Annotated in this window: 48 protein-coding genes and 1 pseudogene (1 of these 49 running past the window's edge); 25 read left to right on the forward strand and 24 right to left on the reverse strand. The window is 68.8% G+C overall.

Annotation, left to right across the window (positions count from 1 at the left end):
* Window positions 1-241: 241 nt before the first annotated feature.
* The 4 genes from AB0M47_RS15460 to AB0M47_RS15475 all read left to right on the forward strand — a co-directional run bounded on the left by AB0M47_RS15460 (window position 242) and on the right by AB0M47_RS15475 (window position 3,223).
* Complete coding sequence (locus AB0M47_RS15460; protein WP_363413201.1) at window positions 242-694, forward strand: hypothetical protein; 453 nt, start codon at window positions 242-244, stop codon at window positions 692-694.
* Window positions 695-987: 293 nt separating this feature from the next.
* Window positions 988-1,362, forward strand: a complete 375-nt coding sequence (locus AB0M47_RS15465) for a BlaI/MecI/CopY family transcriptional regulator (RefSeq protein ID WP_363413204.1) — start codon at window positions 988-990, stop codon at window positions 1,360-1,362.
* A 98-nt stretch (window positions 1,363-1,460) separates the two neighbouring features.
* Window positions 1,461-2,207 carry a M56 family metallopeptidase gene (locus AB0M47_RS15470; RefSeq protein WP_363413207.1) on the forward strand — a complete coding sequence of 249 codons (747 nt, stop codon included), beginning with the start codon at window positions 1,461-1,463 and terminating at the stop codon, window positions 2,205-2,207.
* A gap of 104 nt (window positions 2,208-2,311) precedes the next feature.
* Window positions 2,312-3,223, forward strand: coding sequence for an alpha/beta hydrolase (locus AB0M47_RS15475; protein WP_363413209.1), 912 nt, complete (start codon window positions 2,312-2,314; stop codon window positions 3,221-3,223).
* Between the two features lie 108 nt (window positions 3,224-3,331).
* Here the strand turns inward: AB0M47_RS15475 and AB0M47_RS15480 are convergent, their stop codons facing one another.
* The 5 genes from AB0M47_RS15480 to AB0M47_RS15500 form a co-directional block, all read right to left on the reverse strand.
* Window positions 3,332-3,541, reverse strand: coding sequence for a hypothetical protein (locus tag AB0M47_RS15480; RefSeq protein ID WP_363413211.1), 210 nt, complete (start codon window positions 3,539-3,541; stop codon window positions 3,332-3,334).
* 155 nt (window positions 3,542-3,696) lie between these two features.
* Window positions 3,697-4,215 carry an FtsX-like permease family protein gene (locus AB0M47_RS15485; RefSeq protein WP_363413214.1) on the reverse strand — a complete coding sequence of 173 codons (519 nt, stop codon included), beginning with the start codon at window positions 4,213-4,215 and terminating at the stop codon, window positions 3,697-3,699.
* On the reverse strand, window positions 4,190-4,612 hold the full coding sequence (locus AB0M47_RS15490) for a VOC family protein (RefSeq protein WP_363413217.1): 423 nt from the start codon (window positions 4,610-4,612) through the stop codon (window positions 4,190-4,192). The genes AB0M47_RS15485 and AB0M47_RS15490 overlap by 26 nt, the downstream gene beginning before the upstream one ends.
* Window positions 4,613-4,670: 58 nt before the next feature.
* On the reverse strand, window positions 4,671-5,426 hold the full coding sequence (locus tag AB0M47_RS15495) for a helix-turn-helix domain-containing protein (RefSeq protein WP_363413220.1): 756 nt from the start codon (window positions 5,424-5,426) through the stop codon (window positions 4,671-4,673).
* 207 nt (window positions 5,427-5,633) lie between these two features.
* The gene (locus tag AB0M47_RS15500; RefSeq protein ID WP_363413223.1) at window positions 5,634-6,500 is read right to left on the reverse strand and encodes a LysR family transcriptional regulator; all 867 of its coding nucleotides are present in this window, start codon (window positions 6,498-6,500) and stop codon (window positions 5,634-5,636) included.
* A gap of 79 nt (window positions 6,501-6,579) precedes the next feature.
* Between AB0M47_RS15500 and AB0M47_RS15505 the strand changes: the two genes are divergently transcribed.
* Both AB0M47_RS15505 and AB0M47_RS15510 read left to right on the forward strand, forming a co-directional pair.
* Window positions 6,580-7,779 carry an MFS transporter gene (locus AB0M47_RS15505; RefSeq protein WP_363413226.1) on the forward strand — a complete coding sequence of 400 codons (1,200 nt, stop codon included), beginning with the start codon at window positions 6,580-6,582 and terminating at the stop codon, window positions 7,777-7,779.
* 160 nt (window positions 7,780-7,939) lie between these two features.
* Window positions 7,940-8,932 (forward strand): aldo/keto reductase, encoded by a 993-nt coding sequence (locus AB0M47_RS15510; protein WP_363413229.1) that lies wholly within the window; start codon window positions 7,940-7,942, stop codon window positions 8,930-8,932.
* A 198-nt stretch (window positions 8,933-9,130) separates the two neighbouring features.
* Here the strand turns inward: AB0M47_RS15510 and AB0M47_RS15515 are convergent, their stop codons facing one another.
* A complete protein-coding gene (locus AB0M47_RS15515; RefSeq protein WP_363413232.1) occupies window positions 9,131-9,598 on the reverse strand; it encodes a hypothetical protein in 468 nt (155 codons plus the stop codon).
* Between the two features lie 176 nt (window positions 9,599-9,774).
* Here AB0M47_RS15515 and AB0M47_RS15520 point away from each other — a divergent pair, with 176 nt between their 5' ends.
* Entirely contained in the window at window positions 9,775-10,140 is a 366-nt protein-coding gene (locus AB0M47_RS15520) for a hypothetical protein (protein ID WP_363413235.1), read from the forward strand.
* Window positions 10,141-10,226: 86 nt separating this feature from the next.
* On the opposite strand, the pseudogene AB0M47_RS15525 reads toward AB0M47_RS15520, so the two are convergent.
* Window positions 10,227-10,377 (reverse strand): annotated as a pseudogene (locus AB0M47_RS15525) (IS5/IS1182 family transposase); the annotation flags it as partial.
* A gap of 323 nt (window positions 10,378-10,700) precedes the next feature.
* Here AB0M47_RS15525 and AB0M47_RS15530 point away from each other — a divergent pair.
* On the forward strand, window positions 10,701-11,462 hold the full coding sequence (locus tag AB0M47_RS15530) for an SDR family oxidoreductase (protein ID WP_363413237.1): 762 nt from the start codon (window positions 10,701-10,703) through the stop codon (window positions 11,460-11,462).
* A gap of 183 nt (window positions 11,463-11,645) precedes the next feature.
* On the opposite strand, the gene AB0M47_RS15535 is transcribed toward AB0M47_RS15530, so the two are convergent.
* Window positions 11,646-12,737: a winged helix DNA-binding domain-containing protein gene (locus AB0M47_RS15535; protein WP_363413240.1), complete on the reverse strand. Its 1,092-nt coding sequence runs from the start codon at window positions 12,735-12,737 to the stop codon at window positions 11,646-11,648.
* 283 nt (window positions 12,738-13,020) lie between these two features.
* Window positions 13,021-14,943, reverse strand: coding sequence for a WD40 repeat domain-containing protein (locus tag AB0M47_RS15540; RefSeq protein ID WP_363413243.1), 1,923 nt, complete (start codon window positions 14,941-14,943; stop codon window positions 13,021-13,023).
* 174 nt (window positions 14,944-15,117) lie between these two features.
* Between AB0M47_RS15540 and AB0M47_RS15545 the strand changes: the two genes are divergently transcribed.
* Window positions 15,118-15,840, forward strand: coding sequence for a hypothetical protein (locus AB0M47_RS15545; RefSeq protein WP_363413246.1), 723 nt, complete (start codon window positions 15,118-15,120; stop codon window positions 15,838-15,840).
* Between the two features lie 8 nt (window positions 15,841-15,848).
* On the opposite strand, the gene AB0M47_RS15550 is transcribed toward AB0M47_RS15545, so the two are convergent.
* Entirely contained in the window at window positions 15,849-16,115 is a 267-nt protein-coding gene (locus AB0M47_RS15550) for a hypothetical protein (protein WP_363413249.1), read from the reverse strand.
* A 92-nt stretch (window positions 16,116-16,207) separates the two neighbouring features.
* Entirely contained in the window at window positions 16,208-16,690 is a 483-nt protein-coding gene (locus AB0M47_RS15555) for a hypothetical protein (protein ID WP_363413252.1), read from the reverse strand.
* A gap of 555 nt (window positions 16,691-17,245) precedes the next feature.
* Between AB0M47_RS15555 and AB0M47_RS15560 the strand changes: the two genes are divergently transcribed.
* The 4 genes from AB0M47_RS15560 (at window position 17,246) to AB0M47_RS15575 (ending at window position 22,390) form a co-directional block, all read left to right on the forward strand.
* Window positions 17,246-18,061, forward strand: a complete 816-nt coding sequence (locus AB0M47_RS15560; RefSeq protein ID WP_363413254.1) for a hypothetical protein — start codon at window positions 17,246-17,248, stop codon at window positions 18,059-18,061.
* 317 nt (window positions 18,062-18,378) lie between these two features.
* A complete protein-coding gene (locus tag AB0M47_RS15565) occupies window positions 18,379-18,825 on the forward strand; it encodes a hypothetical protein (RefSeq protein WP_363413257.1) in 447 nt (148 codons plus the stop codon).
* 716 nt (window positions 18,826-19,541) lie between these two features.
* Entirely contained in the window at window positions 19,542-21,140 is a 1,599-nt protein-coding gene (locus AB0M47_RS15570; RefSeq protein WP_363413260.1) for a beta-N-acetylhexosaminidase, read from the forward strand.
* The gene (locus tag AB0M47_RS15575; protein WP_363413262.1) at window positions 21,137-22,390 is read left to right on the forward strand and encodes an SGNH/GDSL hydrolase family protein; all 1,254 of its coding nucleotides are present in this window, start codon (window positions 21,137-21,139) and stop codon (window positions 22,388-22,390) included. Before AB0M47_RS15570 ends, AB0M47_RS15575 begins: the two co-directional genes overlap by 4 nt.
* Before the next feature lie 218 nt (window positions 22,391-22,608).
* Here the strand turns inward: AB0M47_RS15575 and AB0M47_RS15580 are convergent, their stop codons facing one another.
* Complete coding sequence (locus AB0M47_RS15580) at window positions 22,609-23,592, reverse strand: helix-turn-helix domain-containing protein (protein ID WP_363413265.1); 984 nt, start codon at window positions 23,590-23,592, stop codon at window positions 22,609-22,611.
* 145 nt (window positions 23,593-23,737) lie between these two features.
* Between AB0M47_RS15580 and AB0M47_RS15585 the strand changes: the two genes are divergently transcribed.
* On the forward strand, window positions 23,738-27,382 hold the full coding sequence (locus AB0M47_RS15585; protein ID WP_363413268.1) for a S8 family serine peptidase: 3,645 nt from the start codon (window positions 23,738-23,740) through the stop codon (window positions 27,380-27,382).
* A 159-nt stretch (window positions 27,383-27,541) separates the two neighbouring features.
* On the opposite strand, the gene AB0M47_RS15590 is transcribed toward AB0M47_RS15585, so the two are convergent.
* Window positions 27,542-28,993 carry an FG-GAP-like repeat-containing protein gene (locus tag AB0M47_RS15590; protein WP_363413271.1) on the reverse strand — a complete coding sequence of 484 codons (1,452 nt, stop codon included), beginning with the start codon at window positions 28,991-28,993 and terminating at the stop codon, window positions 27,542-27,544.
* Between the two features lie 566 nt (window positions 28,994-29,559).
* Window positions 29,560-32,445: a tetratricopeptide repeat protein gene (locus AB0M47_RS15595; RefSeq protein ID WP_363413274.1), complete on the reverse strand. Its 2,886-nt coding sequence runs from the start codon at window positions 32,443-32,445 to the stop codon at window positions 29,560-29,562.
* Window positions 32,446-32,525: 80 nt separating this feature from the next.
* Here AB0M47_RS15595 and AB0M47_RS15600 point away from each other — a divergent pair, with 80 nt between their 5' ends.
* The 3 genes from AB0M47_RS15600 to AB0M47_RS15610 all read left to right on the forward strand — a co-directional run bounded on the left by AB0M47_RS15600 (window position 32,526) and on the right by AB0M47_RS15610 (window position 34,545).
* A complete protein-coding gene (locus AB0M47_RS15600; protein WP_363413277.1) occupies window positions 32,526-33,071 on the forward strand; it encodes a carboxymuconolactone decarboxylase family protein in 546 nt (181 codons plus the stop codon).
* 63 nt (window positions 33,072-33,134) lie between these two features.
* Complete coding sequence (locus AB0M47_RS15605) at window positions 33,135-34,112, forward strand: GNAT family N-acetyltransferase (RefSeq protein ID WP_363413280.1); 978 nt, start codon at window positions 33,135-33,137, stop codon at window positions 34,110-34,112.
* A gap of 22 nt (window positions 34,113-34,134) precedes the next feature.
* The gene (locus AB0M47_RS15610) at window positions 34,135-34,545 is read left to right on the forward strand and encodes a hypothetical protein (RefSeq protein WP_363413283.1); all 411 of its coding nucleotides are present in this window, start codon (window positions 34,135-34,137) and stop codon (window positions 34,543-34,545) included.
* A 176-nt stretch (window positions 34,546-34,721) separates the two neighbouring features.
* Here the strand turns inward: AB0M47_RS15610 and AB0M47_RS15615 are convergent, their stop codons facing one another.
* Window positions 34,722-35,624, reverse strand: coding sequence for a LysR family transcriptional regulator (locus tag AB0M47_RS15615; RefSeq protein WP_363413286.1), 903 nt, complete (start codon window positions 35,622-35,624; stop codon window positions 34,722-34,724).
* 164 nt (window positions 35,625-35,788) lie between these two features.
* Between AB0M47_RS15615 and AB0M47_RS15620 the strand changes: the two genes are divergently transcribed.
* Window positions 35,789-36,082, forward strand: coding sequence for a DUF1330 domain-containing protein (locus AB0M47_RS15620; protein ID WP_363413289.1), 294 nt, complete (start codon window positions 35,789-35,791; stop codon window positions 36,080-36,082).
* A 299-nt stretch (window positions 36,083-36,381) separates the two neighbouring features.
* Here AB0M47_RS15620 and AB0M47_RS15625 read toward each other — a convergent pair whose 3' ends face one another.
* On the reverse strand, window positions 36,382-37,692 hold the full coding sequence (locus tag AB0M47_RS15625; RefSeq protein ID WP_363413292.1) for a serine hydrolase domain-containing protein: 1,311 nt from the start codon (window positions 37,690-37,692) through the stop codon (window positions 36,382-36,384).
* 252 nt (window positions 37,693-37,944) lie between these two features.
* Here AB0M47_RS15625 and AB0M47_RS15630 point away from each other — a divergent pair, with 252 nt between their 5' ends.
* Entirely contained in the window at window positions 37,945-39,573 is a 1,629-nt protein-coding gene (locus AB0M47_RS15630; protein WP_363413295.1) for an MFS transporter, read from the forward strand.
* A gap of 86 nt (window positions 39,574-39,659) precedes the next feature.
* Here the strand turns inward: AB0M47_RS15630 and AB0M47_RS15635 are convergent, their stop codons facing one another.
* From AB0M47_RS15635 to AB0M47_RS15650, 4 genes are all read right to left on the reverse strand, one after another.
* On the reverse strand, window positions 39,660-40,190 hold the full coding sequence (locus AB0M47_RS15635; protein ID WP_363413298.1) for a hypothetical protein: 531 nt from the start codon (window positions 40,188-40,190) through the stop codon (window positions 39,660-39,662).
* A 124-nt stretch (window positions 40,191-40,314) separates the two neighbouring features.
* The gene (locus AB0M47_RS15640; RefSeq protein ID WP_363413301.1) at window positions 40,315-40,938 is read right to left on the reverse strand and encodes a DUF5317 family protein; all 624 of its coding nucleotides are present in this window, start codon (window positions 40,936-40,938) and stop codon (window positions 40,315-40,317) included.
* A gap of 12 nt (window positions 40,939-40,950) precedes the next feature.
* Window positions 40,951-41,073 (reverse strand): hypothetical protein, encoded by a 123-nt coding sequence (locus tag AB0M47_RS15645; protein WP_363413303.1) that lies wholly within the window; start codon window positions 41,071-41,073, stop codon window positions 40,951-40,953.
* 80 nt (window positions 41,074-41,153) lie between these two features.
* Window positions 41,154-44,357: a carbohydrate-binding protein gene (locus AB0M47_RS15650; RefSeq protein WP_363413306.1), complete on the reverse strand. Its 3,204-nt coding sequence runs from the start codon at window positions 44,355-44,357 to the stop codon at window positions 41,154-41,156.
* A 307-nt stretch (window positions 44,358-44,664) separates the two neighbouring features.
* Here AB0M47_RS15650 and AB0M47_RS15655 point away from each other — a divergent pair, with 307 nt between their 5' ends.
* Window positions 44,665-46,116 carry a hypothetical protein gene (locus AB0M47_RS15655; protein ID WP_363413308.1) on the forward strand — a complete coding sequence of 484 codons (1,452 nt, stop codon included), beginning with the start codon at window positions 44,665-44,667 and terminating at the stop codon, window positions 46,114-46,116.
* A gap of 160 nt (window positions 46,117-46,276) precedes the next feature.
* Here the strand turns inward: AB0M47_RS15655 and AB0M47_RS15660 are convergent, their stop codons facing one another.
* On the reverse strand, window positions 46,277-46,801 hold the full coding sequence (locus AB0M47_RS15660) for a hypothetical protein (protein WP_363413311.1): 525 nt from the start codon (window positions 46,799-46,801) through the stop codon (window positions 46,277-46,279).
* 227 nt (window positions 46,802-47,028) lie between these two features.
* The gene (locus AB0M47_RS15665; protein WP_363413314.1) at window positions 47,029-47,580 is read right to left on the reverse strand and encodes a helix-turn-helix domain-containing protein; all 552 of its coding nucleotides are present in this window, start codon (window positions 47,578-47,580) and stop codon (window positions 47,029-47,031) included.
* A gap of 74 nt (window positions 47,581-47,654) precedes the next feature.
* Between AB0M47_RS15665 and AB0M47_RS15670 the strand changes: the two genes are divergently transcribed.
* The 3 genes from AB0M47_RS15670 (at window position 47,655) to AB0M47_RS15680 (ending at window position 52,538) form a co-directional block, all read left to right on the forward strand.
* Window positions 47,655-48,932, forward strand: a complete 1,278-nt coding sequence (locus tag AB0M47_RS15670; RefSeq protein WP_363413316.1) for an alpha/beta hydrolase — start codon at window positions 47,655-47,657, stop codon at window positions 48,930-48,932.
* A 141-nt stretch (window positions 48,933-49,073) separates the two neighbouring features.
* The gene (locus tag AB0M47_RS15675; RefSeq protein ID WP_363413319.1) at window positions 49,074-49,709 is read left to right on the forward strand and encodes a sigma-70 family RNA polymerase sigma factor; all 636 of its coding nucleotides are present in this window, start codon (window positions 49,074-49,076) and stop codon (window positions 49,707-49,709) included.
* A 165-nt stretch (window positions 49,710-49,874) separates the two neighbouring features.
* Entirely contained in the window at window positions 49,875-52,538 is a 2,664-nt protein-coding gene (locus AB0M47_RS15680) for an AAA family ATPase (protein ID WP_363413322.1), read from the forward strand.
* Window positions 52,539-52,598: 60 nt separating this feature from the next.
* On the opposite strand, the gene AB0M47_RS15685 is transcribed toward AB0M47_RS15680, so the two are convergent.
* Together AB0M47_RS15685 and AB0M47_RS15690 are read right to left on the reverse strand one after the other, a co-directional pair.
* Entirely contained in the window at window positions 52,599-53,321 is a 723-nt protein-coding gene (locus AB0M47_RS15685) for an alpha/beta hydrolase (RefSeq protein ID WP_363413325.1), read from the reverse strand.
* Window positions 53,322-53,372: 51 nt separating this feature from the next.
* Entirely contained in the window at window positions 53,373-54,323 is a 951-nt protein-coding gene (locus AB0M47_RS15690) for an alpha/beta hydrolase (RefSeq protein WP_363413328.1), read from the reverse strand.
* 190 nt (window positions 54,324-54,513) lie between these two features.
* On the opposite strand from AB0M47_RS15690, the gene AB0M47_RS15695 reads away from it, so the two are divergent.
* Both AB0M47_RS15695 and AB0M47_RS15700 read left to right on the forward strand, forming a co-directional pair.
* Window positions 54,514-57,318, forward strand: a complete 2,805-nt coding sequence (locus AB0M47_RS15695; protein WP_363413331.1) for an AAA family ATPase — start codon at window positions 54,514-54,516, stop codon at window positions 57,316-57,318.
* A gap of 88 nt (window positions 57,319-57,406) precedes the next feature.
* Window positions 57,407-57,671: the 5' portion of an SDR family NAD(P)-dependent oxidoreductase gene (locus AB0M47_RS15700; RefSeq protein WP_363413334.1), read on the forward strand. 458 nt of this gene lie beyond the right edge of the window; only the first 265 of its 723 coding nucleotides appear in the window; the start codon lies at window positions 57,407-57,409; its stop codon lies beyond the right edge, outside the window.

Here is a 57,671-nt window from a genome sequence, read left to right on the forward strand (position 1 = left end):
TGATGCCCAGATCCGGGACCCCTAAGTGCGAGGCCCGGTTATCAATGCCTTGCCGAGGGACGGCTCTGACCGGCGGACATCAGCCCGCCGGTGAAGCCCGTCCCGTTGACGCAGGAACCCCAACGCCGACCAACCCAGCAGGGTGCGGCCGGCGGTAAGGACGCCCGAGAAGGGCGCTGTTGTACCACCCAACCGGGTTATACAACAGGCTGTAAGGCGCCTTTACCTAGCCTGCGCGACCATGACGACAACTCTGACGGCCGGTCGAACGCCTGCGTCCACGCGGGCGATGCTGAACAAGGTCCCCGAGATCACCATCTGGTTCTGGATCATCAAGATCCTGTGCACCACCGTGGGGGAGAGCTTCGCGGACTGGATCAACATGACACTCGGCGTGGGGCTGGAGAACACCTCCCTCCCCGTTGCGGACCTTACGGTCCTGCGCGAGATCACCCACGACTCGCTGGACAAGCTAACCGCGGGAGATCAAGCTGGTGCCACCGCGAGGATCACCGACCTCGAGACCACCTGGGACGACGATCACCCCAAACTCGAGCCACTTGACGGCAAGGCGTGGACCTTCCTCGACGGGCAGATCGACACGGTGCTCAGCGCGATGCGGGCCTCCCACAAAGACAAGGCCGCAGAGCAGACGGCGCTCACCGCGCTGCTCACCTCGCTGGGCAGTTCCTGACGAGGTTCCCACCTGACACGCATACCGTCCGGGCGGCGAACGTGATGCCCGGACGGCTGCGACGAATTCGCTGAGCTCCGACACGGACGTGTCCTGCGGATAGCCGTGCGCAAGTATCTCGTCCGTCGGGGCAGATGTCGCCCGCATCGTCCAGCGTGACAGGGGCTGATCGACGCCGCAGCAGCTGGTCATCGGCCTGGCCAATCACCTGAGATCCGGCGGGCACGCGCAGTCGCCGCTGCGGCGGATCGCGTTAAGGTGGCGACACGGATCATGCGGAACGGACGAATCTTGTGAGCGACGATCGGCCGCGGCGCGGTGCCGGGCAGCGGGAGGCAGAGATCCTCGCGGCTTTATGGGCAGCCGGGACAGCCTTGACCCCCGCACGGCTGGTGGCAGCCCTCGACGGCGAGCTCGCGTACAGCACCGTGCACGCGATCCTTTCTCGACTACACGACAAGGGTCAGATCGTCAAAGTCGGTGGCATTGGCCGGACTCGCTACGCGCCCGCAGTCGACGCCGCCACAGGGGCCGCCGACCGGATGCGGGCAGTGCTCGATTCCGTGCCTGACAGTCGGGAAGCGGTGCTGGCCAGGTTCGTGACCCGTTTGTCGCCGGCAGACGAAGCAGCCCTTCGGGCGGCACTTGAACAGGACCCGCCGTCATGAAGCTCGCCGTGTACGCGCCGCTGTTGGTGACCCTGCTCGTGTCGCTGGCCGGTGCGCAGCTCGCGCGGCGCCTGCGCCCGTAGGTGGGCGCCTGGGCGTTGACCGTGATCGTGGTCATGACCGCGGCGTCCAGCATGTGGGCGTTGGCGCTGCTGGCGGCCGCAGCGGTTGATGACACGCCGCTGCGCGGATGGATGGGCATGCGAGACGTTCCTGTCCCGGGTGTGGTCACCGTTGCCGCCGGCGTGCTGTTGGCCGTGGTCGGCGTGCGGGTGGGCAAGGCGAGTCGCCGATGGCGGGCCGACCGTCGGCAGTTGGTCTGGCTGCGTCGGTCATCCAACGAGCTGGTGGTTGTCACCGATGACGCGCCGATCGCGTTCGCCGCCTATCGGCGCATCGTGATCAGCACAAGAATGATCGATGTGTTGTCCCCGGGGCAGCGGCGGGTCGTGCTGGCGCACGCGCATCTGCGCGCTCGGCACCCGTTTGCCCTTCGGTTGGCCGACCTGGCGGTGGCCGTCAACCCGCTGCTGGCGGGGATCAGAGACGCGATCGGGTTGTTGTGCGAACGAGCCGCCGACGAATCCGCGGCGGCAGAGGTGCAAGACCGAAGGCTCGTGGCGCAGACGATCGGACTGGCAGCCTTGGCCTCACCGTCACGGGCGACCGTCGCGGGACTCGAGGGTTCCCTGGTCGTCGCCAGGATCGCAGCGTTACATGCCGAACCTCCACGCGCCCGGCGCACCGCAGCACCTGCAGCGGCTGTCATCTCGGCCGCGGTGCTCGCTGCATGCATCCAAGCGACCGTCGACTTTGTGATCCAACTGGATGCGCACCTGCCGTAGGTGTCGTAGAGCCAGGCGTCGGCATACAGGTCGACGTGCACGAGTTGGCGCAACCAGGTGAATTCCGTCGCCGGTCGCAGTCGACGGGCGAGAGGATCATGGGTGTGCACGTGGAGACCAGCGCTGGGATCGTTCTGGAGTACGAGGCGTTCGGGGACGCCGAGGACCCCACCGTTCTGTTGGTGATGGGATTCGGGGCACAGCTCCTGGCCTGGGATGAGCGGTTTTGCCGGCAGCTGGCCAGCCGCGGCCGGCACGTGATCCGCTACGACAACCGCGACTGTGGCCTGTCGACCAAGCTCGACGCGCGCCCGCTGGACATGCCGGCCTTCATCAGTGCCGTGACCGCAGGCGACCTGGACCTCGCTCGGTCGATGGCCGCCTATTCGCTGCACGACATGGCGGCGGACGGGATCGGGTTGCTGCACACTCTGGGCATTGATCGCGCTCACGTGGTCGGTTCGTCGATGGGCGGAGCGATCGCCCAGACCATGGCGATCGACTATCCCGAGCACGTGCTGACCTTGACCTCGATGATGTCCTCCACCGGCGAACCCGAATACGGCCAGGCCTCACCCGAGGCGCAACAGGTCCTGTTCGCGCCCCGCCCCGCAGATCGGGAAGGGTATGTCGCCTCAGCGGAGCGCGAGCTGATCTGGGCGTCACGACGCTACGGCGATCCGGCCGCACTGCGCGCCCTGGCCGCAGCAAGCTATGACCGCTGCTACTACCCAGCGGGCACGCCACGTCAACTCGCCGCTCTGGTGCTGAACGGCTCCCGCGCCGAGAAGTTGCGTGACCTTGCCGTGCCCACACTGGTTATCCATGGCCTGGACGACACGCTCATCGACGTCAGCGGCGGCCGGCGTACCGCCGAACTCGTCCCCGGCTCACAGCTGCTGCAAGTCGCGGACATGGGTCACGATCGGCCGCCCGCGCTGTGGCCACTCCTCATCGACGCGATCGCCGAGCACACCAGACCGGTAAGCCCCTCAGGCACACGTACCTCGGCATGAGCACGCGACTTGCCGCGTGAGCGTGCATGCCGGGCGATTCGATGGGCAGTGCTATCGCAGGTGAATACCCTGGCGGCTCGCGTAGCGCGCTCGGGACCGGTTCGGCACTCAGCTCGACGCTGCTGACCTCCCGGCGTTCGAGGACAACGCCGTTCTCGCCCGATCCGAGGTGTTAGATCGCGGGCTTGCCGGCGCCGGCCCGGCCGCGTTCAGCAGGCCGACCACGGTGCGGTCGACGCGGCTGCGGTCGATCGCGGACAACACCGAGCCGATGATCGCCACGCCGAGGGCGCCGCGAGCCGGCAGTCGGGAAGCCATGAAGGCGGGACCGTCCTTGCGCGCTGGATTCCAGTCGCTAGGCACACGGCGGTCCAGCGGACCCGCGACGCCGGGAAGCGCCACAGATGGCCGGGGCGTCAACCCTGGGTACCGAGGAACCCACGTTGACGCCCCGCCGCATCCAAGCCGCAAGATCAGATGTGCTCACTTGCCAGGGCCACACTGACCGGCCGGCGTCCAGCGATGCGCAAAGGCACCGCCGTCAGGACCACAACGGCTATCAGCGTGCCGGCAAGAATAGCCGCCAGCTGCGACGCGGGTGGGATGGTCAGTGTCGGCTCTTGGGCCAGCGCCCGGTACAGGTAGAGGCCCAACGGCACGCCACCGAGCATGGCTGGCAGGAGCTGTGCTGCGGTGATCCCGGCGCGGACCTGACGGGCGGTCGCGCCGAATGCCTGTGTCAATGCGATGGTGCGGTGCGCGTCGACGACCGTCGCCCACGCGATGAACAGCACATTGACGGCCGCGACGATGATGAGCAGGACCGTGATGACCCGGGTCAGGTCGGTCAGCCGTTGTGCCCGAGTCACCGGCCCGTCGGCGAGGTCGACGCCGGCGGTAGCGAAGATCGCCACGATGCCCGTGATCGCGCTGCGCCCGCAACGGCGTCGTCTCCTGGTGCCTGGGTCAGTCGCGACCGCCGGCAGGATCATCGCCGAACGCGCTCGCGTCGAACGACAGCAGCTCCCAGGAGTGACCATCCGGATCGTCGACGGCCCGGTTGTACAGCCAGCCCAGGTCCTGCGCCGGCCGGGGCTCGACCGCGCCGGCGGCCAGCGCCGCCTCGGCGAGCTGGTCCACCTCCTCCCGCGACCCGGCGGCCAGGGCGTTGATCACTTCGACCGCCCCCTGGGCGATCGGCCGCTTCGTGAAGTCCGCGAACTTTTCGTGGGTCATCAGCTGCACGGCGATCGCCTCGTTCAGCACGACCTGCGCCGACGTGTCGTCGGTGAACTGCGGATTGATCGTTCCGCCCAGCGCCGTGTAGACCCCCTTGCTCACCTCCAGGTCCGCGACCGGCAGGTTCACATAGATCTGCGTGTACGCCATCTCAGCGCCTTCCTTCAACGTCCTCGCGCGCCGGTGTTGTCCGGCCGCACCTGCAACGTTAGGGGCGTATCTCGGCGTCGGTCTTGTACAGAAGCGACAGCACCTCGCCGGGTTCGGGGCGCTGCAGCCGGGTCGCCGTGGAGCCCAGGAAGCGGATCAACGAGCGGGCCAGGTGCGGCTGGTCGTGGTATCCGACCTGCTGGACGACGTCGGTCGCGGTCCCGCCGTGGGCCAGGAGGATCGCCGCCTGCCGGGCCCGTTCGATCTGCCGGACCGTGCCCTGGGTCAACCCGGTCGCGGCCACCACCCGGCGCTGGACGGACCGCGGAGTGACCAGGGTCGTCGTGTCGCCCCGCAGCACGTCGGTGACCAGCGGGTCGCGTACCAGCAGCCCGGCCCGGACCAGGCGGTCCACGAAGATGTCGGCGTTGTCGTAGGTCGGCAGCTGCCAGTCGTCGCCCTGCAGAACGAACGAGCGCGCTGTCACGTGTGGGCTCTGCACCGCGGTGTCGACGAGGTCCGGAACCGGCAGCGGCCTCAGGTAGGCGCCGTGCCGGAAGATGATCCCGAAGGTCTCGCCGCCCAGGGGAACGTCGACCACCGCGGGCGTCGTCTCCGGACCTCGGACCGCCACGCTCGTGACGCCCCGGTGCCGCCAGATCACCAGCTCCCAGTTGGAGTTGGCCACCGACCGCATCCGGGCCGGCGCGGTCCCCGTCGTCTCGCCGGCCCGATAGAGCCGTTCGACGTACGGTGAGTCGGACGCGCGCTGCTCGACGCCGAGATCCTGATCCAGGTTCCGCCCGGTCGTCATGATCACAAACGTAGCATGACCAGGGAAAGGATCAGATCCCACAGCCAGCCCGACCCATGCCGCGACCGATGCGTCAGCACCGCTTCGCGATACGACGGTCGGCGAAGTCAGAAGCTGCGGGCGTATGGCATGGTGTGCCGTCAAACCGCAGTCATGCGGGCGCGTCCTCTGCGGTGTTGGACTGCGGCAGCTCATCAGCCAGGCGGGTCAGCTCTCCAGGAGGGTGAGGAAGGCGGACGCGGCCGGCGTACGGCTGAGGAGTCGGGAGACGACGTATTCGACGCGCATTGGTGCGTCGCGGACTTCGACCGTCACCACCCCGGCAAGCCGTGGCGCGTACGCCGAGGGCAGCAGGGCCACGCCGAGGCTCTGGCCGACAAGTTGGGCCATGAGGTCGGGGGTGGTCACCTCGAAGGCGACGTCGCGGGTGAGGCCTGCGGCGGTGAACGCCTGATCGGACTGGGCGCGCCCGGCTGTGCCCGCGGTGAAGTCGACGAACGGTTCGCCGGACAGTCGGCGCAGGTCGAGCGCTGGTTCCCGGGCGAGCGGGTGGTCGGGGCTGAGGACGGCGACCAGCCGATCGGTGGCGAGTTCGCGCGCTTGGACGCCGATCGGTTCGGCCGTGGTCGGCAATCCCAGGAAGGCCACGTCGATGACGCCTTCGCGCACCTGGTCGATCAGTCGCTCGCTGGCGTCCACCCGCAGCCGTACGTGTACTGAAGGGTGCCGTCGGCGAAAGTCGCGCAGGGTGGCAGGGACGTCGACCGCGGCGATGGTCGGGATCAGGCCGATGACCAGCCGGCCGCGTACGACGCCGACGGCGGCGGCGACCTCCGCAGCCGCACGTTCGGCCGCTTCCAGGCATTGGCGGGCAGCCGGCAGGAACGCGTCACCGGCGGGGGTGAGCCGGACCCGGCGGCTCGTCCGCTCGAACAGCTTCCCGCCAAGTTCACGTTCCAGGCGCGCGATCTGGTGGCTGAGCGCGGACTGCACCACCCGGCACTGTTGCGCGGCCCGGGTGAAACTGTTCGTCTCGGCGACCGCGACGACGTAGCGCAGCTGCTGCAACTCCATAGATCCATCTTGCTTCACGATGGATGTGGTGACAAACATGTGTTGGACTCATGGATCATGACGCGGCAAGACTGCGAGCATGTCGATCCACCCCGTACGCCCATCCTCGCCGGCTCGCGGCTGGCTGGGAGTCGCCGCCATCACCGCCAGCCTGTTCGTCTTCATCACCACCGAACTCATGCCCGTGGGCCTGCTCACCCCGGTGAGCACCAGCCTGAACGTCTCCGTGGGCATCGCCGGCCTGACGGTGACGCTCTACGGTGTGTCCGCCGGGCTCGGCGTACCGTTCATCGTCGCCTGGACGCGCCGGATCAACCGGCGCACTCTGCTGACCGCACTGCTCGCGGTATTGGTGCTGGGCAACCTGGTCACCTCGATCGCGCCCACCTTTGCCCTGCTACTGACGACCCGGCTGGTCATGGGATTCGCCAACGGCGTGTTCTGGGCCATCGGCGTGGGCATGGCGATGCGCCTCGTACCCGAACACCGGGCAAGCCGAGCGGCGGCCGTCACCCTGTCCGGCATCTCGATCGGCACGGTCGTGGGCATCCCGCTGGGCACACTCCTGGAAAGCATCACCGACTGGCGGTCCACGTTCCTGCTCTGGAGCGGCCTGAGCGCGTTGGCTCTGCTCTCCGTCGCGGTACTCGTCCCGTCTCTGCCCTCGGCAAACGCGGTTCCGGTACGCGAAGTCTTCGGACTGCCCCGCCACAACGCCCAACTGCGCCAGGTGATGCTGATCGTGATGTTGTTCGTGCTCGGCCACTTCGGCGCGTACACCTTCATCCGGCCGTTCGCGGAGACGACCGCCTCGGCGACGCCGGGCTTCGTCACCGCACTGCTGATCATCTACGGCCTCGGCGGCGCGGCGGGCAACTTCATCGCCGGCCACACCGTGACCCGGAACCTGCGCGCCAGCTTCACCGCCGCCTGCGCTGGGCTCGTCACAGCTGTCCTCGCGATGCTCATCATCGGCGACCAGCCCGCCGGCCTGATCGCGGCGGTCGTCCTGTGGGGACTGTCCTATGGCGCCATCAACCTGTGCCAGATCAACCTGACGCTCGCCGCCGCGCCCGGCACGTTCGAGGCCGCCATGTCGCTGAACACCATGGCGTACAACACCTCCATCGCCATGGGCGCGCTGATCGGCGGGCTGATCGCTGATCACTCCTCCTCGGGCGTACGCGCGGCGTTCTGGTTCGGCACGGCGCTGACCGCCGCTTCGCTCCTGGTCACGCTCGCCACCCGGCCACGGCGTACCCCCGTCGCGCAGATGTGATCGCACGGAGCGCGCGGCCGGCCGTGGCGAGCCGCCGGTTGCGTCCTGCAACGATCAGCGCCGACTGACCGGGCTCCTCAATGGTCATATCGCGAAGAGGGTCGGCCGCTACGCCACGCAGCTTGACCTGGAGCGCGCTCTAGGTGCCAGGCTGGCCACCATGACGACACGAAAACTGGGTCGTAGCGGCATCGAGGTCAGTGCTCTGGGCCTGGGCTGCTGGGCCATCGGGGGACCGCTGTGGGACGAGACCGGCCAGCCGTGGGGGTGGGGCGAAGCCGACGACGACGAGTCGGTCCGCGCCGTGCACCGCGCTCTGGACCTCGGCGTCACCTTCTTCGACACCGCCAGCAACTACGGTGCCGGGCACAGCGAACGGGTGCTCGGCCGGGCCCTGGCCGGGCGGCGTGACAGCGTGGTCGTCGCCAGCAAGTTCGGCTACACCTTCGAGGAGTCCAAGCGGCTGGCGATCGGCGACGATGGCACCCCGGCATACATGCTGAGCTGCCTGGACGGCATCCTCGCCCGGCTCGGCACCGACTACCTGGACCTGTACCAACTGCACCTTGGCGACCTACCGATCGAACAGGCACTGGACCTGGTGGACCCACTGGAGAAGCTGGTCGCCGAGGGCCGCATCCGCGCGTACGGCTGGAGCACCGACGATCCGGCCCGCGCCGCCGCTTTCGCCGAGGCGGGGCCGAACTGCACCGCTGTCCAATATGACCACTCGGTGCTGGCTGACAACGCGGCCATGGTCGAGGTGCTGGCTCGGTACGAGCTGGCCGGCATCAACCGTGGGCCGCTGGCGATGGGCCTGCTCACTGGCAAGTACCACGGCGTCGCGGGCCGGATCGGCGGCGACGATGTACGCGGGAAGTCGCCGCAGTGGCTGCGCTACTTCACCGACGGCGTGCCGTCGCCGGAGTGGGCTGCGCTGGTGGACCGGGTCCGGCAGGCGCTGACCGCCGACGGCCGGACGCTGACCCAGGGGGCGCTGGGCTGGCTGCTGGCCCGAAGCCCGTGGACGGTGCCGATCCCGGGCGTACGCACGGTGGCCCAGGCGGAGGAGAACTACGCGACCCTCGCCCTGGGGCCACTCTCGGAGACCGCATTCGTCGAGGTCGAGCAGCTATTGGCCGAGCTGCGCTGAAGTGAGCGGGCGCGGGCGCCTCGTGGCGCTCGCGCCCTAGTGCCGACGCCATGAATACACTGCTTACCGGGTTGGCCTCGACGTCCAGGCGATGCTGGAACGCCGTGGCGTCGGCGAGGCCGTCTGCGAACGGCGGGACTGGTAACCCACCGTCGGGAGCTGTCGAAGGCGCGGTCAACCGCCTGAAATCGAGGCCGCTCATTGGGATGCTTCGTGCCACAGATCCATTTCGGCTCGACTGCTCCGCCAGGAGAAGAAGGCGGTGACGAGCCCAGATAGCACGGCGATCGCACCGACGCCGATGCCGGTGTTCGCCAGGGAGGTCACGCCCGTGAGGGCCCGCCCGACGGCCAAGCTCACCAGCGTCGCTCCACCGAGCGCCAGCGCCCACCGCAGGCCGCGTCGCACCCACGTCCGGCGTATGCCCGCCCGTTGCAGCACCTGACGTTCATGCTCCACCAACTCCGCGAACCGGGATCCGATGGATTCCCGGAGCAACCCGACACCCGGTCCCTGGAGCTTCACCTGCTCCGCGATGGCGACCAGCTCGAGGTCCTGCTTGAGCATGGCCCGGAGCCGATACCGGCGGCGAGCTCGATTTATCGCGGGGGCTGCGGTGATGGCGAGACCCGCCCCGCCGAGCGCCAGTGCCGTCCAGTCAGCCATCCACATATGAAAGCACCGTTTAACCCGCCCTGGTTAGGGGTCCAGTACGTACTGTCTCGCGGATCCTTGGTCGCTGGCGAGGGCATGTGGCCGACTCTGCGGTCAGGTGCGTGGTCCGGTGCCGCCGTTCGGTGAAGACTGGCTCCTGGAAGTCGCCGACTCTTCAGGAGCGCACCATGTCATCCCTGTTCAGCAGACCGGAGCTTGACATTCGAGTACGCCTTTCGCCCAGCACCGGGGCGTGGCCGGTCTATGCCGAGATCGTGGTCGACCTCGAGCCGCTCGGGGACAGGACAAACGAGTTCGAGTTCGTCAGCCTGGCTCAATCGCTTCATGCCGAATTCGCTGCCGCGGTCGCTGCTGGCCTTCGCGATGAGCTGAACAGCCAGGTGGCAAGCAGAGGCTTGTCGTCTGTCTTCGAAGGTGCGGGAGTCCGGGCCACGCTGACCAGCGCCCACTCCCACGACGTCGATTCGAGCGTGTCAGCCTTCCTGACAGCGGCGCGCTTGGCCGTTGGCGCTGCCGTTGAGCGCCAACGATGACGAGAGGGTTCGCCGATCGCAACCGTCGGGTATGGCGCGTAGCCAGCCGACGTCTCGACGACGTCGAGTGTGGTCTGGTCGTGGCTGGCCAGCTTGTCGAAGCTGGTGGCTAGTCCACGCCAGTGCTTGCGCCGGTTGAACCCCGCGTTCGACCTGGTTGCATTTGCTGTAGGCGGCGCAGTCGAAGTTCGGCGGCCTGCCGCCGGCGCATCCGCGCCGCTTCCGGCGATCTGATCGTTGCGGTGGGGGATTGGCATCATCCGTCTGCGGACTGGTGCCGTTCTCAGGCGTCCGGTTCTGCCGAGATCCGTGCGCCGAAGTCAGCGCCTGAACGACGGGTCAAGGAGACGCGGCAGGTACCCGAGGGCTCCTGGACCTGCCACGCCGACACGGCGTTGATCTGCCATCCGTCCGTTGGCGACCTGTCTGACCTGACGTGCCCGCTGGCTGGACTCGCACTGCCCGATGGCGTCGGTTTCGGCCGCAAACCGGAGCGAGCCGTGCAGGCCGGCCACTACGCTTGACCTGTGAGGATCGACCTTGCCGGGCGGACTGCGCTCGTGACCGGCTCGACGCAGGGCATCGGCCTCGCCATCGTCCGCGGCTTGGCCGCTGCCGGAGCACGCGTCGGCGTCAACGGCCGGTCGGCCGATTCCGTCGACCGGGCGATCGACGAGTTACGCATGGTGTTGCCCGAGGCGGCGCTGGTGCCGGTGGTGGCCGACGTCGCTTCCGACGAGGGCTTCGCGGCAGCGGCCGAAGCGCTGCCCCAGGTGGACGTGCTGGTCAACAACCTGGGCATCTTCGAGTCGCGCCCCGCATTGGAGATCACCGACGCGGAGTGGCGCCAGTTCTTCGAGGTCAACGTCCTCGCCGCCGTGAGGCTGACCCGGCACCATCTACCCCGCATGTCGAGCCGCGGTTGGGGGCGGATCCTGTATATCGCCAGCGACTCGGCGGTCGTCATCCCGACCGAGATGATCCACTACGGCATGTCGAAGACGGCGCTGCTCGCCGTTTCCCGAGGATTCGCGAAGGAAGCATCCGGCACTGGCGTTACGGTCAACTCGGTCATCGCGGGGCCTACGCATACCGGTGGGGTGGAAGACTTCGTCTACCAGCTCGTCGATCGCGACCTGCCCTGGGAGGAAGCGCAGCGCGTCTTCATGAGGCAGCACCGGCCGCAATCGCTGCTGCAGCGATTGATCGAGCCGGAGGAGATCGCCAATCTTGTGACCTATCTCAGCTCACCGCTGTCCTCGGCAACGACCGGTGGTGCGGTGCGGGTCGATGGCGGGTACATCGACGCGATCCTGCCCTGACCCGCTCACGCACCGGAATCTTTCGGCATCGGGCCGCAACAACGCCCTCTCCTGCCGCGAAGCGGATGTTTCAGTGTCGGCTGTGACTGCGGACGCGAGCCAGGTTGGCGGCGCGCTGGTGTAGATCAACGGCTATGTGCGTCGGCCGTGCGCCTGACCCCTTGTGGTGTTCTGGCGCGGCGGTCAGCGGGAGTTGAAGCGCACGTCGTGGGTCGATGCATCCGGGACGGCGAATGCCAGCAGCCGCAGCCCCTCCTCGGTCAGCTCGTGAACGTCACGGGTCGGGATCTGGGCGAACGGCCGTACCACCAGGTAAGCCGACTTGCCTGACCGGGTGATCTTCCAGGTGCCTTGGGTGAAACCGTCGACCAGCACGACGCCCGGCACGACGCCCGGGGTGGCGAAAATGGCCTTCCGGTCGTCGTCATACATTATGCGTGCCCGGTTGTCGTGGGCCTGGAGCGCATTGTCGAACTCGGCCAGGTATCGGGCGGGCGCGGGTTCATCCTCGTCGGGCAGCCTCGCGTCGGGGAGGTCGAAGAGCTCCGCGCCATCCTCGCCGCGCAGGCGGACCAGGCCCAAGTTGACGTCCTCGACGATCTCGCTCAGTCCCGGCAGGCCTGACCATGCCCGTATGTCGTCGAGGGTCGCCGGGCCGTAGGCCGACAGGTACCACTCGACGAGGTCTGCCACGGTGGACGTCGAGGGGTGCGGGTGGTCGAGCCACGTAGACATCGTGGTCCAGGTGGGCTGGCCCACGGCGCCCCAGGTGCCGCCTGGCGGCATTGGGACTAGTGCTACCTCGGTTCGGGCGGCAGCGGTTAACGATGCCGCCGGGACGTCCGGCCAGCGGGCGGCCAGCTCGGCGCCGAGGTCGGCGATTGTTCGGGGGATGTCCTCAAGTAGCTCCCGGGTCACCCGAGCAACCTCGGTCAAGGACGCCCCACGTAGCCGCTCGCCATGCGTTGCCAGCAGTGCGTCGTGGAGGGCGGGCTGGACGACGTGGCGCAGGCCCGGTGCGTCGCGGGCGGCCACGAGCTGCGCGGTACCGTGCATGAGGGCCACGCGGACGACCTGCCGAGTCTCGATCAGCTCGGTGAGGTCCGCGAGCGCGAACTGGTCCAGACGCGACCACAGTCCAAAGTAGGGCGGGTTCGGCGCTTGTGCCTGAAGCCCGGCGACCCTCCCGATCGCTGTGAGAGGGTCCGTCGCCGATCGGTCCAGCAGGAGCTGGCGGGAGAGCAGGGCCCGGTTAAGGACGCGGCGGGTGATCATGCCCACGATCCTGCCACCCCGCCGGGCAGCGTTTCGGTTGAACAGGGTGTGTTCTCGGCATTGCGCAAAGGCGACACCATTCACGGCGTACGCAGGCGGCCACGATGGCCGTGGCCACCGCGGTCAGGACGACCCCGTATCGGCGCGCTGTCGCCGATCGAATATCGCATCGAACGGAAGGTGGCCGAACTCGGCCATGTACCTGCTGGAATGGCTGACGTGGCAAACGATCGTGAGCTGGCGATTGCTAGCGCGGCGAGCTATCTGCAGTGAACGCCCAGAATCATTGCCGGTCCGGCGACCCTGCGGGGGCCAAGGCGGCGACGGTACTGGCGTAGCAGACGATGATGTGGCCTTGCGGGTCGACCGCCACCGCTTGGACCCAGCAGGGAAAGTAGACGCTTTCGCCGATCTGGTCGCCAGTCGCGAGGTCCCACATTGACACGGAGGCGCCCCGCGCCGCCACCATCACAGGCTTGCCGTTCAGGTTCGCGGTGGCGACAGCTTGTGCGTCATGGGTGAACTCCCGGCCCGGTTGCATGGTGGCAAGGTTCCACGCCTGGACAGACTGGTTGCCGCTGCTCCTGATGAGTACCGCCGGGTTAGTCTCGGTGACGGCTAGGGGTTCGACATATCGGCCGTTCGGGATGTCGTGCGCGGCGATCTCGCGGTTGGTGGCGAGGTCCCGGACGCGGATGGTGCCGCTCCAGCCTCCAGTGATCGCAACTGCTTGGCCGTTGACGACGCCGGTCACCATGCCGCTCATGGGCCGGCGCTGCTTGGCCAGCGGCTTGCCGACCTCCTTGCCGGTCGACAGGTCCCACACCCGTATGGCCCGGTCGTGGCTTGCGGTGACGGCCACCGGGCGCCCACCCACCATCGTGGTCGCCACCGCGAGGACCTTGTCGCTGTGGCCCTCGATCGTGCCGATCTGCTTCGCGGTCGGGACGTCCCAGATCCGCACCGTCAGGTCATCGCCGCCGGAGACTGCCACGTGACGGCCATCCACCACCGTGGTCGCGACCGCATGCACCGTGTCGGTGTGTCCGGTGAACGGCTCACCGACCGGCTGCCCGGTGGGGCAGCTCCACATCCGAACGGTCCGGTCCGTGCTGGCGGTGAACGCCACCGATCGGCCATCGACCATCGCGGTGGTGACCGCGTTGATGGTCCCGGAGTGGCGGGCGTCGCGCACACCATGATCGGCGGCCAGGTCCCACACCCGCACCGTGCGGTCGTCGGAGGTGGTGACGGCCACCGGACGACCGTTCAGTACCGCGGTCTCGATGGTCGACACAGCACCGCTATGGCCGGTGAGGGGTTCACCTAACTGCGTACCGGTGGCCAGGTCCCATAACCGGACCGTGCCGTCGTCGTCGCCGGACAGGGCCACCGGGTGGCCGTCCACCACCGCAGTCGCGACCGCGAGAACCAGGTCGGTGTGACCGACGAGGGGTTCGCCGAGCGATTCTCCGGTGAAGAGATCCCAGACCCGTACCGTGTGGTCGAACCCGCCGGTCACGACGACCGGACGGCCGTCCAAGGTCGCGGTGGCCACCGCCCGGATCTCGTCGGTGTGCCCGGTCAGGGGCCGGCCGATCTGTGCTCCCGCCGCGACGTCCCAGATCCGTGCGGTGCGGTCGGCACTGCCAGATAACGCTATCAAGCGACCGTCCACCACAGCGGTGGCCACCGCCCACACCGCACCGGTGTGGCCTGTCAGCGGCTGACCGATCCGGCAACCGGCCGTGAGGTCCCAAGCCTGCACCGTCCGGTCGCGGGCGCCGGTCACCGCCACGGGACGGCCGTTCAGCTCGCCACGCGCCACTGCGAACAGCCAGTCGGTGTGACCGGTCATGGCACCGCCGACTTGGTGGCCGGTGGCCGGATCCCACATCCGCACCGTCTGGTCGTCGCTCGCGGTCACGATCACCGGGCTCCCTTGTACGACCGTCATCGTCACCGCCAGCGACCGATCCATCGGCCCGGGAAACGACCGGTGCAGTTGGCCGGTGGTGAGGTCCCACACCCGTACCTGCCGGTCATCGCTCACGGTCGTAGCCATCAGCCGCCCGTCCACCAGCCCGGTGGCGACGTCGCGCATCCCCGCGAGTTGCTCGATGCGCGGGGAACCGACAGCAGGGCAGCACAGCAACTCCCGCGAAGAATTGCTTACCCACCGCACGACCCATTCAGTGGCGGTCACCGGCGCATCTCCGTCCAGGATCTTGGAAAATCTGGGCCAGCATAAGCCATACCGCACTAATCTGCCCGACTCGCCGCCAACCGAGTAATCGACGACGCCGTATGTGTGCCACCTCCGAAACGCCGCAGCGATGGCGTCCACCACCGCAACCTCGCCCTGGCAGAATCGATCGGCATGAGCACCGTGTGGGCTCCGGCGGGACAGCCCGACACCTCCTCCTACAACCCGCTGTGGTGCGCGCAGAGTGATCGCTATCTGTACGTGGCGCTCGAAGGCCCGCACCCGCCATCGCCCGAGGTCGTGCCAGGGAAGGTGCCAAAGCTGAGCCACATCGTGATCCGCGGCGACTCCGGCTGGACACCAGAAGACGGGTTCGGATCATCAGGACCGGCCAACCTGCGGTACCTGACCACTGATCGCTACCTGCACGCCGGCTTCTACACGCCTCCTCCGGCCGATGTCCGCCGTCTGCAGATCGCCTTCGTCGACCCCGACGAACGACCGCAGTTTTCGACCGACTACCTGCGTGTATCGGCGGCCGAGCCGGTCTCCGGGACGTGGCAGACTCGCCGGCCGCTACCCGACGGCTTCCAGCTGCTGGGCGCTGGCTGTGGCAAGGACGTCTTCTATGCCTACGTTGAAGGCCCCTTTGATCCGGCGGTTGAGCTGGCCGATCCCATCGAATGGCAGTCGACCTTTCGCTTTCCCGACGATCTGCCCCAACCGCGCCCGGACGCCGTTTACCTGTCTCGGACCGGCAGCCGGCAGGCATCGACTCGCGCGACGGTTATGTTCCGCGTCCCGCTCGGTGGGCGCGATCCGGACGCGTTCACTGCACATGTGACCGAGCCCGAAAGCGGCGGCTTGGTTCTCGATCTCGACGCGTATCGCGTGTGAATCTGGCCTCACCGATCCGCCGACGCGTCGGGCACCGGGCTGGCCTTGGCCGGATCCCAGCGCTGGCTGAACGCGGTGAGGCTGCGGTCCGCCTCGCCTTCAGCACACCGACGGCGCCTACTCGCCCTGCCGAGTCCCTCCAAGGCTGCCTCATCGACGCGGACCATCGCGCCAGGTGTTTGCAAGGCGGCGCCCCACGAGATGACCCCGGCGACGGCCAGGACGGTGGCCCGCCTGCCGGTGGCCGCGCCGACCAGGAACGCGATCCGGCCCACTACAGCAACGAGAGCGTCAACGGGACGATGGCGAACGCGACGGTCATCAGCCTCCCGCTGCGCTGTCTCGGCCGCGGGGGAGTAGGTCGGAGTCAGGGCCTGGTCAGCGAATCTTCGATCTGGGCCAGTGCCTTCGTGAGAGTCGCATAGCCGGCGGCGGAAAGGTATCCGTCGGAGCGGAGCCGTCCGACGGTCTCGCCGATGACTCGCAGCCGGTCCCGCCCCGGCCCGAGATTGCCGCCGGACAGGGCGCGCCTGGCATCGCGGACGAGCCGGTCGAGCGACCTCGCCGCGCCCGAGTCGAGCTGACCGGCGTGGTCGAGCTGCCTGATGGTGGTACGCAGCGCGCTGGTGAGCTGCACGGCCCGGCTGATGGCGACCTGCGTTGACGACGACTTGGCGGGGGTCGGGGACGGTGCCGGGGACGCCGAGGTCCCAGGCGACGCGGTGGCCGGCGGGTCGTCCACGGCGGTGGCCGATGCGATGGGTGTGAACCCCTCCGGGCGGTGTTGCGGCGTACCCGCGGACAGCTGGAGGCCCAGAACGACGCCGAGCACCACGATGACTGCCCCCACTGCCAGTATTGGCAGCAACCGGCGTGTGGCAGGCGGATCCACGGCATGTCGGCCGCGTCCGGATCGAGCCGCGTCGACCAGCGCGGGATGGTCGTCGTGGGGCGGATCGGCGAACACGCTCGATATGGTGCCAGAGCTCCGCGTGGGCCACTGTCGGAATACGTCAGGGCGGGCACTCGGTAGCAGTCAGCCCGGTCCGCGTGTCAACGGCTGATTCAGCGTGCTGAATCCGCAATGTCGGACTCAGCACCTTCGGGCCTTGACGAGCGAAAACAGGCTCCTCAAATGTGACGACGCTCACGATCATGGTGGAACATTTGGCTGTCGGATGGGCCCCGAGCAGGGTCGACGGATCGCCGTGCCGTCCCCTCGGGCCCGGAGTGTTCGACGAACGGAGACCCCGCCGTGACCCGACCTTGGCACGACCTGACTGACGAACCTGAGACGAGCTACTTCGGCGAAGACTCGGACCGACTCGACGAAGATCGCCTCTTTGCCGATCAACCGCGGGAGATCGCCTCGCATCGCCGTTCGACCGGCTCGAAGCGTCGGCGCGTGCTCGTCGCCTTGTTCGGCGTCACCCTGGTCATCGCAACGGGCGTAGTGATCGCCGCTCGGCAGTCGCACTCCGAACCGGCCGCCGACCTGAACAGGGGTTTCGACCCCGCCTCGCGCAGCGGCTCCCGGATCGACGGCTTGCCGACGCCGTCGAGCAGCACCGACATGAGCCTGGCGCCGCCGCCCACGCTGAGTCCGTCGGCCCGTCTGTCGCCGATGTCTTCGCCGAGCCCGGCGGGGGCCGGATCGAGCCCGACGCAGTCGTCGTCGCCGACCCGTGTGACAGCGCCGGCCACGGCGACGACCGGCTCGCCCAGCAGCCAGCCGAGCATCAACGCGTATATCACCGGCTATTCGTACTTCGACAACACGCCGCCGGGTTCGGCCGATCTCGCCAACCCCGTCCTGCACGACCAGGCGGGCGGGACAGGCACGTATGCGGACCCGATCACGGTCGCTGTCGGCCATTCCGTCACCGGAGGCCAGGACGTTCTGGACTGGCCCGCGGGCACGAGGTTCTACATCCCGAACCTGCGGCGGTACTTCGTCGTCGAGGACACCTGCGGTGACGGCTCGACCCCGCAGGACGGCCCCTGCCACACCGGCTACCCCTCGTCCGCCACGACCTGGCTCGACATCTGGATCGGTGGACAGGACGGTTCGGAAAGCGGCGCGGCGACATGCGTGGACGCCATCACGGGCACCTGGGCCGTGCTGGTGAACCCGGTGTCGACCTACGCCACGATCGCCGGCAACGTCTACGGCTCTGCGGGGTGCACCACCCAGTACGGCAACACCGCGATCACCGGATAGCCGCCCGCGCCAGGGAGAGTGGCAGTCGCGTTGTTCGATCCGCCCGTCCCGCCACCGGGTCAGCTCGCCGTCTACAACGCGCTGGCCGGCCCGAAGACGCCCCACGGATCCGTTCTGACGCACAGGCCTCACCCGTACCACTGACGCTGATCGCCGCGATTGCCGCGGCCGCTGCCGTCCTCGTGACGATCGCGGGACGGGCTCGGTTCACCACCGGCCCCACGACGGTTCTTCATCCTCGCTGACATCCGCGCAGCCAAGACGTCACCGAGCGGCGTGGGCTGTCGGGCAGGCCTCCCGCGTGGCAGACTCGAACTGTGGCCGCACAGGATGAATCCTGGCGCGTAGAAGCCGACGGCGAGTGGCTGGCACGCCATCAGTCTCGGGCGATGGCCAAGGTCCAGCGCCACTTCAGCCGCATCCTGATCGCCGGCGACGCCATCAGCAACGCGGAGCTCGGCCCGTTCGGCGGTGCGCCGCGGAATCCAAGTCTCCGCCCGGTGCCTTCACGCTACGCGGTGATCCGGCATGTCGTCGCTGTGTACGCGTACACGTCGGTTCGTCTGATGCTCGAGTACTGCCAGCGCTGTGGACGGCCTATGCAAGAGGCGCACCATGTGGCGACGGTCCGGGCTGACGGCGTGCGGCTGTCGCTCGGCGCGGTCCGCAGTTGCCGCAGTTGCAACAGCGATTCGTGGCTGTTCCGCTCGCACATGCCGGCCGGCGACAAGGCGCGGCGGCAGGCGCTCAAGACCGTGCTCTGAGCAGCACAATCATAGGTTGAAGCCAGGTCGAGAGAATCCTCCGCAGATCACCGATGGGCAACGACGGCCGCCTCGGCTCCACCTGCACGAGTTCGCCTTCACCGCGCCGCCCCGATCGGCGAGATCCCCCGTGGCGAACCGGCCGATGTGATCCAGGATGCTTGGCCGGCCCGCGCCTCCGCTCGCCGGGCGGCCGGGTGGCGCAATGATCAGGTGACCTGCGACCGGATCGGCAGCGGACAGTAGCCGTCCCATTGTTAGGGACAAGGTCCCGGACGGTTGATGCCGTTCGCGAACGCCAGGTCAGCGCTCGACGCTCACGCCTCAGGGGGTGACCCGGGCATTCGGCGACCCCTCAAACGCCGCTCACTCGGTCTCGTCAGGACTAGACATCTCACCCTCAGGTCTAGACCACAGTGCGTTTGGTGCGGAATCTTTCGTCACGTATATACGCCAATATCAAGCTAAAGCGGGCAGCTTCCGGCGCCTAGCCTTGACCTCTCGTCAGTCCACGTTCGATGATCCGACGCGACGTCAGCAAGATTCGGACTGGCCAGGACTAGACCACATTTCATCAGGTACCGGTTGAGTCCGTCCCGTTCGCTGTCAGGAGTGCAGCGCGGTTTCACCGCAGCCTCATCGCCCTCGACTCCGTGCACATCCTGCCGTGGTCGGCCCGTGCTCAGGCCACACGGTTCCTGCTAGGAGAGGCTTCCATGACGACCGACAGTCCATTGTCCCGCCGCGCCTTCCTCGGCTCGGCTACCGCCGCGGTCGCCGCCGCACCGTTCCTGCTCGGCGAGACCCAGGCGGCAGCCAGTTCCCTCACGGTCAACGACCGTTCACTGCCCTCCGTTCTCTCCGTGATCCCCCGCCCGGCCATGCTGACGCCGACCGGTGGGCCCCCTTTTCAGCTCACACCGCACACCGCGATCGTGGTACGCCATCCCGATCCGGCGGCCCGGCAAGCGGCGGAGCAGTTCGCGGAGTTGCTGCGCCGTTCCACCGGATTCCCGCTGCCCGTGCAGGGTGAAGGCGGTAGCCCGCAGGCCATTCTGTTCGCGGTCAGCGACGAGCCGACCGGAGCGGAGGGATACCGGCTTGACGTGACCCCCGGCCTGGTGGCGATTCGGGCCACCGCGGCGGCGGGGCTGCACTACGGCGCGCAGTCCCTACGCCAGCTGCTGCCACCGGAGATCGAGTCGACCACCGTCCAGGCCCGGCCCTGGCCGATCCCGGCCGTGCACATCGTCGACGAGCCTCGCTTCGTCTGGCGCGGGGCGATGCTCGACGTGGCTCGGCATTTCTTCGGCGTGACCGAGGTCAAGCGCTTCATCGACGTGATCGCCGCCTACAAGATCAACCGCTTGCACCTGCACCTGAGCGACAGCCAGGGCTGGCGACTGGAGATTCCCAGCTGGCCGCGGCTGGCCACGTACGGTGGCAGCACCGAGGTCGACGGCACGCCGGGCGGCTACTTCACCCAGGCGGACTACCAGGAGATCGTCGAGTACGCGGCTCAGCGCTTCATCACGGTGGTGCCGGAGCTGGACATGCCCGCCCACGTGAACGCCGCTCTGGCCAGCTATCCCGAGCTGAACGAAGACGGTGTCGCGCCGGCGCTGTACACCGGATACAAGGGCATCCAGGTCTCGCTGGCCATCGACAAGGACATCACCTACCGGTTCGCCGAGGACGTCCTCACCACGGTCGCCAGCCTCACGCCAGGCCCATACCTGCACATCGGTGGCGACGAGGCCCTCGCCACCGCCGCCGCTGACTACCGGCTGTTCATCAACCGGATCCAGCAGATCGTCCAGACGCTGGGCAAGCAGGTGGTCGGCTGGGAGGAGATCAACACCGCCGACATCGCCTCGGGGACGCACGTGCAGTACTGGGCTGACGTCAAGAAGGCACGCGCCGCCGTCGCCAAGGGCGGCAAGCTCATCATGTCGCCGTGCAAGCAGGCGTACTACGACCAGCAGTACAACGCGGACACCCCGGTCGGGCTGAACTGGGCCGGTTACACCGACGTCCAGGACGCCTACAGCTGGGACCCGGGCAGCTATATCGCGGACGTGAGCGAGACGGATGTACTCGGTCCCGAAGCACCACTGTGGACCGAGAACATCCGCACCGACGCCGAGGTCGAGTTCATGACGTTGCCCCGGATGCCCGGACTCGCCGAACTCGGCTGGTCACCGGCCGCCGGGCGCTCCTGGGACGAGTACCGCTACCGCCTCGCCGCGCAGGAACCGCGCTGGACCGCCATGGGCGTCGGCTACTACCGCTCGACCGAGGTGCCGTGGCAATGACCATCACACGACTAACTGCCATCCGGCCGCTGCTGTGCGCGAGTGTGCTGATCCTTTCGACGGTCGGCTGGTACGCCGACGCCAACGCCGATACCGGCGCCGCTTCTCCTGCGGCGGTGGCTCCGGGTGACCCCCCGGGTCTGCATGCGGTGACGACGTGGGCGGCCGGCGTACAGAGCACGACGGGTCCGACGACCGGTCAGACGGTGCGCAACATCATCCATACCAGCGTCGGTGGTGTCGGTCTCCGGCTGAAACTGTCCAATGTCGAGGGTGACGCACCCGTCGTCTTCGACGCGGCGTACGTCGGGATACCGGATCAGGGCGCCGCCCTGGTCGCCGGTTCCAACCGGCGGCTCACCTTCGGCGGACGGTCCGAGGTCACCATCCCGCCCGGTGCCGAGGTGCTCAGCGATCCGCTGCCCGGTCGTGTCCCAGCCGCGTACGACCTCGCGGTCAGTGTGCACATCGCCGCGATGGGGCAGGTCGCGACCGGCCACAACATGTACCGCACCCAGACCTCGTACCTGTCCACCCCCGGCGATCATGCCGCCGACGAGTCGCCGCAGGCGTTCACCACACCGATCACCCGTTGGTTCTGGCTCGCGGCTGCCCAGGTGGACCCGGTCCCACAGGTCGGCACCCTGGTCGCCTTCGGGGACTCGATCACCGACGGCTACGGCTCCAGCGTCGACACCAACCACCGCTGGCCAGACTTTCTGGCCCAGCGCATCCTCGCCGAGCCGCCGCCGCTCCAACTGGGCGTCGCCAACGTCGGCATCTCCGGCAACGAGCTCCTCAGGGACGGCAAGGGGGCCAGCGCGCTCGCCCGCTTCGCCCGCGACGTCCTCGACCAGCCTGGCGTACGGACCGTCATCCTGATGGAAGGCGGCAACGACATCGGCGCGGGCAACGCCACCGCCGAGCAGCTCATCGCCGGTGAACGCGAGCTGATCGCCCGCGCTCACGCGCAGGGCGTGTGCATCCTCGGCGCCACGCAGACGCCGATGGAAGGGTCCGGCTACTACTCTCCGGAACATGAGGCGGTACGCGAGGAGTTCAACGCGTGGATCCGCGGCAGCGGCGAGTTCGACGGGGTCATCGACTTCGACGCGGTGACCCGCGACCCGCAGCGTCCGACCCGGTTTCTGCCGGCCTTCGACGGTGCCGGGCACCTGCACCCGAACGACGCCGGCTACCAGGCCATGGCCGACGCGATCCCGCTGAGCGACCTGAGCTGCAACCGTTGACCACACCCGCCAGGACGCCGTGAGGCGGCCGGGCTGGGCTCGGCGCCTGCGCCGAGCCCAGCCCGAACCGTTGCGGGGCCGCGGTTCCAACCGCGCCGTCATGTGGTTCGCGGTGACCCGGCGACAAACCATCGCTATGTCGAGCCGCCCGATGAGGGAGCGGTTTTGGGGCGTATCCGGCCGCAGGCTCCAAGCCGCGCCTCTGTATTCGGGGTGGGTCAGCCGGCGGTCCAGCCGCGGCGGGCGGCTTCGTGGCCGAGCTGGAATCGGGTCACTGCGCCAGTGCGCTCCATCAGGCTGCCGATGCGGCGTTGCACGGTTCGCAGCGACTTGCCGAGCTGGCTGCCGATGGCCTGGTCGGTGATTCCGGCGAGGAGGAGGCCGAGGATACGGGCGTCGGTTTCGTCGATGTCCTGGGCGGCGAGTTCGGTGATGCCGGTGGGGCTGGGCAGGATTTCGTTGGACTGCGCCCAGATCAGTTCGAACAGGGCGATCAGGGCGTCGAGCAGTCCGCTGGGGTGGATCAGTAGTGCTCCGGATTCGCGCTGGCCGGCTCCGGTCAGCAGGGGTAGCAGCGCGAGCGAGTGGTCGGCGATGACCATGCGCAGCGGTACTTCGCTGGTCACGCGGATGGTTTCGCCGAGTCGCAGGGAGTCGGCGGCGCGGTCGACGAAGCGGGGGTCGGCGAACGCGGCCCGGTCGACGACGACGCGGTAGCGTACGCCGCGGTCGAGGGCGATGTCCTCGTCGGCGTTCTCTTCCGCGGAGACGACCGCCTCGGCTGGTTTGAGTAGTGCGCGGACCTCGGCTTTGGCTGACCGTTGGAGTTGGGCGAAGCGCTGGGCGATGGCTTGCCGGCCGCGTACGACGTCCACCACATCGATGTGCGACCGGGCGGCGGCCTCGGTGCGGTATTGCTCGGCCAGGCGCATGATCTCCAGTTGGGCGCGGCCGATGTCGTCTTGTCGCTGGACGATCAGCGAGCCGAGGGCGACGTCGGGCGGCGCGGCGACGTAGTGGTTCGGGGTGGCCGTGGAGCGGGCGACCAATCCCTTCTCCTCCAGTGATTTCAGCGCCTCCCGGATGGCGGCGACGTCGGTGTGCGTCGTGGCGGCGAGGGTTTCGGCGGCCGCGGACGGCAGCGTCAGCAGGCGGCGGTAGGCGGCCTCCTCGAAGGCGTCGAGCCCCAACACATCGAACACGATGCCGCTCCCGTCCGTTCGCCGCCCAACCGAGCGGCGATCTTGAAGATGGCGGAGATGTGTCATGGCACGTATCCGCCATTGAGCAGCGTACGCCGGACGTGAAAGGTTCTGCCCACCAGCCGACCCCCTCGAAAGGCAGGGCATGTCCAGATTTCCGCGCGCGTGGTCGTTCGGCTTCGCCGCGCTCATGGCCGCCACGGCTCTCACCTCCGGTACGCCCGCAGTCGGCGACCCGACCCCGATGGATGCTGCGGCGGCAGCCGTCCCGACGAGCACGGTGACTCTGGTGACCGGCGACGTCGTCACACTGACGACGCTGGCCGGTGGCGCGCAGACCGCCGAGGTCACCCGGCCCGACGGAGCGACCGGCGGCGTACGCCTCCAGCAGTTCGACGACGACCTCTACGTCTTTCCCGACGAGGCGATGCCGCTGATCGACGCGGGCAAGCTCGACCGGCGGCTGTTCGATGTCACCGACCTGATCGAGATGGGCTACGACGACGCGCATGCGGCCGAGGTGCCACTGATCGCGGCGTACGCGCCGACGCAGGCGCGACTCGCGAGCAACAAGCCGCCGAAGGGGAGCCGTCTGGTCCGCCAGTTGCCGAGTGTGAGTGGCGCCGCGTTGGCCGCTCCGAAGTCGCAGACGCGGGCGTTCTGGACGGCCATCGCCGGGGACGGCACGCTGAAGAGCGGGCTGGCCAAGGTGTGGCTGGACGGCCGCGTCCAGGCCGACCTCAAGGAGAGCGTGCCTCAGATCGGCGCGCCCACCGCCTGGGCGGCCGGCTACGACGGCACGGGCGTCACGGTCGCCGTTCTCGACACGGGGGTCGACGCGACCCATCCGGACCTGGCCGGTCAGATCGACGAGAAGGTCAGCTTCGTCCCGGGCGAGGACACGTCGGACGTCAACGGCCACGGTACGCACGTCGTGTCGACCATCGTCGGCACGGGAGCCGCCTCAGGTGGTGTTTACAAGGGAGTGGCGCCGGGCGCCGACTTGATCTTCGGCAAGGTTCTCGGCGGGGCAGAAGGCTATGGCCAGGACTCCTGGGTCATCGCCGGTATGCAGTGGGCCGCCGAATCCGGAGCGGACATCGTCAGCATGAGCCTGGGCGATTCGCTGCCGTCGGACGGTTCCGACCCGATGTCGATGGCGGTGAACACGCTGACCGCCCAGTACGGCAGCTTGTTCGTCATTGCGGCGGGCAACGCGGGGCCGGAGACGATCGCCGCTCCGGGTGCGGCCGCCGACGCGCTCACGGTCGGCGCGGTCGACAAGAAGGACCGCCTCGCCACCTTCTCCAGCACCGGGCCGCTGACCGTGACCGGCGCGATCAAGCCGGACATCTCCGCGCCCGGCGTCGACATCACTGCCGCCCGTTCGCAGCAGATGACCACCGGCAGCGGGTGGTACCGCACGATCAGCGGCTCGTCGATGGCCACACCGCACGTCGCTGGGGCGGCCGCGATCCTGGTCCAGCGGCATCCGGACTGGCCGGCCGCCCGGCTCAAGGACGCCTTGATGAGCAGCAGCAAGGGTTTGGCGTACTCGCCGTATCAGGTGGGCGCGGGCCGGGTCGACGTCGCGGCCGCGATCACGCAGACGGTGCAGGCCACCGGATCGGTGTTCCTCGGCAACTTCACCTGGCCGCACGAGGCAGCGGACGCGCCGGTCAGCAAGCCTGTCACCTTCACCAACTCGGGTGACACCGACGTGACCCTCGCTCTCGCGATCGCCGGGACCGCGCCCTACTCGATCAGCAGCCCGTCGGTAACCGTCCCCGCCGGGGGCTCGGCGTCCGTCACGGTCACCGGCGATCCGCAGGCCGCAGGCGTCGGCACGACCAACGGCGCCTACCTCGTCGGCACCGACGCGGCGACCGGGATCGCCGTCACGCGTACCAGTCTGGCTTTGCTCAAGGAGGCCGAGCGTTACGACCTGAAGCTGAAGGTCGTCGGCCGGGACGGGCAGCCGGCGTCGACGTATGTGGTCCTCAACAGGGCGGGCGGGGGCACGCCGGGCAGCTACCTGGTCGACGGCGAGCGGACCCTGCGCCTCGCGCCGGGCACCTATACCGCCGAGACGTATCTCGATGTACCGGGTGAGGCGCCGGACCGGCTCGGCAAGGTCCTGATGGTCGCGCCGGAGATCTCGCTGACCGCCTCGGCCGAGGTGGTCCTCGATGCGCGGAGCGCGCGGCTGGTCGACGCCCACGTGCCGCAGCAGACCGAGAACCGGCAGCGTCGCCTCGACTACCAGGTGCGTTACGGCGAGGGCGGCCAGTTCCGCGAGTCGTTCATCACCGCCGCCACGGTCGACGACCTCTACGTGACCCCCACACCCGCGACCAGCAAGGCCGCCTTCACTCTCGCCACGCGCTGGCGGCAGGGCGAGCCGCAGGTCACGCTCGCGGCGTCGGGCGTGCCGGGCATCGCGGCCAGCATCCAGTCGGGCAGCACACTGTCCGCGGGTCAGGCCAATCTTCCCCTCTTGTACGCACACCGCGGCGCGTCCGCCGACTACGCCGACCTCGACGTCACTGGTAAGGCAGTGATCGTCGACCGCGCCGACGCGGTCACGCCGGCCGCCCGCGCCGCAACGGCCGCAGCCGCCGGAGCGAAGCTGCTCGTGGTCGTCAACGACGCAGCCGGAGACCTCAACGAGAGCGTCGGCGCGTCACCGATCCCGGTCGTGGTGGTGCACCGCGACACCGGGGCGGCCCTGATCCGGCGGGCCGAGGCGGGCACGCTGCGGCTCAACGTCAAGCTGACGCCGTACGCAAGCTACGTCTACGACCTGCTGCGCACCTACTCCGGGCAGGTCCCGGACCGGGATCTCAGCTACGCGCCGACGCAGGACGAGCTGGCCCGTGTCGACTCCCGCTATCACGCGGTCGCCGACGTGCTCGGCCAGGGCTTCCGCTACGACATGACGTTCACGCCGTCGGCCGGGCTGGAGGAGCGCGAATACTACCCGGGCACCCGGACCGAATGGGTGACACCGGATGTGACCTGGCACGAGGGGCACACTCAGGCCGGAGCCTGGGAGGACCGCGGCAACCTCAACGCGTACGCCCAGGGGACGCGGACGGTGCTCGACTGGTTCAAACCCGCCGCGCACCCGGCATTCGGACAGGGTTTCTCGGTTCGCAACGCCCGGACCGTGGACCGCATGACCTTCAACGTCCAGGCCTGGACGGCATCGGGGGAGGTCATCGACCACGGCGGTACCCTGGGCGGCACGGTGCCGGAGAGCCTGAAGCTGTATCAGGGGGACACCCTGATCCGGCAGTCCTCGTCGAGCGCGATGCAGAACGTCACCGTTCCGGCGGGCGTACGCGCCTTCCGGCTGGTGCACGACGGGTCCCGTCCGGCTGATGTGTGGCGGTTGTCCACGCGTACGCACACCGAGTGGACCTTCACCTCCGGCACCACCACGGCCGGGGCTGCAACGCCGCTGGCGCTGCCGGAACTCGACTACGAAATGCCTGCGGACCTCCACGGCGACATCAACGCCGGCAGCACGCAGCACATCCGCATCGAGGCCGCTGCGCAACTCGGCGGCGGTGTCGACGGCGGTGCCGTCGCGACCGTGACGCTGCAGGTGTCCTACGACGACGGTGTCACCTGGTCATCAGTGACGCTGACGCAACGCTCCGGCGGCTGGGAGGGCGACCTCAAACTGGCGAAGCAGCCGGGATTCCTTTCGTTGCGTACGGGGGTGACCACCGCGGACGGGTGGACCCTTGCACAGGACGTCATTCGCGCGTACGGGATCCGCTAGGGCGCCTCTCGGCGGGGCCGGTCGTCCCGAGTTACCGAGGGAACCTCAGCCGAAGGCCGGCCGTTTCCTGGTCTTGTCGGGCGTGGATGCGGCTGGGCTGGGCAGGCTTCCCCTGCGTGCGCGGGGGAAGCCTGCCTGTTGCTGTCCTCGGGCCTGGCGCTACACGATCAGGTTGAACCCGCCCCAGCCGGTGCCGATCGTGCTGCCGGTGCCGCTGTAGGGGTCGCCGTTGTCGCGCTCGATGTTGTTCGAGTACATCACCAGGGTGCCGTCGGCTTTGCGGCCCACCAGATCCGTGTATCCGTCGCCGGTGACATCGGCTCCGACGATGAGGTCGAATACGCCCCAGCCGGTGCCGATCTTGGTGCCGGTGCCGCTGTAGGGGTCGCCGTTGTCGCGTTCGATGTTGTTGGAGTACAGCCACAGTGTGCCGTCGGGCTTGCGGCCTACGAGGTCGGTGTATCCGTCGCCGGTGACGTCGGCTCCGACGATCTGGTTGAATCCGCCCCAGCCGGTGCCGATCTTGGTGCCGGTGCCGCTGTAGGGGTCGCCGTTGTCGCGTTTAATGTTGTTCGAGTACAACCACAGTGTGCCGTCGGGCTTGCGGCCCACCAGATCCGTGTACCCGTCGCCGGTCACATCGGCCCCGACGATCTGGTTGAACCCGCCCCAGCCGGTGCCGATCTTGGTGCCGGTGCCGCTGTAGGGGTCGCCGTTGTCGCGTTCGATGTTGTTGGAGTACAGCCACAATGTGCCGTCGGATTTGCGGGCCACGAGGTCGGTGTATCCGTCGCCGGTGACGTCGGCTCCGACGATCTGGTTGAATCCGCCCCAGCCGGTGCCGATCTTGGTGCCGGTGCCGCTGTACGGGTCGCCGTTGTCGCGCTCGATGTTGTTCGAGTACATCAGTAGGGTGCCGTCGGATTTGCGGGCCACCAGGTCGGCGTAGGAGTCACCGGTGACGCTATGGCCAAGCCTCCGTCCCGGCGGCTCCGTCCCGCCGGTCACGCCGACTGGTTCGATGTATCCGACGATGTCGGCGTCCGAGCGCTTCTTGTGGACCGCTGTGATCGCGTCGCTCTGATTGCCTCCGATGTAGTAGACGTCGGTGTCGTCGGAGCTGGTGACGATGGCGACGTGGTCGATCGCGTTCGTGTCGCTGCTGTCGTGGTCCCAGTCGAACACCACCGCGTCACCGGCCTGGGGCTTATACCCGGTGCTGCGAGCGTGGTACGTCCCGTTGTTATCGCCATACTTCTTGAACGACTGCGCGTACCCGTCGATGGCACCAAGGCCAGTGGTCACGCCGGCTTCACGCCAGACGTACTTGGCGAATGCTGCGCACCAGGCGTATGCGCTGCCGCCACCTCCCCAGCCGCTTCTGCCGCCGCAGGCGGGCCAGCCGAACATCTCTCCGCCGTAGTAGGTGCAGTTGACGTCGATCTCCTTGTTCCGCGAGTCGTCGTTCTTCTCCCGCTTCGCAATGCTCACGATGCCGGTACGGCTCGCTGCGGCGCTGGCCGGCGGCGGGCTGATCAGGATGCCGCCGCCTAGCGCAACGACGACCGTCGCTGCAGCGACCGCCCAGCGCCGAAGCCTGGTGTGTCCCATGGGCCATTCGTCCTTTCCGTGCCATTCCGATCTTTCGGTCGGTAGCTCGCCATTACGAGCCCCTTCGCGCTGGCTACTGCCGCCGGGCAACGTATCGGGGGGCTATTGAGGCGGTCTTGCAGAAACCTTGAATCGTCAGCTCACAGCGAGGGTTTGAGCGGACCACGACGCGACTCGGCAGGAACGCGCGAGAGCGAGGGCACGAACGCCGCCAGACGGCGGTGCCTCCGGGCGGTGCCGGCTCGGGGCGGTCGCGCCGCACTAAAGGTCAGAGCTTTGGCGTTGCCGTTCTGCCGCCATCACCAGCGACTATTTGGCACCCTCACCGCCGGTGCCGACCCACGTCCACGGCACGTAACGTTCACCGTCGAGCGACACCCCGACAGCCACGTACGCCGGCCGGTTCGCGACCGCACTATCCCGGATCTCTACCTGGACACGTCCAGGACCACCAGGTACACCGGATCCAGTGGCCGGCTCTGTCGCTCGGACATGCCTTCGATGACCTGGTCAGTGATCGTGGAGATCGCTGCCGCGACACGTCCGCGTCATTCACGTCAGGTGTGTCAAGGCTGTTCGAGGTCGTTGAGGAAGGCGCGGATCTCGTCGGCCTCGGGGACGTTGAGGGTGGTGTACAGGTCAAGGGCCTGCAGCGCGTGGGCGTGGGCGCGGTCGATGTGGCCGAGACCGCGGTGGACGCGGGCCAGACCGTTGTGGGCGCGAGCCTGCTCGGGTAGGTAGCCGACCTCGCCGGCGAGGGCCAGCGCAGCGTCATGGTCGGCTACGGCCTGAGCGAGGTCGCCCATGGCCAGGGCGGCTTCCGCCAAGGCGTTGAGTGATTCGGCCTCGTCTCCGGGGAAGCCGTACGTGCGGCACAGCTGCAACGCGTCGTGGTGAAAGCGGCGGGCTTGGTCGTAGCGGCCTTGCCGTTGGCACAGGAGCCCGAGGTTGTTCAGGACGATGGTCTCGCCGATGTGCGATCCGGTCTCGCGGTGGAGGTGCAGCGCTTGGCGATGGTGGTCGTGGGCTTCCTCGTACCGCTCCTGATGCTCGTCGATGAGGCCGAGGTTCGTCAGGGAGCTGGCTTCACCGGCGCGATCGCCGCACTCGCGGAACAGGACGAGGGACTGTCGATAGTGGTCGTGGGCTTGGCCGTAGTCTCGCTGCCCTTTGTAGACGTAGCCGAGGTTGTGCAGTGCACGGGCTTCGGTGCTGCGGTCGCCGGTCTCACGTGATAGGTCCAGGGCGTGCGAGTAGTGCCGTGCTGCTTGCTCGTAGTGGCCGTGCCACCAGTAGTGCACCTCGCCGAGGTCGACGAGTGTCCGGGCTTCGGCGGCCGTGTCGCCGCTTCGCTGGCTGGTCTGCAGGGCAAGGCCGTGCAGCGTCAGCGCGTCGGCATGGTGGGCGTGCCGGAGCAGATAGTGATGCAGGGTGGCCGCCAGGTGGCTGGTGTGCGTGGGCCAGTCGTAGTCGGCGGTGTGGCGGGCGGCCGCGATGAGGTTCGCGCGTTCGGTGTCCAGCCAGCTGACAGCCTCGGCCTCGTCCTGCGGAGACGAGGTCGGGGTGTTCGGCGCGGGGATGCGTGGTCTGCGGTTGCGGCTCTCGGGGTAGAGGTGATCGATGGCTGTGCTCGCAAGGTGGAGATAGTGGTCGAACAGGCGGCTGAGTGCCTCGCGCTGGGCGCTGTGCGGTTCTTGGGCGGCTGCGGTGGCTAAGGCGTGTTCGCGCAGCAGGTCGTGAAAGGTGTAGCGGCCGGGTTGGTGCTGGGCGAGTACGTGGGCGTCCAAGAGGTCCTCAAGGAGCGTCTCGACCTGCTCGACTGGCAGGTCGGCCAGCGCCGCGGCCGCGGCGGGGCTGATGTCACGGCCCGGGTGCAGCCCCAGCAGGCGGAACATGCGTTGTTGATCGGGAGTCAACTGCTGATAGGACAGGGTGAACGCGGCTGCCACACCTCTTTCGGAGGTGGCCAGCTCCGACAGTCTGCGGCGTTGGTCGCGGAGCCGATCGGCGAGATATTCGACGGTCCAGCGGGGGCGATGGTGCAGGCGGGCGGCCGCGATGCGGACGGCCAGGGGCAAGAAGCCGCACAACTGCAGCACGTCGAGGACGGCGAGCGGTTCGACGGCCGCCCGGTCGCCCACGATCGCCGTGAACATCGCCACGGCGTCTGCGGCGGGCAGCACATCCATCGACAGGGCGTGTGCCCCGTCCAGGTCGATCAGCCGTCGACGGCTGGTGATCAGGATGAGGGCACGGGAGGTGCCGGGCAGCAATGGCCGTATGTGGTCGGTGTCGAGGACGTTGTCCAGCACGGCCAGCACTCGACGGTCAGACAGTTCGGATCGCCATGCTGCGGCGCGATCTGCGACTGACGCCGGGAGCTGTTCTGCCGGCACGCCGAGTTGCCCCAGAAGGATGCCGAGCGCAGTACCGGCGTCGAGCGGTTGCTGACCGGCGGTGTGCGCCTGCAAGTCGACGAAGAGCTGCCCGTCGGGGAACTGGTCGGCGAGGCGGTGTCCGGCGTGGACTGCGAGCGCCGTCTTGCCGACTCCGGCCATCCCGTCGATCGCCGAAATCGTGACGACCGCACCGTTGTTGCTCGTCCACAGGCGGGTCAGCTCGTCGAACTCGCCGTCGCGGCCGGTGAAGTCCGGGACGTCGTAAGGCAGGAAGTTCGCCCGCCGCGACCTGGCCGGCCCGGCGTCCGGTGCCCGCAGGTCGGGCTCATCTCGCAAGATGGCCTGTTCGAGGCGAGCGAACGCGTGGCCGGGGTCCAGCCCCTGCTGCTCGGCCAGGCTGGCCCGGAAGGTTCTTGCCACCTGCAACGCGTCAGGTTGGCGTCCAGCGCGGTGCAGGGCGAGCATCAGCTGGCAGCACAGCCGTTCCCGCACCGGATTAGCCGCCACGTGGATGGTCAGCTCGTCGACGAGGTCGTCGTGGTGGCCAACGGACAGTTCCACGTCGGCCAGACGCTCGACGGCGGTCAGCCGTTGCGCGTTCAGGCGTGCTCTGGCGCCTTCGACGTAGTGGGCGGTCACATCGGCCAGCGGCTCTCCCCGCCACAGTGTCAGCGCGGCCCGGATCTGGTCCGCGGTGTGCTGCGGGTCACCGGAGGTGGCCTGCGCTTGGGCGATGAGGCTGGTGAACTCGTCCAGGTCAAGTTGTCCAGGCTCGGGAGTGATCACATATCCGGCTGGACGACTGGCCAGCATGCGGTCGGCTTCGGAAGCCCGCAGCAAGCGCCGGATCGCGGCGATCGTGGTCTGGATCTGCGCGCGGGCGGAATCCGGCGGCAGCGGCCCCCACATCGCGTCGATCAGCCGGTCTGTGCTGATCACGACCCCGGCATGCAGCAGCAGGTAGGCGAGCACTGCCCGATGCCGGGGCGCCAGTGCGGGTGACTGCGGATCGCCGGTCACGACCTCCACCGGGCCGAGAACCTTGAACCGCATGCCGTTACTCCTCTGATTGCCAGCGCTTGCATCGGGGACGCATCGGGAATCTATCAAGGTCCACTAGCAGGATTGCCAGCATGCAGGGACTGCGCGTCGTCGATCCGGAGATCGCCACTGGTGAAGCCGTACAACTGTTCACCGCCGCACACCAGGTCCTGGGGGTCGTTCCCAACCTGGTCAAGGCGATGGCCAACAGCCTGGCCGTGTTGGAGGGGTATCTGGGCGTCGTCGACGCCCTGAGCACGCGGGGAGCCTTGCCGCCGGATGTGATCGAGCGGATCGCATTGCTGGTGGCGCAGGAGAACCGGTCTGACTACTGCCTGTCGGTGCACTCGTTCCGCGGGACTGAGGTGCTGGGGCTGACTGCGGCCGAGGCCGGGCGTGCACGGCGCGGTACGTCCGCGGACTCCCGGGCCGCCGCTGTCTTGGCCTTGGCCGCCGTCGTGGTCCGCGACCGTGGGGCCGTCTCCCCGGATCAGCTGGCCCGAGCCCGGCACGCCGGACTGTCAGACGGGCAGATCGTCGAGATCGTCGCCCATGTCGCGCTCAACGTGTTCACCAACTACCTCGCCACGGTGGCCCAGGTCGATATCGACTGGCCGCTCGTACGGCACACCGACTGAACCATGCGATGGCTGTCATCGGCGCCATGTCCCACCCCCAACGACCTCGCTGAGGAGCTTCACGTGATCCAGATCGCCCCCGTACTCAATGTTTCAACGGAAATCGCAGTTCATTGGCAAGCGACTGTCGCGGCTTCGCTCGCCGGCGATCTGCCCGATGAGGCGCCGCCGACGGCCGAGCAGGTCCAAGCCCAGCTCTGCGCGGCCGGGTTGGACAGCCGTCGGCTGTTCTGGCTGGCCACGACGGCCGACGGCGCGGTGGTCGGCGTTGCCGGACTTCGGCTGTTCACCTCCGCCGGCCAGAGCCATCTGGCGGAGCTGGAACTGCATGTCCATCCAGACCACCGGCGCGCCGGCACCGGCTCGCGGCTGCTGGCCGCAGCCACGTCCGCGGCACAAGCCGAGCAGCGCCGCAGTCTGCTCACCCTCTCAGCCGACGGCAAGCCGGGTGATTCCTTCTGCACCGCACGCGGCTTCCGGCGGGTGCTGACGCTGGACCACCTGCTGCTGAACGTGGCACAGGCCGACGATGGCGAGGCCGACACGGACCGCTCGGGATACGAGCTGGCCAGTTGGACGGGAACGGTCCCCGAAGAGCTGGCCGACGCCTTCGCGGTGGCCAAGAACGCCATGAACGACATGCCCATCGGCGACATGGACTACGGAAGCCAGTCCTGGACCCCGGACCGCGTACGAGCCATGGCCCAGGTCCTGGCGGATCGCGGTGATCGGCTGCTGACGATCGCCGCGCTCAGCAAGGGGGAGATGGCAGGGTTCACCGAGCTGGTCATCCGCTCCGGAGCCGACCGGCGGGCAGTGCAGTACGACACTGCGGTCGTCCCTGCCCATCGTGGCCATGGGCTCGGACTGTGGGTCAAGGCCGCGATGGTGCGCAGACTACGGGCCGAGCATCCCAGCGTCGTCGAGGTCGAGACGGACAACGCTCAGGACAACACCCACATGCTGGCCGTCAACCACCAACTGGGCTTCCGCTTCCACCGGCGTACGCACGAATACCAGCTCGACCTGCCCACCACCTGAAGACTTCGAGAGGAGCATCCGCATGTCCCTCACCCTGACCGATCAGGACAAGCTGACCCTGCGGACCGCCGCGTACGGCGCCGTTTCGCTCCTGGCCGCCGCCGGCGTCGCCGGTGGGCTGCCACACAAGCTCGCGGCCGAAGGCTCCATGTCCCTCGCCCGCGCAACCGGTCCGATCGGGCACGTGCTCGCGGACAAGACTGGCGGCGTGTATCTGACCGGTACGTCGGTCGCCGAACTCACCGACCAAGTGCTGCCGACGTTGACGAAAGCCATGAACCTCCTCAAGAAGAAGGCTCCGGCCGAGGCCGATAACTTCCGCGGTACGGTCATCGTCGCCATCGAGACCGCTGCCCGCTCCCAATGGCGCGAGCCCAGCCCGAGCATCGCGGACATGACTCGCCGGATCACCAGAGCTCTCGACGCAGCCTGATTCGGGCCTACTCGCGGCCTGCGAATCTGCCGCGTCGACGTGACGAAGTCCCGCGGGGCCTACCGCAATCATCCGGCGGGCCCCGCGTACTCGCGTGTCGACCCTCCGGCGGCCGATCAGCAAACTCCTGCAACCGAGACTGACCGACGTCGAAGAACTCGGCCACGACTTGTGGGTCAGTCCGGCAGCCAGTGCAGCTCGTGCGCCAGGGTTTTGGCGACCGCACGGATGCGGCGGTGCAGTGGTGACTGCTCGCGTGGGAGGACCAGGTGGAACGCCAGGGTGGGCGCGCCCCGCAGCGGTCGCCAGGTGAGACCGGCCGGTTGTGCCGTGGCCGCGGCTTCTCCGGCCGGGGCGAGGGTGACCCCGTCGCGCAGGTCACGCTGAGACATGTCGAAAGAGACTGCGGGCGTATGGAATCGGGGGTGTGGCCGGGTGTCTCGGAACAGTGCGGACAGCTGATCGTGGATCACGGGGTTGGCCGCACGGTCCGCGAGTCGCAGCGGATACGCGGCTGCGTCGGCGATCTCGATCTCCGGGTGTTCGGCCAGCGGATGGTGCTGCGCGAGCTGGACTCCGATGCGTGTACGCCGCAGCAGGAACCGGCGGACGCCACGGCCCGGTTGTTCACCGCGGGTGATCCCGGCATCGATGCGGCCGTCGGCGACTGCGGGGGAGATCTCCGGTGTCGCCATCGGGACCGCGCTGACCTCGAGTCCGCTGGTGCCGCGAATCAGTCTGTCCATTAGGGCCGGTGCCGTCTCGGCCCCGGCGCTGAGGCTGTATCCGATGCGCAGCGTGCCCAGTTCACCGGCCGCCGCGCTCCGGGCGGTGTCCCATGCCCGGTCCAGCGCCGCCAGTGCGGGCGGCGCGGACTCCGCCAAAGCCGTACCGGCGGTGGTCAAGACGACGCTACGTGTGTTGCGGACCAGCAGGGCCGTACCGAGTTCCGCCTCCAATCGGCGCATCCGGGCGCTGAGTGCGGGCTGTGCGATACCGATCCGTGCGGCCGCGCGGGTGAAGTTCAGCTCCTGCGCCAGCACCAGGAAGTACCGCAGGCTCACCGTGTCCGGCGCCACGTGCCCTCCCCGCCGATTGATAACGATCCGTTCTGAGTCTATCCCGTACTGGTCTTTCCCTCGACCGCACATCAAGCCCTAACCTGCGCATATGGCGATTCAGTCGACCGCCGTACCTATCGCCGGGATCGTCGGACCGATCCGGCCGAACACAGGAGGTCTCCGTGGCTAAGGGCTACTGGGTCAGTGTCTACCCCGCCATATCAGACCCTGAGCGGCTGACTGCCTACAACAAGCTGGCCGGTCCGGCTGTCCGGGCTGGGGGCGGGCGCACCCTGTCCCGCGCCGGTCGAGTCGTAGCTCACGAGGCCGGAATCACGCAACGCGTCGTTCTGATCGAGTTCGACAGCTTCGAACAGGCCGTCGCGGCATACGAGAGCGAGGCGTACCAGGAGGCGCTGGTGGACTTCCCGGACGGCGTCGAGCGCGACTTCCGCATCGTCGAAGGCATCGACTGATCGGCGGGCCCAGCCATCGCTGACCTTGTGGTCAGACAGTCAGGACCAGAAACGACATCGCACGACCGGCCCGCGCCCGGCGGTCACAGGTACCACGGCATCGGTTCCTGGTTCATCACGTTTCCCGGCTGGCTCGTCATCAGGACGCCGCAACCGGCTCCGGCTCGCGGTGCTGCTGCTCCGGGATGGCAGTTCGAGCTGGGCCTGGACTGATGCTCGGCGGCATCGCGGTGCGCGTCCGGGAGGCCGCCGACACATAGCGGCGGGCCGCGAGGAGATCGGGATCGCCCCTGGGGACATCAGGAAACCCGGTAGGCGGCGGCGCCGTCGTGCAGGAATCGAGCACGACCGTCCTCGTCGGTGCCGATAAGGGACAGCACTTGATGGCCGTCGAGCCCCGGTGTTGCGGTGATGATCGCGCTGTCGTTGAGGCGGACTACCTCGACGCGTTCCTCAGACTTGCCGAGGAGGGACTTCGCGAGTTCGTTGCGGGGACGGCGAATGAGGAACGCGCGGTCGTCCTCGACGGTGAGCGTGCGATCGTACAGGGTGCTGCGGTAGGTGCCGCACATGCGCTCCACGTCGACGGGGAGCGATGCCGCAGGCGGCACTGGCAGCGGCGTAGTCACCGCGTCGGTGAGATCTGCGAGGACGGTGCTGAGAATCTCGTAGGCCATCGGCGCCGCACCCGAACTGTTGGTCAGCACAGCTACAGCTACGCCGGCCGAGGGCACGACGCGCAGGAATGCCTTCTGCCCCTTGGAAACGCCGGTGTGACCGGCGACGCCATCCTGGTAGAGCATCCAGCCGAGCCCCCAGCCTACGACGCCGCCTCCGAAGTCCGGGACGGATGCGAGCTGGGGTACGCGCAGCACCGCGAGCGCTGGGTCGGTGAGGTGCAGGTGGACGAACTTCAGCAGATCGCGTGCGCTCATCGCGAGATGAGAGCCGCTTGGCGTGGAGAAATAGCGGACCGCCCAGCTCTTCGTGGGCGCCAGCTCCCCGTCGGCCGAGACGTGCCCGATCGCGGCGCGATGCAGGATAGCCTCGTACGTGGTGGTGGCGACGGTGGTCAGGCCCAACGGGGTAGCGAGGTGCTCGCGGAGCACGTCGTGGAAGGGCTTGCCCCGGAGCGATTCCACGAGCCTGCCGAGCACCACATACCCGCTGTTGGAGTAGGAGAAAAGGGTGCCGGGCAGGAGCAGGTGGTCCGCGTCGGCGAGCGTGGCGACGAACTTCTCGATCGCGTCGTCGTTGCGACCAGTGTCGGTGAAGTGGTTGCCGTCGATGCCGCCGGTGTGGGTGAGCAGGTGGCGGGCAGTCAGAATCTCGGTGGCCGCCGGGTCGCTGAGCCGGAAGCCGGGCAGGTAGTCGCGAACGGGACGGTCGAGGTCCAGCACGCGGTCATTCACCAGCTGCTGGACCAGCGTGGCTGTCCAGACTTTGGTGATTGAGCCGATCTTGAACACCGAGTCGGTGGTGGTTTCCACTCGGGTGTGCAGACTCAGCACGCCTGCGGCCTCATCGTGGATCTCCCCGTCGGCCAGTACGGCGATCTGTGCGCCCGGTACGCCGTGCTTCGCGATGAGCTCGCTCAGATGCCATCCCATTCGCTCAACTTAGCTATTTCTCGTGATGGCACTGGTCGGCAATGGGATCCCCTTCGTAGATCATGATGCCTGCCCTGTTCCTCGCCGGCCCGGCTGCTTCCTCGGCCAGGTGTGCGAGCGCTCGAACCTGGAGTTCATACTGATCGCCGTCGTGGCACCGATCAGATGGCCTGCTGCGAGCCCGCGGCCGCCGTGCGTACCATCGCACCGCATCCCCGCGGCCGACCCGTAGGAAAGGATCACCAGACGCTCATGGCGCTTCCAGGCAGCATGGCGATCGGTCCCAGCACCGGCTGGAGCCGATGGTTGGCCCGGCCGGTCGTCGCAGCGACCCTCCTGGCCGGCGGGCTGAGCCTGGTTTGGGCGCTGTGGATGGCCCGCGACGCAGGAGACCTCGCGGCGCAGTACGCCTGGACGGCCTTCGTCCGCGATCATCCCGACTCGGCGTACAACCTGTCCTGGTACGGGGGGATACATCCCGCGTCGTACAGCGTGATTTCGCCGTACCTGATGGTCCTGATCGGGGTACGCACCACCGGTGTCGTCGCCGCCGTCGCGAGCACCGCCCTGGCCGCCCGGCTGCTCTCCCGATCGGGCTTGCACCGGCCACTGCCGTCGATCCTTTGGCTGTCCTTCGCCATCTGGCTCAACCTCGCCGCCGGGCGAGTCACCTATCTGCTCGGCTTGGCCGTCGCCCTGCTCGCGGTGGTCGTCCTGCTGGATCGTCGGCCACGTCCGGTGCTCGCCGCGGTGCTGGGCGCCGTGGCCAGTTTGTGCAGCCCGGTCGCCGGACTGTTCATCGAGGTGTTCGCGGCGGCGCTGTTCCTGACCGGCCGGCGTCGGCCGGCCTACCTGATGGCTGCGGGCCCGCCGGTGGTGATCGGGACGACTGCCCTGCTGTTCCCGTTCTCCGGCGTGCAGCCGTTTCATTGGTATTCGGCGCTGGCCACGCTCGCGGCGGCCGTCGCGGTCGCGGTGTTGGTCCCGCGGGACTGGTCGACCGTACGGGCCGGAGCCTGGGTGTACGCGGCCGGCGTCGTCTTGTGCTGGGTGCTGCCGACCCCGATCGGTAGCAACGTCGAGCGCCTGGCGATGCTGGCCGGTGCGGCGGTCCTGATGTGCGCCGAGGCTGTCCGCAAACGCAGCGGCTGGCCCCGGCGGGTGAGCTATGCGGCCATGGTGGCGATGGCCGTCTGGACCGTCGTGCATCCGGTCGTGAACATTGTCAACACCACGCCGGTGACTGCTGGGGTGGCCGACGCCCGGCCGCTGATCGACGAACTGCGACGGCTGGCCGTCCAACAATTCCGGGTCGAGGTGGTGCCGCTGCGCTCGCACTGGGAGGCTGCTGGGCTCGCGCCCTACGTCAACCTGGCCCGCGGCTGGAACCGGCAGGCGGACGTGGCCCGCAACCCGCTGTTCTACCAGGACGAGCTGACGGCTGCGGACTACCGGGCTTGGCTGCGTGAATGGAGCGTCGGATACGTCGTGCTGTCGGTCGACGAGCCAGATGACGCCGGCATCGCCGAAGCGAAGATCATCACCTCTGGGCACCCATGGCTGAATCTGGTGTGGGCGGACGCAGACTGGCGGGTGTACCGGGTCGACGGCGTCGAACCCCTGGCCACGCCGCCGGCCACGGTCACCTCCGGCGGACCTGCGGCGCTCACCCTCGACGTGCCCCGCCCCGGTTCGGTGCTGATACGCATCGCCTGGTCACCGTGGCTGGCCATCCGTGGCGTCGTCGACGACCAGGCCCCGCACGCCTGCCTCACCCAGAACGGAAGGTGGACCGAACTGTCGACGCCCACCGCCGGCACGTTCACCATCGAGGCCCGGTACACCTTCGACCGGGGAACCGCCTGCCCGACCACGCCGTAGCGAGCAGCGGTTCAGCGAGCAAGGTCGGGTTGGTGCAGGCCATTTCTGGAGACGTCGCTGGAGGTCCTCGTTGCCTTAAGACATCCCTAGAGATAGGTCCCGCCGGAGTTCCGGCCGACCAGGACGACCGCGACGGCAGCGGCGACGGTGATGACGCCCGCTGCGGTGGCACGCCAGGGCAGGCGTACCTGTCGGGCTATCAGCAGCACCGACAGGCCGAGACCGACGATGAGGAGCGGCAGGGCGGCCGCGGCAGCCTTGGCCGTGTCGCGGAGGAAATCTGCGCCGGTCAGGCTGACGTCGAACGAGAGCGACACCTCACCTGCGGTCACGTCGGTGACCCGGCCGCCGAACATGGTCACGACCCAGAGGAGTGTCCACCCGACGCCGATCATGCCGAACGCGGAGACCCTGGACACGGCGCGGGGGTTAGCGGGCTGCGCGGAGAGCAGGGCGGCGAAGACGCCCACCAGCCCGGGCAGCGCCCCGAGGGCGACGAACAGCCAGTACTGCGGGGCGAGGTCGTACCAGTCAGGGGTTTCGTCCAGGCCCAGGCCCCGGTAGAGCAGCCCGCCGAGCAGCGGCTGGACGAAGGCCGGCACAACGATGATCGACACGATCATGCCGATGATGGCGAGGCAACCCCGTAGATCGCTGGGTGGGGAAGGGTGCCGGCTCGTCGGCGCGGAGCCGTCGCCGGTCCCGACGTCCCCAACCTGCGGGTCCGACATCGTGTACGCCTCATCTCCCCGGCCGGTACGAATCTCCTTCCATCCTGCCAGGCGAGCGGATACCCGTCGGCCGTGCGGGCACGTCAGGCCCGGCGGCCGTGTGTCGGCGGGCCATCGCGCCGACGAGCAGCGTCGTGATGCCCGCCATCAGCACCAGGTCGCCGACGCTGACGACCCGGGCGAACGCGGGGACGACCAGGACGTCTGTCAGCCAGGGCAGGTGATGCCCGGGCCCGAGCGGAACGTGGCCTACCCCGGCCGCAGCGCCAGAGTCCACCGCGAACGGCATCGCGCCGCCGTTAGCGGCGACCGCGATCGCGTTGAGCATGAATCCTGTCCACATCAAGCACAGCCCGGCCCGCACGACCGGCGTGGCCGGGCGGAGGTTCAGCGCGAACCAGATCGTGGCCAGTGCCCAGACCACACAGGCGAGCCAGAGTCCGTGCGCTCGGCGCAGCGGCTCCGGCAGCCAGCCCGGCGCGGTGTAGCGGACGACGGCGACTGCGGCGGTCACCCAGAGCAGCGCCGTCGCGCGTAGGCGTAGTCCGGTCAGCCGCCAGGGCACCCGGCCGAGAGCTGCCCCCACCAGCGCCGCGGCGACCAGCGGGGACAGCACGAACAGCAGGTGAGCCATGATGCGCTGGTGTCACCAGGGCGAGATCTTGATGCCCGGCGCGGCCAGCGTGTACAGCGTGGTCAGCACGGCCGCCACGGTCAGCACGGCACCCGTGACCTTGACCGCGGCGCGGTCCTTACGAAACTTGCCCATAGAGCCCTCCTTCGATGTGGCCTGTGCACATCATCGACACCTCTCGCCACGCCGTCAACGACCGTCCCGAACTCATGACGTCAGGTGGTCCAGAGCTGGAATTCGGCCAGTTGCGCGGCGGGCCAGCCGGTGTTGGCGGTGACCGTGATGCGCCAGTACCGCTGGCTGGTCGCGGTGAACGTCAGCGTCACGATGTTGTTCGACGTCGGTGAGAACGGGTAGGCCGCCGAGGTCTTCACGGTGGTGAACGTCGTTCCATCGGTCGAGGCTTGCAGGGTCAGCGTCTGGTCCCGGGCGCCCCAGGACGTGGGTAGTTGCAGCACGACTCGGCTCGCGGATTGGGCGGATCCGAGGTCGACCTGCACCCATTGTGGGAAGGCGTTGTTCGGGCCTTCCCAATAGCTGCCCTGGTTGCAGTCGGTGACGTTGCCGGAGGCGTACACGTCGTTGTGGGCGGATTCGCTGGTCGGTTTGCCGGCTGCCAGGTTCGTGCTGGTACCGCCCGCGGTGAACTGCAAGCTGTTGAGATTCCAGCCGCCCGCGTCCTGGTAGAGGGTCAGCGTCTGGGTCCCGGCCGGCAGGGTCACCTGCGCCGACGCGCTGGTCCAAGTCTGCCAACCTCCGCTCGCGGGCAGACTCACGGCCCCGGTCAGATTCACGCCGGAGGCGTTGGCCAGGTGGAGGGCGCCGGTCACGGCACTGGGTGCCGCGACTCTCAAGTTCAGCGTGTACGCCCCGGCGGTGGCGACGTTGACGGTGTACTTGAACCACTGACCGGCCGACGTCCAGCCCACGTTGTAGCCGCCGCCCGTGTCGGAGGTGGCTTCCAGGTCGACCCCGTCGGCGCGGTAGGCGTTGCTGGTGCCGTTGGTCGACGTCACGTTGTAGCCGTTGCCCTGGCCGCCGGTGTCGTAGTTCTCCGCCTGCACGGTGCCGGGCACGGGCGCCGGGGTACCGCCGTAGGGGCCGGAGGTGGTGGTGGCGGTGAAGGTCAGGCTGTTGAGGTTCCAGCCGCCGTTGTCCTGATAGACCGTCAGAGTCTGGGTCCCGGCGGGCAGCGTGACCTGGGCCGTGGCGGTGGCCCAGGTCTGCCAGCCGCCGGTGGCGGGCACTGCGACGGCGCCGCTGAGGTTGGTGTTCGAGGCGTTGGCCAGGTGGAACGCGCCGGCGACGGCACTCTGCGCGGCCACCCGGGCGGCCACCGTGTAGGTCCCGGCGGTGGCGACGTTCACGGTGTAGTGGAACCACTGGCCGCTCGACGTCCAGCCCAGGTTGTAGCCGCCGCCGGTGTCGGAGGTGGCTTCCAGATCCACGCCGTCGGCGCGGTAGGCGTTGGCGGTCCCGTTCGTCGAGTTCACGCTGTAGGCGACGCCTTGCCCACCCGTGTTGTAGTTCTCCGCCTGCAGCACGCCGGGCACTGCGCTGGGCGTACCGCCGAATGGTGCCTCGGGAGTGCCGCCGCCTTGCCAGCTGTTGCCGGACAGCGCGGCGGTGAAGCCGCCGGAGTTGTTGAGGTACGCGGTGCTCGCGCCAGTGACCGTGTTGCCGGTGATGGTCGCGGAGCCGGTGGGGGCGGGGTAGAAGGGCGCGGCGACGACGATGCCGTTGCGCCCGGGGGAGGTGACGGTGTTGTTCTGGAGCACGGTGTTGGTCGAGGTGGAGAAGCCGATGCCGTCGTAGAGCGAGTTGAGCACGGTGTTGTTGACGGCGGTCACGTGGTCGACGAGGCCGACGTTCTGGCCGTCGCCGCCGTTGCCGATGTGGAACGCCGGTTGTCCCTGGCTGTACGCGTTCCCGCCGGACCGCACGACGACATTGCCGGAGACGGTGGTGGTGGACAGGTCGTTGCCGTTGACGCCGAAGCGTCCCGCGCCCAGCCCGATGTAGCGGGCGGTGTCGGAGATGTAGTTGTTCTCGACGCGGTGGCCGCTGCCGCCGTAGATGCCGATGCCCTTGCCGCCCCAGGGGGCGATCGAGGTGTTGTTGGTGACTACCGCGTTCGACATCGGGGTGTAGTAGACGCGAGTGCCGTTGATGTCGTTGTAGTTGACGGAGTTGATCGCGATCGCGTCGTCTCCGGTGCCCCGGACGAAGTTGTCGGTGATGGTCAGGTTGTTGCCGACGGTGTTGTCCAGCGACACGTTGTTGATGTTCGCGCCGTCGGCCCAGATCGTCGTCAGCCGGCAGTTGCGGATGGTGCCGCCGGTGCCCGACGCCCAGAACCCGGACAGCGTGTGCTGGGTCCAGATCCCGTCGGCGACCCAGTTGGTCCCGGTGGTGTCCATGGTGCCGCCCGCGCCGTCGACGGTGGCGCGGCTGGTCGCGTTCGAGTCGTTGTGCAGATTCCGGATGGTGGTGGAGGTGAGGTTCCACAGGGCGGGCAACGGGGTGCTGTTCGGCAGCGGGACGTCACGGTAGATGGTGCTGTACCACATGCCCGCGCCGGCGATCGTGATGCCGGTGGCCGACAAGCCCTGGGTTCCCTTGACGTAGAACGTGCCGGCCGGGATCCACAAGGTCCGGCCCTGCGACTGCGCCTGGTCGATGCAGGTCTGGATGGCGGCCCGGCTGTCGGTGGCTGCCGGGTCGGCCGCGCCGTTGGTCGGGGCGGTGCCGGCGACCGCGCCGCAGTCGGTGATGGAGATCGAGTTCGCGGGCTGGGCGAGCGGCGACGGGTTCTCCATGTCCACCACGTCGACGTCGTAGAACGCCGCGGAGTTCGACGCGTCCTTGCGCAGCATGACGGTGCTGCCCGCGGCGATGGGCGTACCGGTGAGCAGGGCGTGCGTCTCGTCGAAGAAGACCCGGGGATTGCCGTCGGCCGGGTTCTGGCTGTTGCCGTTGTAGTTGTTGTTGCCCTCGTAGAGCCAGGTCTGCTTCGAGTTGACGGCCAGCGTCTGGCGCAGCGTCCCGTCGACGTAGAGGTTCAGCGTGCTGGTCTGGCCACCGCCACTCGTCGTGTCGGGAATGCTGATGCGTACGTTGATCGCGCTGATCGGTCCGCCGGTCGCATTGGTCCACTGCACGCCCTGGCCGGTCGCGCCGAGATGCGCGTACGCGTGGCCGGACGCTTCGAGCGTGGCACTGGAGTACTGGGTGGTCGGTGCGGCGGCCAGCGACACCGTCGTCGCGCCACCGCTGAGCGTGCCGGCTTCGGCTTCATAACTGGTGAACGGCACGGCCGCGCCGGCCGCCGCAGCCGGTCCCGCCACCGAGATCGCGGTCAGCATGCCGCTGATCAGGGTCAACGACAGTCCGGTGGCTAAGCGGGGAGAACGTCGCATGTGAGTCTCCTATGGGCCTCGGGGCACGGCGAGTCGCCCGGCCGGAACGCACGCCCCAACGGTCTGCCGAGTTCTTGCCGAGTGATGTAGAGAAATCGACGAATCTTTGTTAGGGAGATGAAACTGCATCGTCACGGTCCCGTCAAGCAGGGAGTCGAGGGATCGTCGGCCGCGCCAGATCGGGAAGCCCGGTGGGCACAGGGATGCCACGTGGCGCAATAGCCGGAACTAAGTGATTTATGCGATATTGTCGCATTTTGGCGGCAACCCCCGCAGTCGCCTTCTTTCGACGACCAAGGAGGTCTTGTTGCGCAAACCCATGCGACTGCTCGTCACGGCGCTCATCGCGGCGACCGCCTGCTCCGCTCTGGCAGCGCCGGGCACGGCGGCACCGACAGCGGGGGCGCCCCGGAGCAGCGATCCGACGTTCGGCGAAGCCGTCTTCGCCGCCACGCACGACAGCTTCTCCGGCGGCATCGGAGGCGATCGCGACGACCTGCAGTCTCAGCTGAACGCCCACGTCCGCCAGCTCGAGCTCGACGTCCACCTGGTCCACGGCCGGTTCGAGGTGGGTGACGAGTCCCCGGGGGACAAGGTGTACCACGGCGGCGGCAACCCGCGGACCAATCAGCTGACCGACTGGCTGCTCGTCGTGAAGCAGTGGTCGGACCAGAACCGGACCGCAGCGCCGATCACGCTGGTGCTCGCGACCCACAGCAATCTGAACGACGAGCAGGGCAGCAGCGCCGTCCTCGTCAACAACCTGATCTCGGTCTTCGGTCGCGGAAGGCTCGCCCTACCGGGGATCGACCGCCGGGTCTACGACTACCGCGGCAAAATCATCCCCGTGCTCTCCGGCCGGGTGGAGTCGCGTTTGGCGTACCTGCGCGACCGGGGCGTGAAGCCCGCAGTCGCGATCAACGACAGCGGCCAGGTCGTCGAGGTCCACGACTCCGGGCACGGCACGCTGTGGTTCTGGACCGGGCAGGTCCAGGGCGACTGGACCGTCACCTGGCAGACCCACGGCCGCTACGACACCGGCACCAACCCGGCCGTGGCGCTGAGCGACTCCGGTGTCCTGGTCGAGGTCCACCAGTCGCCCAGCCGGGCCGCGCTCTGGTACCGACTGGGCCACCTCGGGCCCGGTGGTCAGCTCACCTGGCAGGTTCCGAGCACCTCGCTCATGAGGGGGAGCCACCCGTCGCTGAAGTGGACCGGAGCCCGGACCGTCAGCGAGATCCATCAGGATCCGTCCGATCCGAACACTCGCATCGAACGCGTCGCGCAGGTCAGCCTCGGACAGATTTCGTGGGGTGGGTCGCAGACGACGAGCCGGCCCCGGCATCGCACCGATCAGGCCGAGAACAGTAGAGACCAGGTCATCACCGTCGATTCAGGCTACTTTCCCGCCGGGATGACGGACGTCCTGCAGTACTCCATGAGCCCGATCACCAGCGACTCGTGGCACCGCATCATCTATCCGCAGATCATGGGGACCGAGGTCGGCTACGACGATCAGAAGGACCGCGACACCTACCCGACGCTGCTGTGGAACGGGACGTTCGCCGCGATCACCGCCAACCGGGGAGTGCCGCAGACCACCTGGATGAACGACGTCAAGAACGAGCGATTGGTCCGGGTGGCGCGGTTCGCGGAAGACAGCACGGGCCTGCCGATCCCGACCTATCCGTCGACGGACTACCCGTACGCCAACTGGTACCGGCTGTATCTGTCGAACCGGCCCGGTTACGTGTACTAGATCGAGTCATCTACTGGGCCGCATCGCCGTCCGGCAGGGAGAACAGGCTTCCCGCCGGACGGCGATCCGGGCGGTTCAGTCCAGCGATGCCCCAGCCCCGCCAGTCACCGACCGGACGACCTCCTTGCGGTAGAGCCGAGGTCGCGCAGGCCGTCTGGGGTCAGTGAATGAGGTAGGGCACGACCTCGACGCTCCTGGCGATGGTGCCGGGGTTGGGCAGTGTGTGCTGGGAGTCCGTCTCGTTCGTGTATCCGTAGACCGTGCAGCCGCTCATCCGGCCGGCCTGGCCGGGCTTGTTCAGCTGATCCGCGAGCGCCTGAGCGAAGCCGAAGATCGGGTCGATCTTCGTGCCGTCGTCTTCCTCCTCGGCGCACGCCTCGATGAGCACGACGGAGGGCCGGTGGGGCAGGGCGGCCAGCATCGGGGCGATCTCATCGAAGCGCCAGCCCCACGGGTCGCGGGTCTTGCCGCTGCCGCCGATCTCGGTGTCGTTGCCGTGGCCGACGAGGCACAACGGTTCGTCGGCGCCCAGCAGGCTGAGCGCTTTCTTCAGGGCGTTGGTGGCCCGGTCCTGATCGTCGGTGACGTTGAGCTCCAGTACCCGTCCCCACAGTCCGGATTTCGAGCCGGCGCCGCTGTAGAACGTCCGGATCTTCTTGTCCTTGGTGATGATGATGAGCATCATGCCCCCTCTCGGGATCGACTGAACCCACTCCATCAGGGCAAAGCCGACTCGCCGAGACTTGTGACGATTTGCGGACTCAGGGTCACACGGCGTGCTGACGGGTACGGTCACCCGGACGAGTACGTCTGTCGCTGTAGGACGGTGTCATCGGCCGTGACAGCGGCTGGGGCACCGGCGTGTCGGCGTCTTCCGGCGGATCCGCCGCTTCTGGAGGCGAACCCCTGCGGTCAGGACGGCCGGGATTCCTCGTTGGGGAACTCGCTGGGGAAGAGGATGGGGCTGAGCAGGTAACGCGCCCGGCCTGGGGTCTGCTTGTTGCCCAGGCGGGGCACGATGGCTGCGCGCAGCTCCCGGATCATCGCGTGCAGTTCCTCCTCGTCCAGCCAGATGGCGTGCTGCTGGTACCCCACTGGGTCGGCGGCCGGGTCGGTCTTCGGCCGGTCGAGGTAGGCGTTGAACTCGGCGACGAGGGCGGCGACGGCGGCCGCGAAGCCGCGCCGGTGGTCATCGGGGGTGAACGTGCTCGCTTCGGCCGGGTCGATGCCGGCCCGCTCCCGGCGTAGCCGGTAGTGGCGTTCGACCGCACCGCGTACGCGGCGCTCTTCGGCCACCTCCAGGACTCCGCCCTCGGCCAGCAGATCGACATGACGGTAGACCATCGCCTTCGACACGTCCGGGAGCAGCGCTGCCAGCTGCGTTGTGGTGAGCAGCCGGTCGCCCCGCAGGGCGTGCACGATCCGCAGGCGTACCGGGTGGCCGAGCAGCTCCAGGGTCTCCATCCAGCAATGATCGCATAATGTGCTACCGTTCGCATGTTATGAGAATGATAGCGTCGGGCCGGGGGAGAGTTGGGATGAGGCTGGAGCCGGCGAGGATCGCCGCGCACGTTGCCGCGCTGGCTGTCGAGGGCGGCTTCGCCGACGTCGAGGCGCTGTTCGCAGCCCCGCTCCGGGCCGTCGTGTCAGCGGAGACCTTACGGACGGCCTGGATGGCCGAAGCGGCCAAGGCCGGTCCGCACCTGGCTGTCGGGGAACCAGTGACCGAGTCGGTGGACGGGCGCATTCGGGTCAGCGTGCCGGTTACCGGTGCACAGGGCGGGTTCACGCTCGTGCTGTCGGTCGACGACGCCGGCCAGGTGCAGGGCCTGCGGTTGGCGCCACCGCTAGGGCAGAGCTGGCAGGCGCCCGGTTATGCCAAGCCCGGCCGGTTCGCCGAGCGGGAGGTGGCTCTCGGTGATGTCATGGGCAGCCTGACGCTGCCGAAGTCTCCGGCCGGGCCGGCGGTCATCCTGCTCGCCGGGGCCGGGCCGTTCGACCGAGACGGCACCGCCGGACCCAACAAGCCGCTCAAGGATCTCGCCTGGGGGCTCGCCAGCCGGGGCGTCGCCGTCGTTCGCTTCGACAAGCCGGTCTTCGGCCCCGATCCGTACACGATGATGGACGAGTACGCGCCGCCCACCCGGGCCGCCCTCGACCTCTTGCGGCGGACGTCTGGTGTGGATGCCGGCCGGATCCATGTGCTGGGCCACAGCGGCGGCGGCAAGGTGGCGCCCCGGATCGCGGCCGAAGAGCCCGGGATCGCCGGCCTCGTCATGCTCGCCGCAGACGCCGCCCCGCTGCCAGCCGCCGCCGTACGCGTCGCCCGTCGCCTCGTCAGCCTCAATCCCGGCGCGGCGGGGACGGCCGACCTGCTCGCCCGCCAGGCGGCCGCCGTCCAGGACCCGGAGCTGTCGGCTGCTACTCCTGCGACCGAGCTGCTGTTCGGGTGGCCGGCGGTGTACTGGCTCGACGCGCGGGCGTATGACCAAGTCGCGACCGCGGCCGCAGTCGAGCGCCCTATCCTGGTCCTGCAGGGCGGCCGGGACTACCAAGTCACCGTCGCCGACGATCTGAGCCGCTGGCGCGCGGGGCTCGCGGGCCGGGCGGACGTGATGATCCGCGTGCTCGACGCCGACGACCACCTGTTCTTCTCCGGCAGCCGACCGTCCACACCAGAGGACTATGCGCGGCCGCAACACGTCGACCCCGAGGTCGTCGAGACCATCGTGCGCTGGCTTGCGCCGGCCCCATCCGGTCTGGTCGCCCGGCTGCGCCGCTGCCGACCTGCCGAGCCGGGCGCCGCCGAGAAGTAACGTCCGTCGGGACGCCCCGACGTCGCTGCTGTTGCGCCGCGTGGCTCAGATGGTCCGCCGAATTACGTACTCTTACGTACGCAGGCAACCACCGGTCGCTCCTACGTTCGGTGCATGGTTCATGGTGCCAACACAGTTTCGATGGGCGTCGATTCGGAGCGGCCGACCCGGGCGTACACGCTGGAAGAGGCGGTCGCCGTTTTCGTCGAGACGCGGCCGCGTCTCTTCGGCATCGCCTACCGGATGCTGGGCAGTGTGACCGAGGCCGAGGACGTGCTTCAGGAAGCTTGGGTGCGCTGGCAGCGCACCGACCGCTCGGCCATCGCCAACCCGTCGGCCTTCCTGGCGCTGACGACCACTCGCCTGTCCATCAACGTCATCCAGTCAGCGCGTTCGCGGCGGGAGACCTACTCCGGGCAATGGCTGCCGGAGCCCGTGGACACCAGTGCCGACCCCGCGCTGGGCGCGGAACGGGCGGAGGCGCTCGAGTTCGCGTGCCTGCTGCTGATGGAGAGACTCGCTCCCGCGGAACGGGCGGCCTATGTCCTTCGCGAAGCCTTCGTGTACCCGTATGAGCAGATCGCGGAGGTTCTGGAGATCAGCGCCGTGTACGCCCGCCAGCTGGTGAGCCGGGCCCGCAAGCATCTGCGGACCGCAGTGGCGGGTGGTGCGGAAAGACGCCGAGACAGGCGGCCGGTTGCGGGCCGGAGGGTCGGCCTCAGCGAGTTGCTGATGTCGTGCCGAAGTCTCCGGAACGCCGTCGAGGCGGAGGTGTAGCCGGGGCATCCGGATCCTGCCGCGAACGGTCGGTGACCTGCGTCTCTTGCCCTGGTCTTGGGCCTGATGCATGATCGTCGGCAGCAGGCAGGGGGACCGGATGGCGGGCGGAGCACGAGGACTGCGGGAGTCGCGGACACAACCGGTATCGGCCCGAGGCCTCCGGTGATCGTCGGCCGGGCGATACAGACCGGGGCGCTGACGACTCTGCTGGATGAGGCCGTCCATGACCGGGGCGGCGCGCTCGTCCTTCGGGGTGAGGCCGGCATCGGCAAGTCCGCGCTGCTCGGCGAGACCCGTGTGCGAGCCGCGGAACGCGGCATGCGCGTGCTGACCACCACCGGCGTGCAGGCCGAGGTCCACTTGCCGTACGCCGGGGTGCAGCAACTGTTTCAACGGGTGCGCCCGGACCTGGGCACTGCGGCGGGCGAGTCGCCGTTCCAGGTCGGCGTCGAGGTGCTCAGCCTGCTCTCCACGATCGACGAACCCGTTCTGCTGGCGGTCGAGGACGCGCAGTGGCTGGACCGGGCGAGCTGGGACGTGCTGGCCTTCGTCGCCCGGCGGCTGGCGGCGGATCCGGTCGCGCTCGTGATGACGGCCCGTGACAACGCTGACGTTGAGCGGCTGCTCGCCGCCGCCGCGTTGCCGCACTTGCGGCTGGAACCGCTGGAGCCGTCCGACGCCCGCGCCTTGCTCGACCAGGTCGCGCCCGAACTCTCATCGGCGCTGGCCGACCGGGTGCTCGCCGAGGCCGCGGGCAACCCGCTTGGACTGGTCGAGCTCGGCGGTATGGCCGCGCGAACCGGCCAGACCGTGTTGTCGCCGTCGTCGCTTCCGTTGAGCACCCGAGTCGAGCAGACGTTCGTGGGGCTGGTCGACCAACTGCCTGCCCAGACGCGTGCGCTGCTGCTGGTGGCAGCGCTCGATGACGGCGACGACCTCGATGAGGTGCTCGCGGCGACGGCCCGGTTCCTGGACCGGCCCGCCACGGCCGACGACGTCGAGCCGGCCGTGGCCGGTCGGCTGATCAGCGTGGACGAGCAGTACCAGGTGCGGTTCCGGCACCCGCTGATGCGTTCGGCACTGCGGCAGTCGGCGGCGGTCGCGCAGCGGCGGCGGGTGCACGCCTGCCTCGCGGAGATTGTGACCGGCCATGATCGGCGGCTATGGCATCGGGCGGCGGCGGCCGCCGGCCCCGACGAGACGCTCGCCGTGGAACTCGCCGCCGCCGCCATTCGAGCCGGCGACCGGCAGGCCGGTGCCGTCGCGCTGACCGCCATGGAGCGCGCCGCCCAGCTGAGCGAAGACCCGCAGGAGCGCGGCAGCCGACTGCTCTGGGCCGCCTGGATCGCCGGTGAGCAAGGCGACATGGATTCCGTACGCCGCCTGCTCGCCCTGCTGGAAGGGGCGGACCTGCGCCCGTCGGACTGGTTGCGGCTGACGTGGTACCCGGAGGTGTATCTGGCCGCAGGCTGGACCGGCAGTAGTCGACTGGGGATCTACACCGAGCACATCGACAGCATGCGACGTGCCGGCGACCTGGAACTCGCGCTCGGCACGATGAACAGCATCAGCCTGCGGTTCTTCTGGTCGAACCCCGACGACGACACCCGGATGCGCTACGTGCGTGTGGTGGAGCAGGTCGGCGCTCAGGTGGCCGACTGGCGAGTGCTCTTCGCGCTGGCGATGGCCGCGCCGGTCGAACGCGGGGCGTACTGCCTTGACGGGCTGGCTGCTCTGCAAGATCGGCTGGATCTGGAACCCTGGGAAGGCTGTGATATCGGCCTCGCGGTCTCGGGGCTCGGCGCGTTCGCCCTCTCCAACGCGTTTCTGACGACGAGCGCGGCCGCGCTGCGGCGGAAGGGCCGGATCGTCCCGTTGACGAACACCCTGACGAGCCTGGCCTACAACGCCGCCACCGCCGGCGACGTTCGCGCCGCCATACCGGCCGCGATCGAAGTCATCGCCCTCGCCACCGAGGTCGATCGGCCGGCGTTCGTGCTCCAGGCTCAGCTTCAGCTCGGGATGGCGGAGGCGTTGCGCGGCAACGGCAAGGCCGCTACTGAGATCGCCGAGGGAGGCGAGAAGGTGCTGCATTCGGCCGGCATGCACCCGATGCTGGCGCTGACGCAGCGTATCCGCGGGGTGGTCGCGTTCGTCGAGGGCCGGCCGGAGGAGGCGGTACAGGAGCTGCTTCGCGTGTTCGATCCAGCGGATGTGGCCTACCACCCGTATGTCCGGCTCACCCTCGTCGGTCACCTCGCCGAGGCCGCGGCTCACAGCGGCGCACTCGACGAGCTACGCGCCGTGGTGGCCGAACTGACGCCGCTCGCCACGACGAGCCGTTCGCCTGTACTCGCTGTCGGTCTCCGCTATGCCGAAGCGGTGCTGGCCGACTCAGCGGGGGCGTACGACTCGGCGCTGGCGGCAGATCTGCACGACTGGCCGTTCGAGCGGGCCCGCCTGCAGCTTGCGTACGGTGCTTGGCTGCGCCGCAAGCGCCGAGCCGCCGAGTCGAGGCCGCTGCTGCGTGCCGCGGCCGCCACGTTCGACGCGCTCGGGGCGACGCCGTGGGCCGAACGCGCGCGATCAGAGCTGCGGGCCACGGGGGAGTCGCGGCGCAAGCCGATCGACGCGATCGACTCGTTGACCCCGCAGGAACAGCAGATCGCCCGTCTCGCCGGCGACGGGTTGAGCAACCGGGAGATCGCGGAGCGGCTGTTCCTGTCGCCGCGTACGGTGACCACTCATCTCTACCGGCTGTTCCCGAAGGTCGGCGTCAAGTCGCGGGGTGAACTCGCCGCGCTGATGGTCGAAGGTCTTCGTTGACGGTAGCCGCATCCGGCGGAGGTCCCCGGTGCGCCACCGGAGACCTCCGCCGCATTCTGCTTACGCCGAGACCGCGTAGACGGCTTCGAGGATCGACTCGGTCACCGCATCGGGGGCGGAGACGCTGATCGCGTGCGAGGCGCCGGGCACCTCGCGGACGCCCTTGGCCCCGGCGCGGTCGGCCAGGAAACGGTGCAGGGCGACCGGGATGTTGAGGTCGGCGTCGCTGAAGACGAACCAGGACGGGATCGACTTCCACGCGGGCAGCTGCGACGGCAGCCCAGTGGTGAGGGCATCCTGCGTGACCGGGCGCTGTGTCGCGGACATCATCGCGGCCACCTCGGCCGACACGTCGGCGGCGAACTGGTGGTGGAACGCCTCCGGGCGGATGGCGAACTCGTTGCCGCCGGTCGAGACCGGATACGCGGCCAGCGCCGCGCCGAGGGTGCTGCCCGGGAACTTGGTGGACAGCTCGAAGGCGGTCTCGCCGTGCTCCGGTGCGAACGCGCAGACGTAGACGAGTGCGGCGACCTTGTCGTTGCCCGCGGCGGCTTCGGTGATGACCATGCCGCCGTAGGAGTGGCCGACGAGCACGACCGGCCCGTCGATGCTCGCGACGACGTCCCGCACGTACGCGGCGTCGCCCGGCAGGCTGCGCAACGGGTTCGCGACCGCGACGACGTCGAGGTCGCGGTCGGCGAGCCCTTCGACGACCCCGGTCCAGCTGGCGGACTCGGCGAACGCGCCGTGGACGAGGACGATGGTCGGCTTCTGCTCGGACATGGTAGTTCTCCTCTACTGTGGATACTCAGGTGAGTCGGGTGACGGCGGGCGCTAGTCGCGGCCGAGGGCCTTGCGCAGGACGTGGATCGCCTGCTCGATCGCGGCCGTCGAGGCGGCGGTCTCGCGTACGGGATTGAGCATCATGAAGTCGTGCAGAGTGCCGTTGTAGCGGGCGCTCGTCGTGCGTACGCCGGCCGCGGTGAGCTTGCGGGCGTAGGCTTCGCCTTCGTCGCGCAGGACGTCGTTCTCGTCCACCAGGACGAACGCCTCGGGTAGCCCGGCGAGATCTTCGACGGTCGCCCGCAACGGCGACACCGTGATGTCGCCGCGCTTGTCGTGCTCGGGCAGGTACGCGTCCCAGAACCACGCCATCGCCTTGGCGGTCAGGTGCGGTCCGTCCGCGAATTCGCGGTAGCTGCCGGTGTCTTGGCCGGCGTCGGTGACGGGGTAGTACAACGACTGGTGGACGAAGGTGACGTCGCCGCGTTGTTTGGCCAGGATCGCCTGCACCGCGGCCATGTTGCCGCCGACGGAGTCCCCGGCGACGGCCAGCCGAGCGCTGTCGAGCCCCTCGTCGGCGCCGTGCTGGGTGATCCACTGCGCGGTGGCGTACGCCTGCTCGATCGCGACCGGGTAGCGAGCCTCCGGCGATCGGTCGTACTCGACGAACACGACTGCGGCGTGCACCCCGGTGGCCAGCTCGCGGACCAGACGGTCGTGCGTACCGGCGTCGCCGAGGATCCAGCCGCCGCCGTGCACGTAGAGGATGGCCGGCAGGACCGCCTCCGCGGCGACGGGCTTGACGATGCGTACGCGCACATCGCCCACCGCCGCGGGGACGATGATCCACTTGTCGTCGATTTCCGGCATGGCGATCGGGGCCGCCTGGACGTCGTCGAGGACCTTGCGGGCCCCGTCCACCCCGAGCTCGTACAGGAACGGCGGCTGGGCGACCGCGTCGGCGAACGCCTGAGCCGCCGGTTCGAGGATGTGCTGATTCATGTGGCTGCCTTTCTGCTCCGGTGTCAGCTCAGACCGGGCAGCCGGTGGGACCGTGACAGTCGGGTGGGTGTGACGCCGTTCATGCCGCGGGTTCACGGCTGAGCTGTCACAGATCGGCGGGCTGCCCGGTCTGTTGCTGCAAATGAGTCCGGGCGGCCCGCGTGGCCGCCGACCGAGGGCGGGGTGGCGGGTGGATCAGCGGCGTTACAGCTCACGGCACGGCAAGAAGCTCCGGCTGCTGGGGCGTGCGGCCGAGCGGCAGGTCCTTGATCAGCTGATCGCGGCGGCGTGTGCGGGGGAGAGCCGGGTGTTGCTCGTGCACGGTTCGGCCGGCGTCGGGAAGTCGGCTCTGCTCGACTATCTCGAAGGCTCCGCGGCAGAGATGCGCACGCTGCGAGCGGCCGGCGTCGAATCGGAGATGGAGCTGGCGTACGCCACCTTGCATCAGTTGTGCGCACCGCTGCTGGACCGGGCGAAGAACCTGCCGGCGCCACAGGTCGCGGTCCTCGAAACGGTGTTCGGCATGCGCGAGGGGAGTCCGCCCGAACGTTTCCTGGTGGGGCTCGCGGTGCTGAGCCTGCTGTCGGAGGCGTCCGAGGGTCGGCCGCTGCTCTGCGTCATCGACGACGCGCAGTGGATGGATCGGGCATCGGCGCAGGTTCTCGGTTTCGTGGCCCGGCGGCTGCTGGCCGAGCCGGTCGCGCTGGTCTTCGGCGCCCGGGAACGGGGCCAGGAGCTGACGGGACTGCCCGAGCTGGAGGTCACCGGGTTGCGGGACGGTGACGCGCACGCCCTGCTCGACTCGGTGACCCACGCCCGGCTCGACCGGCATGTCCGGGCCCGGATCATCGCGGAGGCCGACGGCAATCCGCTCGCCCTGCTTGAGCTGCACCGCGGCCTGACCATCACCCAGTTGGGCGGCGGCTTCGGCCTGCCGCGCGCGGACACGCTGCCGGGCAAGATCGAGGAGAGTTTCCTGCATCGCATCGAGGAGATGCCGCTTGCGACCCGGTTGCTGCTGCTGATCGCCGCCGCCGAGCCGGTCGGGGATCCCGCCCTGGTGTGGCGGGCCGCCGATCGACTCGGCGTGACACCGGCGGAGGCGCTCACCGGTGGTATGGACGGTCTGCTTTCCTTCGGCGTTCGGGTCACCTTCCGCCACCCCCTCGTGCGGTCGGCCGTCTACCGTTCCGCGCCGGAAGCGGACCGGCGATCGGTTCATCTAGCGTTGGCCGAGGTGACCGACCAGCAGGCCGACCCGGATCGCCGGGCCTGGCACCTGGCGTCGGCCGCCGCCGCTCCGGACGAGCAGGTCGCCGCCGAACTCGAACGTTCGGCCCGGCGGGCCCAGTCCCGGGGTGGGCTGGCCGCGGCGGCGGCGTTCCTTCAGCGTTCGGTGGCGCTGACCGTGGACCGGGCCCGCCGGGCCGAACGCGCGGTCGCCGCGGCCGACGCCAGCCTCCGGGCGGGTGACCTCGCCGCCGCGCGGCGGTTCGTCGACATCGCGGCGCTCGACGCCCAGACCGAGTTCCTGCGCGTACGCGCACACCTGGTCCGCAGTCACATCACGATGGCGGCCGGGTTCAACAACGAGGCACCGCCGATGTTGCTGTCGGCGGCGCAGCGACTCGAACCGTACGACATGGATCTGGCGCGGGAGACCTATCTGCTGGCCTGGGGTGCTTCCTCGTTGATCGCCGCCGACGGCGACAGCCTGGTCGCCGTCTCGCAGGCGATGGGGTCGGTCCCGCCGCCGCCTGGCGTCCCGCGTCCGATCGACCTGGTGCTGTCCGGGTACGCGCTGCTGGTGACGAAGGGCCGGACAGCTGCCCTCCCCACGCTGCGGGAGGCGATGGTGGCCCTGGCGAATCCGGCCGCATACACCACGGAGGATCTGCTGAAATGGGGCTGGGTCGCCGCCGGGGTGAGCTGCGTCGTCTGGGACGACCGCGCGATGTGCCAGACCTACGCGCGGGCCGCGGAGGAGGTACGCGCGGCCGGAGCGTTGACCGAGCTGCCGATCTACCTGGCGTCGCTGGGGATTTCGAGCTTGCTGACCGGTGACTTCGCCGGCGCCGCCGCGATCGTCGCCGAGTCCGACGCCATCGCGACCGTCGCCCGGATTCCGATCGCGCAGCATACCCGGCTGCTCCTTACGGCGTTGCAGGGCAAGCAGACCGAGGCCGCGGAGCTGATCGCCGCCACGATCGACTGGGCCGGACAGGACGGCCAGCTGATGGGCGTCACCGTCGCGAACTGGGCGGCCGCTGTGCTGTACAACGGGCTCGGGCGCTACGAGCAGGCAGCCGCGGCCGCCGAGACCAGTACGCAGATCGCCGAACTGTGGGTGTCGGTGTGGGTGCTTCCGGAGATCATCGAAGCGGCGACACGGGTCGGGGACGACCAAGCGGCCCGCCGCGCCTTGGACCGCCTGGCCGAAGCAGCCGAACCATGCGACACCGATTGGGCGCAGGGAACGCTGGCCCGCTGCCGGGCACTGCTCACCGCGGGTACCCAAGCCGATCTGCTGTATCGGGAGGCGATCGAGCGGCTGGGCCGGACGTTGCTGCGTCCCGAACTCGCCCGCGCCCATCTGCTCTACGGCGAGTGGCTGAGGCGGGAGCGTCAGCGGGCCGAGGCGCGGGCTCACCTGCGCACGGCGTACGACATGTTCGTCGAAATCGGCATGGAGGCGTTCGCCGAGCGAGCGCGGCGCGAACTACTGGCCACCGGCGAGACGGTCCGCAAGCGCGCGGTCAACGCCACCGCCACCGACGAGCTGACGCCGCAGGAGGAGCAGATCGCTGTGCTGGTCCGAAACGGACTGTCCAATCCGGAGGTCGGGGCTCGGCTCTATCTGAGCCCGCGCACGGTCGAGTGGCACCTGCGCAAGATCTTCACCAAACTCGCCATCACCTCGCGCTCGCAGTTGCGTGACGTCCTGCCGCTCGGCGAGCACGAGACCGCCAGGCCCCTGGAGGCCCCGCACCAGTGAGATTCCCTGGCGCGGGCGGGTGCCTGGCCACGTGAGTCTCGTCGAGTCGGCGACGCCTCAGCGTCGTCCATGACTCGAGGAGACCACCATGTCCGAGCAGCCGCTTCAGTCCGCCGTCGCGCTCGTCACCGGGGCCACCGGCGGCGTAGGCGCCGCCACAGCCCACCGCCTGGCCCAAGAAGGCGCAGCGATCGCCCTGGCCGGTGACCGGCGCGAGCACCTTGAGCCGACGGTACGGGACGTCATTGGCGGGGGAGGCCGGGCGGCCGCGCTGGCGGCCGACCTCACCACGGCGGACGGCGCATCCGACGCCGTCCAGGAGACACTGCGCCGGTTCGGCCGGCTCGACATCC

The organism is Hamadaea sp. NPDC051192 (assembly GCF_040682475.1).
Taxonomy (GTDB): Bacteria; Actinomycetota; Actinomycetes; order Mycobacteriales; family Micromonosporaceae; genus Hamadaea; species Hamadaea flava.

What these genes read in the sequence shown, in the direction of transcription:
- AB0M47_RS15460 (WP_363413201.1), top strand. Translation starts at nt 242, where the DNA reads ATGACGACAACTCTGACGGCCGGTCGAACGCCTGCGTCCACGCGGGCG.
- AB0M47_RS15480 (WP_363413211.1), bottom strand. Translation starts at nt 3,541, where the DNA reads ATGGCTTCCCGACTGCCGGCTCGCGGCGCCCTCGGCGTGGCGATCATC.
- AB0M47_RS15485 (WP_363413214.1), bottom strand. Translation starts at nt 4,215, where the DNA reads ATGATCCTGCCGGCGGTCGCGACTGACCCAGGCACCAGGAGACGACGC.
- AB0M47_RS15490 (WP_363413217.1), bottom strand. Translation starts at nt 4,612, where the DNA reads ATGGCGTACACGCAGATCTATGTGAACCTGCCGGTCGCGGACCTGGAG.
- AB0M47_RS15495 (WP_363413220.1), bottom strand. Translation starts at nt 5,426, where the DNA reads ATGACGACCGGGCGGAACCTGGATCAGGATCTCGGCGTCGAGCAGCGC.
- AB0M47_RS15500 (WP_363413223.1), bottom strand. Translation starts at nt 6,500, where the DNA reads ATGGAGTTGCAGCAGCTGCGCTACGTCGTCGCGGTCGCCGAGACGAAC.
- AB0M47_RS15505 (WP_363413226.1), top strand. Translation starts at nt 6,580, where the DNA reads ATGTCGATCCACCCCGTACGCCCATCCTCGCCGGCTCGCGGCTGGCTG.
- AB0M47_RS15510 (WP_363413229.1), top strand. Translation starts at nt 7,940, where the DNA reads ATGACGACACGAAAACTGGGTCGTAGCGGCATCGAGGTCAGTGCTCTG.
- AB0M47_RS15515 (WP_363413232.1), bottom strand. Translation starts at nt 9,598, where the DNA reads ATGGCTGACTGGACGGCACTGGCGCTCGGCGGGGCGGGTCTCGCCATC.
- AB0M47_RS15520 (WP_363413235.1), top strand. Translation starts at nt 9,775, where the DNA reads ATGTCATCCCTGTTCAGCAGACCGGAGCTTGACATTCGAGTACGCCTT.
- AB0M47_RS15535 (WP_363413240.1), bottom strand. Translation starts at nt 12,737, where the DNA reads ATGATCACCCGCCGCGTCCTTAACCGGGCCCTGCTCTCCCGCCAGCTC.
- AB0M47_RS15545 (WP_363413246.1), top strand. Translation starts at nt 15,118, where the DNA reads ATGAGCACCGTGTGGGCTCCGGCGGGACAGCCCGACACCTCCTCCTAC.
- AB0M47_RS15570 (WP_363413260.1), top strand. Translation starts at nt 19,542, where the DNA reads ATGACGACCGACAGTCCATTGTCCCGCCGCGCCTTCCTCGGCTCGGCT.
- AB0M47_RS15575 (WP_363413262.1), top strand. Translation starts at nt 21,137, where the DNA reads ATGACCATCACACGACTAACTGCCATCCGGCCGCTGCTGTGCGCGAGT.
- AB0M47_RS15585 (WP_363413268.1), top strand. Translation starts at nt 23,738, where the DNA reads ATGTCCAGATTTCCGCGCGCGTGGTCGTTCGGCTTCGCCGCGCTCATG.
- AB0M47_RS15590 (WP_363413271.1), bottom strand. Translation starts at nt 28,993, where the DNA reads ATGGGACACACCAGGCTTCGGCGCTGGGCGGTCGCTGCAGCGACGGTC.
- AB0M47_RS15595 (WP_363413274.1), bottom strand. Translation starts at nt 32,445, where the DNA reads ATGCGGTTCAAGGTTCTCGGCCCGGTGGAGGTCGTGACCGGCGATCCG.
- AB0M47_RS15600 (WP_363413277.1), top strand. Translation starts at nt 32,526, where the DNA reads ATGCAGGGACTGCGCGTCGTCGATCCGGAGATCGCCACTGGTGAAGCC.
- AB0M47_RS15610 (WP_363413283.1), top strand. Translation starts at nt 34,135, where the DNA reads ATGTCCCTCACCCTGACCGATCAGGACAAGCTGACCCTGCGGACCGCC.
- AB0M47_RS15625 (WP_363413292.1), bottom strand. Translation starts at nt 37,692, where the DNA reads ATGGGATGGCATCTGAGCGAGCTCATCGCGAAGCACGGCGTACCGGGC.
- AB0M47_RS15630 (WP_363413295.1), top strand. Translation starts at nt 37,945, where the DNA reads ATGGCGCTTCCAGGCAGCATGGCGATCGGTCCCAGCACCGGCTGGAGC.
- AB0M47_RS15640 (WP_363413301.1), bottom strand. Translation starts at nt 40,938, where the DNA reads ATGGCTCACCTGCTGTTCGTGCTGTCCCCGCTGGTCGCCGCGGCGCTG.
- AB0M47_RS15645 (WP_363413303.1), bottom strand. Translation starts at nt 41,073, where the DNA reads ATGGGCAAGTTTCGTAAGGACCGCGCCGCGGTCAAGGTCACGGGTGCC.
- AB0M47_RS15650 (WP_363413306.1), bottom strand. Translation starts at nt 44,357, where the DNA reads ATGCGACGTTCTCCCCGCTTAGCCACCGGACTGTCGTTGACCCTGATC.
- AB0M47_RS15660 (WP_363413311.1), bottom strand. Translation starts at nt 46,801, where the DNA reads ATGATGCTCATCATCATCACCAAGGACAAGAAGATCCGGACGTTCTAC.
- AB0M47_RS15665 (WP_363413314.1), bottom strand. Translation starts at nt 47,580, where the DNA reads ATGGAGACCCTGGAGCTGCTCGGCCACCCGGTACGCCTGCGGATCGTG.
- AB0M47_RS15670 (WP_363413316.1), top strand. Translation starts at nt 47,655, where the DNA reads ATGAGGCTGGAGCCGGCGAGGATCGCCGCGCACGTTGCCGCGCTGGCT.
- AB0M47_RS15675 (WP_363413319.1), top strand. Translation starts at nt 49,074, where the DNA reads ATGGGCGTCGATTCGGAGCGGCCGACCCGGGCGTACACGCTGGAAGAG.
- AB0M47_RS15685 (WP_363413325.1), bottom strand. Translation starts at nt 53,321, where the DNA reads ATGTCCGAGCAGAAGCCGACCATCGTCCTCGTCCACGGCGCGTTCGCC.
- AB0M47_RS15690 (WP_363413328.1), bottom strand. Translation starts at nt 54,323, where the DNA reads ATGAATCAGCACATCCTCGAACCGGCGGCTCAGGCGTTCGCCGACGCG.